Origin of the sequence: Halopseudomonas bauzanensis (genome assembly GCF_900114735.1) — a bacterium.
GTDB lineage: Bacteria > Pseudomonadota > Gammaproteobacteria > Pseudomonadales > Pseudomonadaceae > Halopseudomonas > Halopseudomonas bauzanensis.
The window spans coordinates 226,547-283,343 of sequence record NZ_FOUA01000002.1 but is presented as its reverse complement, the minus strand read 5'-3'; the positions used below and the strand labels follow the sequence as shown (position 1 = coordinate 283,343).

At 60.0% G+C, this 56,797-nt stretch carries 59 protein-coding genes (2 of these 59 cut by a window edge); 22 read left to right on the top strand and 37 right to left on the bottom strand.

Annotated elements, in window-relative coordinates; all coding sequences use genetic code 11:
• On the bottom strand, positions 1-602 hold the 5' portion of the coding sequence (locus tag BM267_RS07715) for a DUF808 domain-containing protein (RefSeq protein ID WP_177173389.1). The gene continues 325 nt to the left of window position 1, outside the view; only the first 602 of its 927 coding nucleotides appear in the window; the start codon lies at positions 600-602; the stop codon falls past the left edge of the window.
• A 188-nt stretch (positions 603-790) separates the two neighbouring features.
• On the opposite strand from BM267_RS07715, the gene paeA reads away from it, so the two are divergent.
• Positions 791-2,119, top strand: a complete 1,329-nt coding sequence (gene paeA / locus BM267_RS07710; protein WP_074778972.1) for a polyamine export protein PaeA — start codon at positions 791-793, stop codon at positions 2,117-2,119.
• Positions 2,120-2,170: 51 nt separating this feature from the next.
• Here the strand turns inward: paeA and BM267_RS07705 are convergent, their stop codons facing one another.
• From BM267_RS07705 to BM267_RS07695, 3 genes are all read right to left on the bottom strand, one after another.
• Positions 2,171-2,692: a cytochrome b gene (locus BM267_RS07705; RefSeq protein WP_074778974.1), complete on the bottom strand. Its 522-nt coding sequence runs from the start codon at positions 2,690-2,692 to the stop codon at positions 2,171-2,173.
• A gap of 152 nt (positions 2,693-2,844) precedes the next feature.
• A complete protein-coding gene (locus BM267_RS07700; protein WP_036991682.1) occupies positions 2,845-3,639 on the bottom strand; it encodes an SDR family NAD(P)-dependent oxidoreductase in 795 nt (264 codons plus the stop codon).
• Between the two features lie 31 nt (positions 3,640-3,670).
• Positions 3,671-4,486: a DODA-type extradiol aromatic ring-opening family dioxygenase gene (locus BM267_RS07695; protein ID WP_328586270.1), complete on the bottom strand. Its 816-nt coding sequence runs from the start codon at positions 4,484-4,486 to the stop codon at positions 3,671-3,673.
• A gap of 104 nt (positions 4,487-4,590) precedes the next feature.
• On the opposite strand from BM267_RS07695, the gene BM267_RS07690 reads away from it, so the two are divergent.
• Positions 4,591-5,490: a LysR family transcriptional regulator gene (locus tag BM267_RS07690; protein ID WP_036991679.1), complete on the top strand. Its 900-nt coding sequence runs from the start codon at positions 4,591-4,593 to the stop codon at positions 5,488-5,490.
• Positions 5,491-5,584: 94 nt separating this feature from the next.
• Here the strand turns inward: BM267_RS07690 and BM267_RS07685 are convergent, their stop codons facing one another.
• From BM267_RS07685 to ttdA, 6 genes are all read right to left on the bottom strand, one after another.
• Complete coding sequence (locus BM267_RS07685; RefSeq protein ID WP_036991677.1) at positions 5,585-6,013, bottom strand: type II toxin-antitoxin system death-on-curing family toxin; 429 nt, start codon at positions 6,011-6,013, stop codon at positions 5,585-5,587.
• A 10-nt stretch (positions 6,014-6,023) separates the two neighbouring features.
• On the bottom strand, positions 6,024-6,245 hold the full coding sequence (locus BM267_RS07680; RefSeq protein ID WP_036991675.1) for an AbrB/MazE/SpoVT family DNA-binding domain-containing protein: 222 nt from the start codon (positions 6,243-6,245) through the stop codon (positions 6,024-6,026).
• A 101-nt stretch (positions 6,246-6,346) separates the two neighbouring features.
• A complete protein-coding gene (locus BM267_RS07675; protein ID WP_036991674.1) occupies positions 6,347-7,615 on the bottom strand; it encodes an SLC13 family permease in 1,269 nt (422 codons plus the stop codon).
• Positions 7,616-7,930: 315 nt separating this feature from the next.
• Complete coding sequence (locus BM267_RS07670; RefSeq protein WP_036991673.1) at positions 7,931-8,797, bottom strand: isocitrate lyase/PEP mutase family protein; 867 nt, start codon at positions 8,795-8,797, stop codon at positions 7,931-7,933.
• Between the two features lie 157 nt (positions 8,798-8,954).
• A complete protein-coding gene (gene ttdB / locus BM267_RS07665; protein WP_036991672.1) occupies positions 8,955-9,563 on the bottom strand; it encodes a L(+)-tartrate dehydratase subunit beta in 609 nt (202 codons plus the stop codon).
• Complete coding sequence (ttdA, locus tag BM267_RS07660; RefSeq protein WP_074778976.1) at positions 9,560-10,459, bottom strand: L(+)-tartrate dehydratase subunit alpha; 900 nt, start codon at positions 10,457-10,459, stop codon at positions 9,560-9,562. Before ttdA ends, ttdB begins: the two co-directional genes overlap by 4 nt.
• Positions 10,460-10,603: 144 nt before the next feature.
• Between ttdA and BM267_RS07655 the strand changes: the two genes are divergently transcribed.
• Complete coding sequence (locus BM267_RS07655) at positions 10,604-11,530, top strand: LysR family transcriptional regulator (RefSeq protein WP_036991670.1); 927 nt, start codon at positions 10,604-10,606, stop codon at positions 11,528-11,530.
• Between the two features lie 114 nt (positions 11,531-11,644).
• Here BM267_RS07655 and mqo read toward each other — a convergent pair whose 3' ends face one another.
• Positions 11,645-13,324: a malate dehydrogenase (quinone) gene (gene mqo, locus BM267_RS07650; protein WP_074778978.1), complete on the bottom strand. Its 1,680-nt coding sequence runs from the start codon at positions 13,322-13,324 to the stop codon at positions 11,645-11,647.
• A gap of 226 nt (positions 13,325-13,550) precedes the next feature.
• Here mqo and BM267_RS07645 point away from each other — a divergent pair, with 226 nt between their 5' ends.
• Positions 13,551-15,140, top strand: a complete 1,590-nt coding sequence (locus tag BM267_RS07645; RefSeq protein ID WP_074778980.1) for an ABC-F family ATPase — start codon at positions 13,551-13,553, stop codon at positions 15,138-15,140.
• Positions 15,141-15,207: 67 nt separating this feature from the next.
• Here BM267_RS07645 and BM267_RS07640 read toward each other — a convergent pair whose 3' ends face one another.
• Positions 15,208-15,591, bottom strand: a complete 384-nt coding sequence (locus BM267_RS07640) for a DUF6746 family protein (protein WP_074778982.1) — start codon at positions 15,589-15,591, stop codon at positions 15,208-15,210.
• 245 nt (positions 15,592-15,836) lie between these two features.
• Between BM267_RS07640 and BM267_RS07635 the strand changes: the two genes are divergently transcribed.
• From BM267_RS07635 to BM267_RS07610, 6 genes are all read left to right on the top strand, one after another.
• Complete coding sequence (locus BM267_RS07635; protein ID WP_136868586.1) at positions 15,837-16,040, top strand: PA3496 family putative envelope integrity protein; 204 nt, start codon at positions 15,837-15,839, stop codon at positions 16,038-16,040.
• A gap of 108 nt (positions 16,041-16,148) precedes the next feature.
• Positions 16,149-17,972: a sensor histidine kinase gene (locus BM267_RS07630; protein ID WP_074778984.1), complete on the top strand. Its 1,824-nt coding sequence runs from the start codon at positions 16,149-16,151 to the stop codon at positions 17,970-17,972.
• 2 nt (positions 17,973-17,974) lie between these two features.
• Entirely contained in the window at positions 17,975-19,369 is a 1,395-nt protein-coding gene (locus BM267_RS07625) for a sigma-54-dependent transcriptional regulator (RefSeq protein WP_074778986.1), read from the top strand.
• A gap of 254 nt (positions 19,370-19,623) precedes the next feature.
• Positions 19,624-20,616, top strand: coding sequence for a C4-dicarboxylate TRAP substrate-binding protein DctP (dctP, locus tag BM267_RS07620; RefSeq protein ID WP_074778988.1), 993 nt, complete (start codon positions 19,624-19,626; stop codon positions 20,614-20,616).
• Positions 20,617-20,714: 98 nt separating this feature from the next.
• Positions 20,715-21,356: a TRAP transporter small permease gene (locus BM267_RS07615; RefSeq protein ID WP_074778990.1), complete on the top strand. Its 642-nt coding sequence runs from the start codon at positions 20,715-20,717 to the stop codon at positions 21,354-21,356.
• Positions 21,353-22,633: a TRAP transporter large permease gene (locus BM267_RS07610; protein WP_074778992.1), complete on the top strand. Its 1,281-nt coding sequence runs from the start codon at positions 21,353-21,355 to the stop codon at positions 22,631-22,633. Before BM267_RS07615 ends, BM267_RS07610 begins: the two co-directional genes overlap by 4 nt.
• Positions 22,634-22,668: 35 nt before the next feature.
• Here the strand turns inward: BM267_RS07610 and BM267_RS07605 are convergent, their stop codons facing one another.
• The 3 genes from BM267_RS07605 to BM267_RS07595 all read right to left on the bottom strand — a co-directional run bounded on the left by BM267_RS07605 (position 22,669) and on the right by BM267_RS07595 (position 26,273).
• A complete protein-coding gene (locus tag BM267_RS07605) occupies positions 22,669-23,814 on the bottom strand; it encodes a glycerate kinase (RefSeq protein ID WP_074778994.1) in 1,146 nt (381 codons plus the stop codon).
• Positions 23,814-25,172, bottom strand: a complete 1,359-nt coding sequence (locus BM267_RS07600; protein ID WP_036991653.1) for a GntP family permease — start codon at positions 25,170-25,172, stop codon at positions 23,814-23,816. The genes BM267_RS07605 and BM267_RS07600 overlap by 1 nt, the downstream gene beginning before the upstream one ends.
• A 168-nt stretch (positions 25,173-25,340) precedes the next feature.
• The gene (locus BM267_RS07595) at positions 25,341-26,273 is read right to left on the bottom strand and encodes a LysR family transcriptional regulator (RefSeq protein WP_074778996.1); all 933 of its coding nucleotides are present in this window, start codon (positions 26,271-26,273) and stop codon (positions 25,341-25,343) included.
• A 137-nt stretch (positions 26,274-26,410) separates the two neighbouring features.
• Here BM267_RS07595 and BM267_RS07590 point away from each other — a divergent pair, with 137 nt between their 5' ends.
• The 10 genes from BM267_RS07590 (at position 26,411) to BM267_RS07545 (ending at position 35,286) form a co-directional block, all read left to right on the top strand.
• A complete protein-coding gene (locus tag BM267_RS07590) occupies positions 26,411-27,826 on the top strand; it encodes an acetyl-CoA carboxylase biotin carboxylase subunit (RefSeq protein WP_074778998.1) in 1,416 nt (471 codons plus the stop codon).
• Between the two features lie 45 nt (positions 27,827-27,871).
• The gene (oadA, locus tag BM267_RS07585) at positions 27,872-29,683 is read left to right on the top strand and encodes a sodium-extruding oxaloacetate decarboxylase subunit alpha (protein ID WP_074779000.1); all 1,812 of its coding nucleotides are present in this window, start codon (positions 27,872-27,874) and stop codon (positions 29,681-29,683) included.
• Between the two features lie 121 nt (positions 29,684-29,804).
• On the top strand, positions 29,805-30,431 hold the full coding sequence (locus BM267_RS07580; RefSeq protein WP_407920272.1) for a carbonic anhydrase: 627 nt from the start codon (positions 29,805-29,807) through the stop codon (positions 30,429-30,431).
• A 122-nt stretch (positions 30,432-30,553) separates the two neighbouring features.
• Positions 30,554-31,045, top strand: a complete 492-nt coding sequence (gene purE, locus BM267_RS07575; protein WP_036991646.1) for a 5-(carboxyamino)imidazole ribonucleotide mutase — start codon at positions 30,554-30,556, stop codon at positions 31,043-31,045.
• A gap of 10 nt (positions 31,046-31,055) precedes the next feature.
• Positions 31,056-32,135, top strand: coding sequence for a 5-(carboxyamino)imidazole ribonucleotide synthase (locus tag BM267_RS07570; RefSeq protein ID WP_036991644.1), 1,080 nt, complete (start codon positions 31,056-31,058; stop codon positions 32,133-32,135).
• A gap of 26 nt (positions 32,136-32,161) precedes the next feature.
• Positions 32,162-32,689: a DUF3299 domain-containing protein gene (locus BM267_RS07565; RefSeq protein ID WP_074779002.1), complete on the top strand. Its 528-nt coding sequence runs from the start codon at positions 32,162-32,164 to the stop codon at positions 32,687-32,689.
• A gap of 95 nt (positions 32,690-32,784) precedes the next feature.
• Positions 32,785-33,717: an alpha/beta hydrolase gene (locus BM267_RS07560; RefSeq protein WP_074779003.1), complete on the top strand. Its 933-nt coding sequence runs from the start codon at positions 32,785-32,787 to the stop codon at positions 33,715-33,717.
• A 2-nt stretch (positions 33,718-33,719) separates the two neighbouring features.
• The gene (tsaA, locus tag BM267_RS07555; protein WP_036991637.1) at positions 33,720-34,415 is read left to right on the top strand and encodes a tRNA (N6-threonylcarbamoyladenosine(37)-N6)-methyltransferase TrmO; all 696 of its coding nucleotides are present in this window, start codon (positions 33,720-33,722) and stop codon (positions 34,413-34,415) included.
• A complete protein-coding gene (locus BM267_RS07550) occupies positions 34,412-34,786 on the top strand; it encodes a DUF3301 domain-containing protein (RefSeq protein WP_036991636.1) in 375 nt (124 codons plus the stop codon). Before tsaA ends, BM267_RS07550 begins: the two co-directional genes overlap by 4 nt.
• Positions 34,787-34,905: 119 nt before the next feature.
• Positions 34,906-35,286, top strand: coding sequence for a hypothetical protein (locus BM267_RS07545; protein WP_036991635.1), 381 nt, complete (start codon positions 34,906-34,908; stop codon positions 35,284-35,286).
• Here BM267_RS07545 and BM267_RS07540 read toward each other — a convergent pair.
• The 22 genes from BM267_RS07540 to rpmH all read right to left on the bottom strand — a co-directional run bounded on the left by BM267_RS07540 (position 35,280) and on the right by rpmH (position 54,882).
• Positions 35,280-35,738 carry a DUF192 domain-containing protein gene (locus BM267_RS07540; protein WP_083392442.1) on the bottom strand — a complete coding sequence of 153 codons (459 nt, stop codon included), beginning with the start codon at positions 35,736-35,738 and terminating at the stop codon, positions 35,280-35,282. The genes BM267_RS07545 and BM267_RS07540 overlap by 7 nt on opposite strands.
• Complete coding sequence (locus BM267_RS07535) at positions 35,738-35,983, bottom strand: hypothetical protein (RefSeq protein ID WP_074779005.1); 246 nt, start codon at positions 35,981-35,983, stop codon at positions 35,738-35,740. Before BM267_RS07535 ends, BM267_RS07540 begins: the two co-directional genes overlap by 1 nt.
• A gap of 86 nt (positions 35,984-36,069) precedes the next feature.
• The gene (cfaB, locus tag BM267_RS07530) at positions 36,070-37,254 is read right to left on the bottom strand and encodes a C17 cyclopropane fatty acid synthase CfaB (RefSeq protein ID WP_036991633.1); all 1,185 of its coding nucleotides are present in this window, start codon (positions 37,252-37,254) and stop codon (positions 36,070-36,072) included.
• A 63-nt stretch (positions 37,255-37,317) separates the two neighbouring features.
• Positions 37,318-38,682 carry a bifunctional UDP-N-acetylglucosamine diphosphorylase/glucosamine-1-phosphate N-acetyltransferase GlmU gene (glmU, locus tag BM267_RS07525; protein WP_074779007.1) on the bottom strand — a complete coding sequence of 455 codons (1,365 nt, stop codon included), beginning with the start codon at positions 38,680-38,682 and terminating at the stop codon, positions 37,318-37,320.
• A gap of 249 nt (positions 38,683-38,931) precedes the next feature.
• The gene (locus BM267_RS07520; protein WP_074779009.1) at positions 38,932-39,354 is read right to left on the bottom strand and encodes a F0F1 ATP synthase subunit epsilon; all 423 of its coding nucleotides are present in this window, start codon (positions 39,352-39,354) and stop codon (positions 38,932-38,934) included.
• 44 nt (positions 39,355-39,398) lie between these two features.
• Positions 39,399-40,775, bottom strand: a complete 1,377-nt coding sequence (gene atpD, locus BM267_RS07515; RefSeq protein ID WP_036991629.1) for a F0F1 ATP synthase subunit beta — start codon at positions 40,773-40,775, stop codon at positions 39,399-39,401.
• 48 nt (positions 40,776-40,823) lie between these two features.
• The gene (atpG, locus tag BM267_RS07510) at positions 40,824-41,684 is read right to left on the bottom strand and encodes a F0F1 ATP synthase subunit gamma (protein ID WP_036991628.1); all 861 of its coding nucleotides are present in this window, start codon (positions 41,682-41,684) and stop codon (positions 40,824-40,826) included.
• Positions 41,685-41,758: 74 nt separating this feature from the next.
• Entirely contained in the window at positions 41,759-43,303 is a 1,545-nt protein-coding gene (atpA, locus tag BM267_RS07505) for a F0F1 ATP synthase subunit alpha (RefSeq protein ID WP_074779011.1), read from the bottom strand.
• Positions 43,304-43,318: 15 nt separating this feature from the next.
• The gene (locus BM267_RS07500; protein WP_036991626.1) at positions 43,319-43,855 is read right to left on the bottom strand and encodes a F0F1 ATP synthase subunit delta; all 537 of its coding nucleotides are present in this window, start codon (positions 43,853-43,855) and stop codon (positions 43,319-43,321) included.
• Positions 43,856-43,866: 11 nt separating this feature from the next.
• Entirely contained in the window at positions 43,867-44,337 is a 471-nt protein-coding gene (locus BM267_RS07495; protein WP_036991624.1) for a F0F1 ATP synthase subunit B, read from the bottom strand.
• A gap of 89 nt (positions 44,338-44,426) precedes the next feature.
• A complete protein-coding gene (gene atpE / locus BM267_RS07490; RefSeq protein WP_036991621.1) occupies positions 44,427-44,666 on the bottom strand; it encodes a F0F1 ATP synthase subunit C in 240 nt (79 codons plus the stop codon).
• 64 nt (positions 44,667-44,730) lie between these two features.
• Positions 44,731-45,585 carry a F0F1 ATP synthase subunit A gene (gene atpB / locus BM267_RS07485; protein ID WP_036991618.1) on the bottom strand — a complete coding sequence of 285 codons (855 nt, stop codon included), beginning with the start codon at positions 45,583-45,585 and terminating at the stop codon, positions 44,731-44,733.
• A gap of 14 nt (positions 45,586-45,599) precedes the next feature.
• Entirely contained in the window at positions 45,600-46,004 is a 405-nt protein-coding gene (locus BM267_RS07480) for a F0F1 ATP synthase subunit I (RefSeq protein WP_036991615.1), read from the bottom strand.
• Positions 46,005-46,162: 158 nt separating this feature from the next.
• The gene (locus BM267_RS07475) at positions 46,163-47,023 is read right to left on the bottom strand and encodes a ParB/RepB/Spo0J family partition protein (RefSeq protein ID WP_036991613.1); all 861 of its coding nucleotides are present in this window, start codon (positions 47,021-47,023) and stop codon (positions 46,163-46,165) included.
• A 20-nt stretch (positions 47,024-47,043) separates the two neighbouring features.
• Positions 47,044-47,841, bottom strand: a complete 798-nt coding sequence (locus BM267_RS07470) for a ParA family protein (RefSeq protein WP_036991611.1) — start codon at positions 47,839-47,841, stop codon at positions 47,044-47,046.
• Positions 47,842-47,860: 19 nt separating this feature from the next.
• Entirely contained in the window at positions 47,861-48,505 is a 645-nt protein-coding gene (gene rsmG / locus BM267_RS07465) for a 16S rRNA (guanine(527)-N(7))-methyltransferase RsmG (protein ID WP_036991608.1), read from the bottom strand.
• On the bottom strand, positions 48,502-50,400 hold the full coding sequence (gene mnmG / locus BM267_RS07460; protein ID WP_036991605.1) for a tRNA uridine-5-carboxymethylaminomethyl(34) synthesis enzyme MnmG: 1,899 nt from the start codon (positions 50,398-50,400) through the stop codon (positions 48,502-48,504). The genes rsmG and mnmG overlap by 4 nt, the downstream gene beginning before the upstream one ends.
• A 554-nt stretch (positions 50,401-50,954) precedes the next feature.
• Positions 50,955-52,325 carry a tRNA uridine-5-carboxymethylaminomethyl(34) synthesis GTPase MnmE gene (mnmE, locus tag BM267_RS07455; RefSeq protein ID WP_074779013.1) on the bottom strand — a complete coding sequence of 457 codons (1,371 nt, stop codon included), beginning with the start codon at positions 52,323-52,325 and terminating at the stop codon, positions 50,955-50,957.
• Positions 52,326-52,410: 85 nt separating this feature from the next.
• Positions 52,411-54,096: a membrane protein insertase YidC gene (gene yidC / locus BM267_RS07450; RefSeq protein ID WP_074779015.1), complete on the bottom strand. Its 1,686-nt coding sequence runs from the start codon at positions 54,094-54,096 to the stop codon at positions 52,411-52,413.
• A 3-nt stretch (positions 54,097-54,099) separates the two neighbouring features.
• A complete protein-coding gene (yidD, locus tag BM267_RS07445; protein WP_074779017.1) occupies positions 54,100-54,342 on the bottom strand; it encodes a membrane protein insertion efficiency factor YidD in 243 nt (80 codons plus the stop codon).
• Positions 54,335-54,733 (bottom strand): ribonuclease P protein component, encoded by a 399-nt coding sequence (gene rnpA / locus BM267_RS07440; RefSeq protein ID WP_074779019.1) that lies wholly within the window; start codon positions 54,731-54,733, stop codon positions 54,335-54,337. Before rnpA ends, yidD begins: the two co-directional genes overlap by 8 nt.
• Positions 54,734-54,747: 14 nt before the next feature.
• Positions 54,748-54,882, bottom strand: coding sequence for a 50S ribosomal protein L34 (rpmH, locus tag BM267_RS07435; RefSeq protein ID WP_074779021.1), 135 nt, complete (start codon positions 54,880-54,882; stop codon positions 54,748-54,750).
• A 300-nt stretch (positions 54,883-55,182) separates the two neighbouring features.
• Between rpmH and BM267_RS07430 the strand changes: the two genes are divergently transcribed.
• On the top strand, positions 55,183-55,383 hold the full coding sequence (locus BM267_RS07430; protein WP_136868567.1) for a hypothetical protein: 201 nt from the start codon (positions 55,183-55,185) through the stop codon (positions 55,381-55,383).
• A gap of 112 nt (positions 55,384-55,495) precedes the next feature.
• On the top strand, positions 55,496-56,797 hold the 5' portion of the coding sequence (gene dnaA / locus BM267_RS07425; RefSeq protein WP_074779023.1) for a chromosomal replication initiator protein DnaA. It continues 192 nt past the right edge of the window; the window shows 1,302 of its 1,494 coding nt (coding positions 1-1,302); its start codon is at positions 55,496-55,498; its stop codon lies off the right edge, out of view.

Here is a 56,797-nt window from a genome sequence, read left to right as displayed (position 1 = left end):
AGCGCCAGCCCCACGTCATCCAGTTTGACGATGCCGGCCACCAGGCCGTAGACGCCCACGGTGACCGCCAGTGCAATGGTACTGAGTACCAGCACCTGGGTGAGGAACGTCGCTGTCGCGACCGTACCCAGGGTGATGGCGATGATCTCGGCGGAGAGGATGAAGTCGGTGCGCACGGCGCCCCTGATCTTGGTCTTCTCAAAGGCGACCATATCCCGGTTGGGGTCAGCCAATGCTTCGAGCTTCTGGGCGCGCCGTTCAGTGTCGTCATGGAAGAACCGGTGCGCCAGCTTCTCAAACCCCTCATAACAGAGGAAAGCACCGCCCAACATCAGCAAGGGCGTGATCAGCCAGGGAATGAAGGCGCTGATCAACAACGCACCCGGTACCAGGATGAATTTATTGCGAAAAGAGCCTCGCATCACCGCCCAGACCACCGGCAATTCCCGATCCGCCCTGACGCCGGTCACCTGCTGGGCATTGAGCGCCAGATCATCCCCCAGCACCCCTGCGGTTTTCCGTGCCGCCAGCTTGCTCATGACCGATACATCATCGAGCAGGGTGGCAATGTCATCAAACAATGCGAGCAGACTGGAAGCCAAGGGCAACATCCTCATCAGGATCGGCAGCGCCGCTGCCGAGGCGGGGTTTGGCTTGAGTATTGTTCCGAAACCGGCAATCAGCCACCCCCCAACGGTGACGGCCAGCCGGCCAATCCGCAGCAGCGCACAAGCCTGCCGCCCCGCAACATGCTACTCTGCCAGCGTTATCCCTATTGCCAGAATGTCCCATGAGCGTTAACCAAAGCCTGCTGTTACTCGCCCTGATCATCGTCGGCGGCGCCTTTCTCGCCATCGCCGAGATTTCTCTTGCCGCCGCGCGGCCACTCAAGCTGCGGCGAATGGCCGACAATGGCAATGCCGGGGCGCTGAAAGTCATCGCGGTACAGCAGAATCCGGGCAATTACCTGACGGTGGTCCAGATTTCCATCAATGCGCTGGCGATTCTCGGCGGTATCGTCGGTGAAGAGTTTCTGACGGCCGCCTTCACCCAGCTGTTGCTGCTGGTGCTGGAGCCACCGCTGGCAACGACGCTGGGGTTCGCTTTATCGTTCCTGGTACTGACCTCGCTGTTCATCGTCGTCACCGATCTGATCCCCAAACAAGTAGCCATGGCATTGCCGGAGCCCCTGGCCATATTTTCCATCGGTCCGATGCGCGCACTGAACACGCTATTGCGGCCCTTGGTATGGTTCTACTCGCGCCTGGTCAACGGCCTGATCAGACTGCTGCGCCTGCCTGCCCGCCGCGATGATGAGGTCACGCCCGAGGATATCCTCGCGCTGACCGAGGCCGGTGCGCGCTCGGGGTTACTGGCGCCCGGTGAACAACAGGCGATCGAGAACATCTTCGAGCTGGATACCCGCACCCTGCCCAGCGCCATGAGCAATCGTGACGAGATTGTCTACTTCCTGATCGATGATTCCGATGCCCTGATCCGCTCGCGGATCGCCGACACGCCCCATTCCTGCTATCCGGTCTGCGATGGCGATATCGATCACATCATCGGCTATGTGTCGATGAAGGATCTGTTCAAGCGCGTGCTGCACAACGAGCCTATCTCTCTGGCCGATCCGGCGCTGTTGCACAAACCGCTGGTGGTGCCGGACCGGTTGACTCTCGCCGAGCTGCTCAAGCAGTTTCGCCTGGTCGGCGAGGATTTTGCGCTGATCGTCAATGAGTACAGCCTGGTGGTCGGGCTGATCACGGTGAACGATGTGATGAGCATCGTGATGGGCGACCTGGTGCCGCCGTGGTATGAGGAACAGATCGTGCGCCGGGATGATAACTCCTGGCTGATCGATGGCGTGACGCCCATCCAGGACGTGCGCCGGGCGCTGGAAATCGAAGACATTCCCCAGGAAGAAGGCTACGAGACGCTGGCCGGCTTCATGATGACCATGCTACGTCGGGTGCCACGCCGCACCGACCGGGTAATCTGGGGCGACTATACGTTCGAGGTGGTGGATGTGGACAGTTATCGCATTGACCAGGTCCTGGCAACCCGCACCTCATCCAGTTCAAACGAAGCAGATAAAACCTCCGCAGGTCATCACTGAGAAGCTGCTTGGCGCCCGCTGAAGAGCGGACGCCAATAGCAGAGCGCTGGATCAGATCATACGCCGCAGCACGCCATCCTTCTTGACGAAATGGTGCAGCAGGGCGATGCCGATGTGACCGACGATCATGATCAGCAGCAGCCAGGCGATGGGCGAGTGCAGGCTGCCGATACTGGCCATCCACGGAATCTCATCACCCTTGGCGACCAGTTGGATGCCGAAAGGAGTCCAGCCATAACCGTTGCCGATCATGGTCATGATGCCGGTAACTGGCATCAGGACCATGCCCGCATACAGCAGGAAATGACCGATCTTGACCAGCAGTGCGGTGGCCGGATCCTGCACCGGACGATTGTTCTTCTGCTTGGCGGCCCAGATGATGCGCAGCACCACCAGTACCAACAGCAGGGAACCAATGGAAATGTGCCACGGCACCAGGGTCTGGCCGACCCAATGCTCACCATCATTGATACGGTCGAAGAATTTCAATATCTGCCAGATGATCAGTAGGCCCATCCCCCAGTGAAAAAACCGGGAAATGCTGCCATAGCGTTCTTGGGTATCACCTTTCATGTCCTGCTCCTATCTCACAATCCATCAGTTTCCATCACGGATATTGCTATTTGATTTATGCGCCAATGCTTGCACAAGCGGATCATCAAGCGTTTCGGCTTTTGTGTCTGAATGTGTGCAGTAGACAGCATCGTTGATCCTTTCAAGCGTGATCAGGCGATGCTCTCCACGATACCGCCTTCCACCCGCAATGCCGCGCCGGTGGTGGCGCTGGCCTGGGGCGAGGCGGCATAAACGCAGAGATTAGCCACTTCTTCCGGGCTGGCAAAGCGGTGCAGCAAGGTGGACGGCCGGTTTTCCTTGAGGAACAGACCTTCCATTTCCTCGGCGGTGACACCCCGCTCGGCCGCCAGGTCAGCCATCATCTGGACCGCCCCCTCGGTACGGGTTGGCCCCGGCAGAATGGTGTTGACCGTTACCCCGGTACCCGCCAGCACCTTGGCCAAGCCGCGGGACAACCCCTGCAGCGCACTCTTGCTGACGCCGTAGTGCACCATCTCGGTGGGAATGTTCAGTGCCGATTCGCTGGAAATGAACTGGATACGACCCCAGCCGCGCTCGCGCATGCCCTTGGCATAATGCCGGGACAGACGCACACCGCTCATGATGTTGACCTGGAAGAACTCTTCCCACAGCGCATCATCGATATCAAAGAATTCCCGCGCACCGTAGATGCCCAGGCCGTTGACCAGGATATCCGCCTGCGGTTGGGCCGCAATCAGGGCTGCGGTGCCCTCCAAAGTACCGGGATCACAGACCACGCCACGGGCAGCATCGCGGCCAACAGCGGCATTCACTTTCTCTACCGCGCTATTCACCCGGCCCTGATCACGGCCAACCACGGTCACCTGGGCACCGGCACTGGCCAGGCCAGTGGCGATCGCCAGGCCGATACCCCTGGTAGAACCGGTAACGATGGCGGTCTTGCCGGAAAGATCAATAATCATGGTGTAGCTCCTCTAATAAATGGCAGCGGTATCAACCAAAGCGAAATGCGGAAATGGTGGTCTGCATGACCCGTTCTGAATACACCTTCTGACCCGGTTCCTCGCCGCCAGCGCCAGCAGCGACCAGCAACGGCATCAGGTGTTCCTCGTCGCCCTGCGGATGGCACAGATGAGCATGGGGGGCCTTGGCCCAGTCTCGTAACAGCTGATCACGCTCTGCTGCCGGGCTCTGCACCGCCTGGGTCAACCAGCGATCGAATTCATCGGAAATAGCCGAGAAGCGGCTGTCGCCATAGGCACGCATGTTATGGAAACTCATGCCACTGCCGACAATCAGAATGTTGTCATCCCGCAGCGCGGCCAGCGCCCGACCGGCCTCCAGGTGCGCCTCAGGGTCCAGGTCGTGACGCAGGGACAGTTGAATCACCGGGATATCCGCTCCCGGAAACATCAGTTTCAGCGGAATGAACATGCCATGGTCAAACCCGCGCTCGGCATCCACCTGCGCCGGCATGCCTGCTCCATTGAGCAGTTGGGCTACCTGCTCGGCCAACTGCGGTTGACCTGGTGCCGGGTAGGTCAGCTCGTAGGTGTGCGCCGGAAAGCCGTAATAATCGTAGATCAGCTGCGGGCGGGCATGGCCGGTAACGCTGAACTGGTGCTCCCGCCAGTGTGCCGACACCATGACAATGGCCTTGGGGCGCTGGGGCAGCGTGCTGGCAACCTGCTTGAGAAAATTGCCCATTCCCACCCAGGTAGTCGCGGGATCCCAATCCATGAAGAAACAGGGTCCACCACCGTGGGGGATGAACAGCGCCGGCTGACGTGCAGAGTTGTCTTTGCTCACAGAAATACCCTCCAACTTTGTATGGCAACAGTATCGTTGCTGCCAATAAGTAAGAGAACCGGCTAACATTCACCAACACTTGTTACCAACAGTAGGAAGTGAGCATGGACCGTATTACCAGTATGCGAGTTTTCGTTCGGGCTGCCAGTGCCGGTAGCCTGTCCGCTGCTGCCCGTCACCTGAGCATGTCGCCCGCCATGGCAGCCAAACATGTGAATGCCCTGGAGGCGCGCTTGGGGGTGAAGCTGTTTCATCGCACCACACGACGCCTGAGCCTGACCGAGGCGGGCAGCAACTATCTGGAAGCCTGCCAACGCATCCTGCCGGAGATCGATGAAGCCGAAGCCGTTGCCGCCTCGCAGCGAGTCAAGGCCACCGGCCTGTTGCGCATGAATGTGCCGCTGTCCTTCGGTGAGCGTTTCGTCGCGCCGCTGATTCCGGCATTCAGTCATCGGCATCCCGAGGTCAAGGTCGAATTGGGGCTGAGCGATGCCCAGGTGGATCTGCTGGCCGGCAGCTGGGATCTGGCCATACGCATCGGCCGGCTGAGCGACAGCAACCTGCAGGCGCGCCGTCTGGGTGACAGCGCCATGCTGGTGTGCGCTGCACCCAGCTACCTGGATCAGCGCGGCGTGCCCCGCCGGGTGGCCGAGCTGGCCCAGCACAACTGCCTGAGCTATACCCTGTCACCCATGCAGGACGCTCGCACCTGGGCCTTCGGCCCTGACGGCGAGGTACGCGTTCCGATCAGTGGTGATCTGCTGGCCAACAACGGTAATGCCCTGCTGGCTGCCGCCGTCGGTGGCCAGGGCATCATCTATCAACCCCATTTCATCGTTGGCGAGGCGCTGGATGCCGGCCGACTGGTGGCGCTGGAACTGGACCAGCCGGTGATCGAACTGGGCGGCATCCACGTTCTCTATCCACCGGATCGCCGGCCGCCGGCCAAGGTGCGGGTGATGATCGATTATCTGGCGGAGGCGTTTGAACGCGCACCGCCTTGAGCGGTAACTCGAAGGCTCGCACGTTCCTGAACGCATCGAGCACCCGTTCGATGAGCGAAGTCAGCCGGCCCCGTTCAAGCGTAGCGCAGCTGCGCTACGCTCCATAACTCTCAGCGGGTTCCTGCACCCCGTCCGGTCGGTCAATCACAATGCGTTCGCGCAGCCAGCTGGCGAACTCGGCTTCGCTGATGGAGCCTTCGGCGAGGCCAATATATTGCGGATAGAGCTCGACATCGTCCGCCTCCAGATGCCCATCATTGAGTTCGATAAACACCTCGCACATGACCGCCGCGGCGCGCTTGTTGCCATCGACAAAGGGATGATCACTGGCCAGGCCATGGGCCAGGCTGGCAGCCAGATCAGCCAGATCCGGTGGCGGCTTGCCGTAGGCGAACAGCTGTTGCGGGCGGGCCAGCGCCGAGTCAAGCAGCCCCTCATCCCGCACCCCGTTACCGCCGCCATGCTCGGCCAACTGCCGGTCATGAATGGCCAGTGTCAGTTTACTGGTGATCCAGACAATCATGCGGGCGGCCTCACTGTGCCAGTTTGTGCAAGAGGTTGCGCCGCTTACGCATAACTTTATCAGCCACTTCCATTTGCTCAGCCAAGGTCGGATCAAAGGTAGTGAGCTTGATGCCGTCCGGCGTTTCCAATACATACAGCTCATCACCCTTTTCCAGGCGCAGGCGGGCGAGGATATCCTTGGGTAGGATGACCCCGGCGGAGTTGCCGATGCTGGTGATTTTGAGTTTCATGTACATCTCCTTGATCCGGTTATAACGAAAGGTATAACCGGATTGATCAAAGTACAAGCAGGCAACTGACCCTGAGCGTAAGCAGCTAAGGCGTTTAAAGCTCAAGCCGGAAAAAACGGGAAGAACAACAGCAACAGCGGGATGGCAATGGCGCCGGCGACGAAAATCAGCGGCAAACCACACCTCAGATAATCAGCAAATTTATAACCGCCAGCCGACAACACCATGAGATTCGCCGGCATGCCGATCGGTGTGGCATAGGCGCAGGAACCACCTATCACAATCGCCATCAGCACCGCCCGGGGATCGGCGCCCAGATTGGCCGCAATGGACATGCCAATGGGGACCAGCAGTGCAGTGGTCGCCGTGTTGGACATGAAATTGGTAAGCGCGCAGGAAATGAAGAAGATCACCATCAACAGAACGGCAGGGGACGGCTCTGTGCCGAGCAGGTCCATGATGAAGGTAGCGACCGTCGCCCCAGCTCCCGTCTGGTCAAGCGCGCTGGCCAAAGCCAGGGTGCCGCCGAAAATGAAGATGGTTTGGGTGTCGATGGAGTGATACGCCTGTTTCTCGGTCAAGACCCCGACCAGCACCAGAAATGCCGCGCCGATACAGGCGGTAATGTGCAGGGGAATGCCTATCGCCTTCTCGAAGACCATGCCAAGGATAGTGGCAACCATGACCACCAGCGACATGATCTGCTTCCACTTCGGCACAGCACTGAAATCATGCTCCTGATCGAACCCGCTGATCGCAGATGAATTACCTGCGGGCAGCAACCGATAGCCGAAGAAAGCGAAATAGATAATCCCGCCAACCAGCAATGGAAGTCCCACCTTGGCGTATTCGAAAAAGCTGAACTCAAGACCGGCATTCTGCAATGCGCTTTGGGCAATCAGGTTGCCTGGCGCACCGATCAGCGACAGATTGCCGCCCATTGCTGCGGCCAGTACCAGCGGCATCAACAACCGTGAGCGAGAGAAACCGGATTTAGCTGCGATGCCGATTACCACCGGAATCAGTATCGCAGCGGTGCCGGTATTGGACAGCAAACCGGACAACACCCCGACGATTACCATGATCGCCACGATCAGTTGCCGCTCGGTCTTGGCGAAGCGCGTCACCAGACCACCGATACGGTTTGCCATCCCCGTTTCGAACAGGGCGGCCCCCACCACGAACATACCCACGAACAGGATGACGTTGGTATTGATGAACCCATTGAATGCGGTTTTCGGGTCGAGGACACCGGTCACTACCAGCGTCAGGCAGACGATGATGGCAGTCAACGCGAGAGGAATTCGCTCCCAGACAAACATGACGGTTGCGAACAGCAGGAGCAGCAGGGTTATCTCGATGTGAGTCATTTATTTCCCTCCTCAATCAAGAGGAGACTCCATGTATTTTTGTTATGGGCGAGGCCGCAACAAGCTGCGACCGGCCGAGTATATACAGTGAAATAAACTGGATTGATCGCCTTGAAATCACATCTTTAGTGAATTTGAGTTAACAATATAATTACTCGGCGACACGCCACTAAGCCTTGGCTTTAACGAGCGAGGGGCTGGGAAATAACTTTAGGGATGCAGCAGGATTCCGGTGCCACAGGCTGACGAGGGCGCAGTCTGTGACATGGGAATTTAATGATGGGAAGAGAAAGCAGTGCAGGAGCTGCGGCCTGTTTACTCTTTTACGTTCATATATTGCTCTGCCCAGGCGAGGTATTCGTCGGGGCTGGTGTAGCGGGTCGCCAGTTCCGAGGCAGTGAGACCATTGCCGGGGGCGATACCACGTTGTTCGCGCAGGCTGTCGTAGGTTGCCTTGATTGCAGCGAAGTAGGCACCGTGTCCGTTTACCACAATGCGTACACCCAACGCGGCCAGGCGCTCGTCATCGCGTAGCTGCGGATTCCCGTAGGTCACCAGCATCAGCGGCACCCGCAACCCTTCGGCGATAGCTTCCAGGTGGGCGAAGTCCTCCACGCCGACCAGACAAATACCATCGGCGCCTGCTTCCTGATAGGCGCGGGTGCGGTGGATCACGTCGTTAAGCGACTGCACACCGGCGTGGGTACGCGCAATGATCGCCAGGGCGCTGTCATTGCGTGCTTCCCGAGCGGCCTGCAATTTGCCGACACCCTCCGCGACGCTGATAAGGTCGTACGACTTGCGCCCGAACTGCGCCGGCAGCAACGTATCCTCCAACGTCAGTGCGGCGACCCCGGCACGCTCCAGCTCGGTTACCGTGCGCATGGCATTGAGCGCATTACCGTAGCCGTGGTCAGCGTCGGCAATCACCGGCAGCCGAGCCACCCGACCGATACGGGTGGCCTGTTCCGCAAACTCGCTGAGCGTGATCAGGGCGATATCCGGTGCCGCCAACACTTGCAAGGAGGCGACCGAACCACCGAGGATACCGACCTCAAAACCGAGATCGGCAGCGATACGGGCCGACAGCGGGTCGAACACCGAGGCAGTTTGAAAACAGGCGGAGCGGGCAAGCAAAGCGCGGAAGGCGTTGCGCATCTCGTGATGGCAGACTTTCTGCATGGTCTTCATCTCTGTGATCTGTACCAAAGTGACAAAGCACTACATGCACCGTCACCAGAAGAGGGTCCGGTACGGTGCAGTTACTGCTAAGGATAGTGGAAAAGCTGACAACCATACCACGACGGACAAGCATGTGCCGCCGTGGCGGATGAAGGGATCACTTGATGAAACGCACCTGGCTGTTGATCTTCTCGATGATCGAGCCTTTGCGCTCATTGAAACGCGCCTTGTTCTGCTCGAACAGGTTATTGCCCTTGGTATCGATGGAGATGATAAGCGGGCCGAATTCGCGGACCCGATTCACCCACAGGGTTTCCGGCATGCCGAGATCCTGCCATTCGGCCCGCTCGATCTCTTCCACCTTGGTGGCAGCCAATACCGCGCAGCCGCCGGGGAAAACCGCATGCACCGCCTTGTTCTCCAGGCAGCCGGCGGTGGTTTCCGGACCCATACCGCCCTTGCCAATGATCAGCTTGACGCCGGTTTGCTCGATGAATTCCTTCTCGAACTTTTCCATGCGCATGCTGGTGGTTGGGCCAATGGAAACCATCTCGAAACTGCCGTCATCTTTCTTGCGGACGATTGGCCCAGCATGGAAGATCGCCCCACCTTGCAGGTCAACCGGCAACTGCTGCTTGAGTTCGATCAGGCGACGGTGGGCTACATCGCGACAGGTCACCAATTGTCCCGTCAGGTAAACGATGTCACCGACGTTCAGGCTCTCGAGGTCTTCATCCTTGATCGGAGTGGAAAGGGTCTTGATCACAGTACTACTCCTTCATGCGAGAGGATGTCATAGGACAGGTCGGCATTGATGCGGATCTTGCCGCGACGATGCGCCCAGCAGCCGGTTGAAACGGCTACGCCGATAGTCGACGGGTGCCGTGCGGAAGATTCGATATTCACCCCCATCACGCTGGTGTTACCCGTCAGGCCCTGCGGGCCGATACCAATCTCGTTCAGCCCTTCCTCGAGCAGCTTTTCCATCAGTGCCGCATTCGCGTTGGGATGTTCGGAGTCCACCGGACGCAGAATCGCCCGTTTGGACAACCGTGCGGCAGTCTCCACCGAGGTGGAAACACCCACCCCCACCAGCAGCGGCGGGCAGGCATTGACCCCCCGCGAGGTAATCACATCGAAGACGAACTCGGTCACCCCTTCATAGCCCTGTCCAGGCATCAGCACCTTGGCCGACCCCGGCAGAGTGCAACCGCCACCGGCCATGTAGACGTCGATCACGGCGTAATCGGCATCCGGGATGATTTCCCAATCCAGCCATGGAATCTTCGAGCCGGTATTGGTGCCCGTATTCTTCTCATCGAAGGTTTCCACAGCGTTGTGGCGCAACGGCCCCAGGCGGGTGGCATCCAGCGTGGCGTTCTCCAGAATACCTTCGAGTTCACCAAGCAGCGGAAACCGGGAGCCGGCCGAAATGAAGTACTGGATGACCCCGGTATCCTGACAGCTCGGGCGATCCAACCGGTCTGCGGCCTCCTGGTTCTCGGCCATCGAATCGAAGATTTCGATAGCCAGCGAGTTGGTTTCTGCAGCGCGCAACTTGGCGGTCTTTTCCTTGACGTCGGTTGGCAGCCTCTTACCGATATAGGCTGTGAACTTGCCTAAAACATCGGTAAGAGACTGGACAGCTACCTGGTTATCCATTGTCGTTCTCCTCACAAGGCGGGTTAGTCTGCGGCATACCGATGCCGCACATTGTTGTAGGAATGGGCGTGGGAGTACGGTAAGGTTTTCCAAGAAGGTTTGTAATACAATGAAAATCACTTCATTGTTTCCTGCAGGTTATCTATGAACCAGGTGTCGGAACTGGCGTTCTTCATCCAGCTGAATAAACTGGGCAGCCTTGCGGCTACTGCGCGCGAGCTCAACCTGACGCCACCGGCGGTGTCCAAACGACTGGCAAGGTTGGAGCAGCGGCTCGGCGTGCGCCTGCTCAATCGCACCACGCGCAGCATCAGTCTGACTGCCGAGGGCGAGCTCTATCTGACCAATGCCCAGCGCCTGTTGGGTGAAATCGAGGAAATGGAGCGCCAGGTATCCAGCAGCCGAGCGGAACCCAAGGGGCTATTGCGGGTAAATGCGCCGTTGGGTTTCGGGCGCACCCATATCAGTCCGGCGATCTCCTCGTTCGTGAAACGCTACCCCGAAGTCGAGGTGCAACTGCATCTGACCGACCGGCCGATCAACCTGCCGGATAACGCCATCGATGTGGCGGTCCGCTTCGGCGAGTTGCCGGATTCCCGATTGATTGCCCGCAAGATCGCAGTGAATCGCCGCCGTTTGTGCGCGGCGCCGGTTTACCTGGAAGCCTTTGGTCATCCCGACACGCCTGATGACCTGTCCCGGCACAATTGCATCGTGCTGCGCCAGAACGATTCGGCTTTCGGTATATGGCGGCTGAGCAAAGGCAAGCAGACCGAGTCGATAAAGGTGCACGGCAGTCTCAGCACCAATGACGGCGAAGTGGCCTTGAACTGGGCACTGGATGGCCACGGCATCCTCATGCGGGCTGAGTGGAATGTGGCCAGTTATCTGCGCACCGGGCAGTTGGTAGAGGTATTGGGGGATTACGAAACGCCACCGGCGGACATCTACGCCGTCTATCTGGAACGCCTCAACCTGTCGGCCAAGGTATCGTTCTTCATCCAGCATCTACGCGATTTCTTCCGCGACAATATCGACCGTCCGCATGACAGCCTGGCGGCGTGGCGGTAGTACCTTCTGTCAGAGCAGAAGAATTCCCAGCAGCTATTCCGAATGTCAGGCTCTCCGGAATCAGGTTACACCGATTGGTCCAACCTGATTCCGGAGACAGTCAATCTATTGATGTTACAGCGCCTGAAACTCTCTATTGTCGCCCTCTTCCGCCGCAGTGGTCTCCATCGGAGGGGCCTGGACGTTCCCAGATTGCTCTGGCACATCCACGTGAGGCAATTGCAGAGCCTGGCTGGTGTGACGGCGGATCTCATTGGTCAGCGCCGGGCTGTCGTTGAGAGTGCGCCCGTAGGAGGGAATGATGGCGTTCAGGCGGTCTTTCCAGCCAGCGGCCATCTGTTCCGGGAAGACCTTGGCCAGCACGTTCAGGATGATCGGCGGCGAGGTGGATGCGCCTGGCGAGGCGCCTAGCAGGGCGGCGATGGTGCCATCGGCGTCACTGACCACCTCGGTGCCGAACTGCAGGGTCGCGCCCTTCTGGGAGTCAAGCTTGATTATCTGCACACGCTGCCCGGCGGTAACCAGCTTCCAGTCCTCGGGGTTGGCCTCGGGGAAGTACTTGAGCAGTTCGGCATGACGATCTGCATCGCTCAGGCTGGCTTGCTGCACCAGGTATTTGACCAGATCCAGATTCTGCCTGCCGACACTCAGCATGCCAGCGAAGTTGTTGTGGTTGACCGAGGAGAACAGGTCAAACCAGGAGCCGTCCTTGAGAAACTTGGTGCTCTGCAGCGCGAATGGCCCGAACAGCATCACCGGCTTGCCATCCAGCTTGCGCGCGTCCAGGTGCGGTACTGACATCGGCGGCGAACCGGCTTCGGCCTTGCCGTAGGCTTTCACCTCATGACGAGCGGTGATTTCGGGTGATTCGAAGGCCAGGAACTGGCCACCCACCGGAAAACCTCCATAGTTGCGCGATTCGGGAATACCGGACAATTGCAACAGTTTCAATGCCGCTCCACCGGCACCGATGAAGACGAAGCGCGACTTGATGGTGCGCTCCGTGTCAGCCTTGAGATCATGGACGGTGACGTTCCAGGTCTTGTCATCATTCTGATCCAGACCACGCACTTCATGATTCAATTCCAGCTGGAAATTGGGGTTGCGCTGCAGCGACTCGGTCAGCTGGCTGGTGATCACCCCGAAATTGACGTCGGTACCCAACGGCATGTAGGTCGCTGCTACTTTCTGAGCAGGATCGCGACCTTCCATCACCAGCGGTGCCCATTGGCTGATCTGCTCGGGGTCTTCGGAATACTCCATGCCGTAGAACAACGGATTCTTGATCATCGCCGCATGGCGCTTGCGCAAGAACTCGATGTTGTCATCACCCCAGACGAAACTCATGTGCGGAGTCGGATTGATGAAGTCGGAAGGCGTGGACAGGCGTCCCTGCTCGACCTGGTGGGCCCAGAACTGGCGTGAGATTTCGAACTGCTCGGCTGTGTTAACCGCCCGGCTGGTTTCAATGCTGCCATCTTCCCGCTCGGGAGTGTAGTTCAGTTCGGCAAAACCAGCGTGACCGGTGCCGGCGTTGTTCCAGCCGTTGGAGCTTTCCAGCGCCACGGCGTCCATGCGTTCGAACAGGTGCACGTTCCAGTCCGGCGCCAATTCCTGCAGATAGGTCGCCAGAGTCACACTCATGATCCCACCACCGATCAGCACCACATCCACCGGCTCTTCGTTCTCCGCCGGGGGTGCAGCACGCTGGTACAGCGGCCAATAGAGAAAGAGGGCAAGTATCACGGCCAGTGACACACTGATAGCAAGCAAGGTTTTGATAAGTTTTTTCATGTTCTCCGGACGCTCTCTGTCGACCTGGTCATTTATGGGAAGATATTTCCGTTCATTATAGGCTTGCACAGAGGAGCCATGGTCACTTTCCAGTAGAGCCTGGTGCAGAATGACATCGCACCATCCATCCGTACCCCCCGCCCACCGCTGTTACTCACTCACCATAGCCAGTACAATGCGCCGCCGCTTTACCGCGACGCCCATTCTCTTTCTGCAGGACTGACCTTTGATCTCCACCGCCAACATCACCATGCAGTTCGGCGCCAAGCCGCTGTTCGAAAACGTTTCCGTCAAGTTCGGCAATGGCAACCGCTACGGCCTGATCGGCGCCAATGGCTGCGGCAAGTCGACCTTCATGAAGATCCTCGGCGGTGATCTGGAACCCTCCGGCGGTCAGGTGATGCTGGAGCAGAATGTGCGCCTGGGCAAGCTGCGTCAGGATCAGTTCGCCTATGAGAACGACAGCGTGATCGATACGGTGATCATGGGCCATGAGCAGCTGTGGAAAGTGAAGGCCGAGCGCGACCGTATCTATTCCCTGCCGGAAATGAGCGAGGCCGATGGCATGGCGGTGGCCGAGCTGGAGACCGAGTTCGCCGAGCTGGACGGTTATACCGCCGAGTCCCGCGCCGGTGAACTGTTGCTGGGTCTGGGCATTCCGCTGGAACAGCATTTCGGCCCGATGAGCGAAGTCGCCCCCGGCTGGAAGCTGCGCGTGCTGCTGGCCCAGGCGCTGTTTTCCGATCCCGATGTGCTGCTGCTGGACGAGCCGACCAACCATCTGGATATCAACACCATCCGCTGGCTGGAAGACATTCTCACGGCCCGCAGCAGCACCATGATCATCATTTCCCACGACCGCCACTTCCTCAACAGCGTGTGTACGCACATGGCGGATCTGGATTACGGCGAGCTGCGCCTGTTCCCCGGCAACTACGATGAGTACATGACCGCCGCCACCCAGGCGCGGGAACGCCTGCTGTCGGACAACGCCAAGAAGAAGGCGCAGATTGCCGAGCTGCAGACCTTCGTCAGCCGCTTCTCGGCCAACGCCTCCAAGGCCAAGCAGGCTACCAGCCGCGCCAAGCAGATCGACAAGATCCAGCTGGACGAGGTCAAGCCGTCGAGCCGGATCAGCCCGTTCATCCGCTTCGACCAGCACAAGAAACTGCACCGCCAGGCAGTGACTCTGGAACAGGTCAGCCAGGGTTTTGATGGCGAGGCATTGTTCAAGAACCTCAGCCTGCAGATCGAAGCCGGTGAGCGGGTCGCCATCATTGGTCCCAACGGGATCGGCAAGACCACGTTGCTGCGCACCCTGGTCGGTGAAATGGCGCCCCAGGCAGGGGCAGTGAAGTGGGCCGAGAGTGCCGATGTGGGCTATTTCGCCCAGGACCACATGGAAGACTTCCGCGACGATTACACCCTGTTCGACTGGATGGCCCAGTGGACCCAGGGCGGCGAACAGCTGGTGCGCGGCACGCTCGGGCGCATGCTGTTTTCCAATGACGACATCCTGAAATCGGTGAAGGTGATTTCCGGTGGTGAACAGGGCCGCATGCTGTTCGGCAAGCTGATCCTGCAGAAGGCCAACGTGATGATCATGGACGAGCCGACCAACCACCTGGACATGGAATCCATCGAGGCGCTGAACCTGGCGCTGGAAAACTTCCCCGGCACGCTGATCTTCGTCAGCCATGACCGCGAATTCGTCAGCTCGCTGGCCACCCGTATCATCGAGCTGTCGGAATCCGGCATCAAGGACTTCTCCGGCAGCTACGACGATTATCTGCGCAGCCAGGGCGTGCTGGTCTGAGCCAACAGCTCAGGCACCGCCCCTGACCGGCCGGGTCCATCCCGGCCAACGGGTTAAAAGGCTCTGCTTACGGTACCAGCGTACCGGTTGCCTGCAGATAAACCTGTCCCTTTTCCTTTACGACCTCGGGCTTGCCGGTTTCCGAGGCGATATGCACCTCTTCCAGCACCTCGGCGGTTTCCACCAGGTCCGCCTGGATTTTCTGCAGGGCATTTTCCAGGGTGTAGGTCAGCATGTGTACTTCATGCATCTCCATCGCTGTCAGCTCATCCTTCGCCAGCAAGGCTTCCAGTTTCGCGTTGTACTCGCGCATGTTGGTGACCGCCTGCTGCAGGGTTTCCGCGGGCTCACCCTTGGCATGGGCGGTACGCGTTGCCGAATCGCCGGCCCAGCCGGCCGCGCTCAGGCTGAGGGCGATGATCCCGGCGAATAGGCGAAATGAAGTCTGCATGATTGATCCTCCTGGAAAGGCCCGACATGGGCGGTTCAGCAGGACAGTACTATTGATGATAATCAGTCGCAATTGATAATTTATTCCATCACTGCGGCAGAGCGACGCAGCGCCGGGTCCTTCATGGGCTCGCTGCCGCCGGGCAGCTGTCCCGAAATTGCAGCGTAACCGTCATCAATCGGTCATCCCGAAGGTCGCAAGATGGGCTCGCCCATATCATGTTCAATGCTCCGGGAGGCGACAGCATGGCTTTCGTTCCAGACTTTGCAGGTGAATCCGTCAAGAGCGTGCGCAACGAGCGCCGACGGCAGGAAGACAAGCGGCGTATGGCCTATCGCCGGGCGATCGAGGATTATCGCGAAGCCCAGGCATTGAATGCCCAACTGCGCGACTTTCCGGAACTGATGAGCCATCATGACCACGGCGTGCTGCCCCGGCCCACGCTCTGATCCGGATACCGGACGCCTGCATCGGATGCTCGACGCCAGCGTCCAAACCGCAGACCTGACTTCAGGGCGGGGCTCTTTACCAGCGCTGCAAACGTGCATAATGCAGCGATGGACCAGACTTCGCATACCCCGGCAACCAGGACTCCGCATCGCCCGCGCTGGCGCAGCTTGGCGTTGCTGGCGCTGCTGCTGGTGCCGCTGTTATGGCCGGTGCAGCACCTGGCCGAGCGCTACTACCGCGGCGTACTGATCGAACAGAATCGCCAGACCCTCGATCTGTACATCGCCAACCTGCTCGGCACCCTGCGTCGCTTCGAGGTATTGCCGCAGATCCTCGGTGACCTGCCGGATCTGCGTAGCGCCATGCATGCCCCTACCGATAGCGCGATACTGCAGCAGGCCAACCAGTTGCTGGCGCAGATCCGCGAGCAGACCGGTGCCGATGTGATCTACCTGCTGAACCCCAAGGGCCATACCCTGGCTGCCTCCAACTGGGACCAGCCCGATAGCTTCGTCGGCGGCAACTTCGACTTCCGCCCGTACTTTCGCGAGGCTCTGTCCGGCCAGCTGGGACAGTTCTTCGGCCTCGGCACCACCTCCGGCAAGCGCGGCTACTACTTCGCCTATGCCATGCATGAACAGGAGCGCAAGATCGGTGTGCTGGTGGTCAAGGTCGATCTCGACCATACCGAAACCCTGTGGGGCAACACCCCCGAGCAATTGATGGTTACCGACAGCAATGGCGTGGTCATCCTCACCTCGCGCCCCGAGTGGAGATTCCATGCCACCCGCCCGTTGAGCGACGAGGAACGTGCCAATATTGCCGCCAACCAGCCCTATCCGACCCTGTCGCCACGACCATTGCCGTTCGATCCGGGTGCCTGGCTGGTGCAGAGCAGTCACCTGCCGGAAACCGAGTGGACGGTCAGTATCATGGCGCCTCGACTGCTGCTCGATCGCCCGGTGCGCACCGCCCTGGCGGTGGGCGGCGCCACCCTGCTGGTGTTGCTGCTGCTATTCAGCCTGTTGATACTGCGCCGCCGCCACTATCTCGAGCGCATCGCTCTGGACGCCCGCGCCCGCGCCGAACTGGAGCAGCGTGTGCTGGAACGCACCCTCGACCTGGAGCAACTCAACGACCGGCTCAAGCAGGAAGTGCTGGAACGCGAACAGGCCCAGCAGGGATTGGTGCGCGCCCAGGACGAGCTGGTGCAGGCCGGCAAGCTGTCGGCATTGGGAACCATGAGCGCCAGCATCAGCCACGAACTCAATCAGCCGCTGGCGGCGATCCGCAGCTATGCCGAGAACGCCGCCACCCTGCTCGACCATCAGCGCACCGATGATGCCCGTACCAACCTCGGCTTGATCAGCGAGCTGACCGGGCGCATGGCGTCGATCATCGCCCACCTGCGCGCCTTCGCCCGCCGTGATCGCCATGCCCCGGCACGGGTCGCCCTGCAACCGGCACTGGACGACACCATGGCGCTGCTGGCCAAACGCCGCCGGGAGCTGGATGTGGAGCTGAGCCGTGACCTGCCGGAGGCGACCATCTGGGTCCAGGCCGGCGAGACACGCCTGCGCCAGGTACTCGGCAACCTGCTCGCCAATGCCCTCGACGCCTTGAGCGAGAAAGCCCCGCCGCGGCGCATCTGGATCAGCACCGAGCAGCATGGTGAGTACATCCACCTGCTGCTGCGCGACAACGGCCCCGGTTTTTCCGATGATGCCCTGGAGCACGCCCGCGAGCCGTTCTTCACCACCAAGACCAGCGCCCAGGGCCTCGGCCTCGGCCTGTCCATCTGCGATACCCTGATGCGCGCCCTGGGCGGCGAACTGCTGCTGGCCAATCATCCGGACGGCGGCGCGCTGCTGACCCTGCGCCTGCGCCTGGCCAGCCCGGGCGTCAATCTCCAGCCCACCGAGGATTTCTGATCATGACCAGCGATAACAGTATCGGTAACCATATCCAGGTGGTGCTGATCGACGATGACGCCCATCTGCGCCAGGCGCTCAGCCAGACCCTCGACCTGGCCGGGCTCAAGGTCCTCAGCCTTGGCGACGCCAATGGCCTGGCTACGCGTATTCCGCATGACTGGCCGGGTGTGCTGGTCAGCGATATCCGCATGCCCGGCCTCGACGGCCTGCAATTGCTGCAACAGCTGCATGAGCAGGACGCCGAACTGCCAGTGCTGCTGATCACCGGCCACGGCGACGTCCCCCTGGCGGTCCAGGCCATGCGCGCCGGTGCCTACGACTTTCTGGAAAAGCCCTTCGCCAACGACACCCTGCTCGACAGCGTGCGCCGTGCCCTGGCTGTGCGCCAACTGGTGCTGGACAACCGCAGCCTGCGCCTGGCGCTGGCTGACCGCCAGGAACTGGCTGGCCGGCTGATCGGCCAGTCACCGGCCATGCGCCGCCTGCATGAACAGATAGGTGCCCTCGCCGGCATCAACAGCGATGTGCTGATCCTCGGCGAGACTGGCACCGGCAAGGAAGTGGTCGCCCGCGCCCTGCATGACCTGTCCAGCCGCCGTAACGGTCCCTTTGTCGCCATCAATGCCGGCGCCCTGGCCGAGTCGGTGGTGGAAAGCGAGCTGTTCGGTCACGAGCCGGGGGCTTTTACCGGCGCTTCGAGGCGCCGTATCGGCAAGTTCGAATTCGCCAACGGCGGCACCCTGTTTCTCGATGAGATCGAGAGCATGAGCCTGGAGGTGCAGGTCAAGCTGCTGCGCCTGTTGCAGGAACGGGTGGTCGAGCGCCTGGGCGGCAACCAGTCGATTGCGCTGGATATCCGCGTGATTGCCGCCACCAAGGAAGACTTGCGCCAGGCCGCCGACCAGGGCCGCTTCCGAGCCGACCTGTATTACCGGCTGAATGTCGCCCCCCTGCGTATTCCACCGCTGCGCGAGCGCGGCGAAGATCCGTTGCTGCTGTTCCAGCATTTCGCCATGGGCGCCAGCAGCCGCCATGGCCTGCCCACCCGCGAGTTACCGGCCGGCCAGCGCGCCATGCTGCTACGTCATGCCTGGCCGGGCAACGTGCGCGAGCTGCAGAACGCCGCTGAACGCTTCGCCCTGGGCCTGGACCTTGAACTGGAACCGGGTCAGGAGGGCCTGACCGACAGCGCCGCACTGAGTGGCAACCTGGGCGTCCAGGTCGAGGCCTTCGAGCGCGCCCTGATCGCCGCCGAACTGGATCATCCACACAATTCCCTGCGCAGCCTCGCCGAGGCCCTCGGCATCCCGCGCAAAACACTGCACGACAAACTGCGCAAGCACGGACTGAGCTTCACACCGGTTGGCGGAAGCTCGCCAGAAGACCTCGACTGACCGGCGGGTTTCCGCCAAACAGCTCGGGCTCCACAGCCTCCGGTACCGCCCCAAGCAACCTCCTCGCAACACGCCAGGCCTGATGCCATCTGGTCTGGCGGCCTTCTACCAAGCTTTCCCACACCACTGATAGCAGACTGGCATGGCCCTTGCTCTTAGCTTTGACAGGGCGCCTGAACCAACCTCGTTCGCCCTCAACGGTTCGGTGCTACGGCGCCTGACCAGTAAAACTAAAAACAAGAGGAAGCACTCACATGTTCAAACTGACTGCCAAGGCGCTGGCTTGCGCCCTGACGCTGAGTCTGGCTGGCCTGGTCCAGGCCGATCCGATCGCCATCAAGTTCTCCCACGTGGTTGCCGAGCACACCCCCAAAGGCCAAGGCGCACTGCTGTTCAAGAAGCTGGTCGAAGAGCGCCTGCCCGGTCAGGTGACCGTTCAGGTCTACCCGAACTCCTCGCTGTTCGGTGATGGCAAGGAAATGGAAGCGCTGCTGCTCGGCGACGTGCACATCATCGCCCCGTCGCTGGCCAAGTTCGAGCACTACACCAAGCAGATCCAGATCTTCGACCTGCCGTTCCTGTTCGATGACATCGAGGCCGTCGACCGCTTCCAGCAAAGCCCGGAAGGCCTGGCACTGCTGACCTCCATGGCGGACAAGGGCATTACCGGCCTCGGCTACTGGCACAACGGCATGAAGCAGCTGTCTGCCAACAAGGCGCTGCATGAGCCCAAGGATGCCCGTGGCCTGAAGTTCCGCGTGCAGGCTTCCGCCGTGCTCGACGAGCAGTTCAAGGCGTTGCGCGCCGCACCGCGCAAGATGAGCTTCGCCGAGGTCTACCAGGGCCTGCAGACCGGTGTGGTCAACGGTGCCGAGAACCCCTACTCGAACATCTACAGCCAGAAGATGCACGAAGTGCAGGAATACATCACCGAGTCCAACCACGGCGTGCTGGACTACATGGTGATTACCAACACCAAGTTCTGGGATGGTCTGCCTGAAGATATCCGCAATGAACTGACCGCGATCCTCGCCGAAGTCACAGTGGCGGTGAACAAACAGGCCGAGGAGCTGAACCAGCGTGACAAGCAGCGCATTCTCGATGCCGGCACCACCGAGATCATCAACCTGACCCCCGAGCAACGTGAACAATGGCGCGACGCCATGCGCCCGGTGTGGGAGAAGTTCGAAGACGAGATCGGCGCCGAGCTGATCCAGGCCGCTGGACGGTCCAACCAGGCCGACTGAAGCCGGTCGGGCGGCGCTGCGTCACTGCACGCAGCGCCGCAGCCCCACCCGGGGCTTACTCACTCTCCCATTGACCGTTCCCCTGACGGAGACCCTGCATGAACCCTGTCGCTCGTGCCTGGAACCATTTGGAGGAGGCCCTGGTGTTCATCCTGTTATCGGGAATGACGCTGGTCACCTTCCTCTACGTGGTACTCAACAACCTCTATTCGGTGTTCTATTCACTCGCCGATACGATTCCCCTTGCCGAGGATGCATTGTTCTCGATCGGCGATAGCATCCTCTTCCTGGCCCAGGAAATGACCTGGAGCATCGCCCTGTCCAAAGCCATGTTCGGCTGGCTGATCTTCGTCGGCCTGGCCTGGGGCGTGCGTATCGGCGCCCACATCGGTGTCGATCTGCTGGTACGCAATTTCAGCCTGCGGGCGCAGAAGGGCGTCGCCCTGCTTGCCGTCGGCATCTGTCTCGCCTATTGCGCGTTGATGGCCTACTCCAGTGAGGAATGGGTCGCCGCGCTGCTGCGCGCCGGCATCGGAGCCGAAGACCTCGATCGCTTCGGCATCATGCAGTGGCATATCGTGATGATCGTCCCCATCGGCTTCAGCCTCATGTTCCTGCGCTTCCTTCAGGTGTTCGTGCGCATCCTGCGCAACCAGCAATTGGGCCTGGGCGGCCACGGCGAAGCCGAGGATGCCCTGAAACTCGCCACAGCAAACACGGCCGAGGAGGCTAAACAATGACCATTGCCTTCCTGTTCCTTGCCCTGTTCGCGCTGATGTTCATCGGTATCCCGGTGGCGATCTCCCTCGGTCTGTCCGGGGCCATGACCATTCTGATGTTCAGCAACGACTCGGTGCGCTCGCTGGCCATCAAGCTGTTCGAAAGCAGCGAACACTACACCCTGATGGCGATTCCGTTCTTCCTCCTGGCGGGCGCCTTCATGACCACTGGCGGCGTGGCCCATCGCCTGATCGACTTTGCCAATGCCTGTGTCGGCCACATCAAGGGCGGCCTGGCCATTGCCGCGATTCTGGCGTGCATGTTGTTCGCCGCATTGAGTGGTTCCTCGCCGGCCACCGTGGCCGCCGTGGGCTCCATCGTCATCGCCGGTATGGTGCGCTCCGGCTACAAGCAGGACTTCGCCGCCGGTATCGTCTGTAACGCCGGTACCCTGGGCATCCTGATCCCGCCATCCATCGTCATGGTGGTGTATGCCACTGCTACCGAGACCTCGGTCGGCAAGTTGTTCATGGCCGGTGTGGTGCCAGGCCTGCTACTCGGCCTGTTCCTGATGGCAGCCATCTACATTCTTGCCCACATCAAGGACATGCCGGCGCTTCCGCGCGCCTCCTTCCAGGAAGTGCTGCGCACCGGCCGTCGCGCCATCTGGGGCCTGCTGTTGATCGTGATCATCCTCGGGGGCATCTACTCGGGCATGTTCACACCCACCGAGGCCGCCGCAGTCGCAGCGATCTATGCAGCCTTCGTGGCGATCTTTATCCATCGCGACATGACTTTCCGCCAGTGTCCCGGGACGGTGATCGAAGCCGCCAAGCTCAGTGTGGTGCTGATGTTCATCATCGCCAATGCCATGCTCTTCGCCCACGTACTGACCACCGAGCAGATCCCGCAGTCGATCACCGCGTGGGTGGTGGCACAGGGCTTCAGCCCCATCGAGTTCCTCATCGTGGTCAATATCGTACTGCTGGTCGCGGGGACCTTTATGGAACCGTCGGCGATCATCCTGATCCTGGCGCCGATCCTGTTCCCGATCGCCACACAGTTGGGCATCGACCCGATCCACCTAGGCATCATCATGGTGGTGAACATGGAGATCGGCCTGATCACGCCACCGACCGGGCTTAACCTGTTCGTCACCTCGGCGGTTACCGGCATGCCGCTGACCCGCACCATCAGGGCGGTGTCGCCGTGGCTGCTGATGATGCTGGTGTTCCTGATATTGGTTACCTACGTGCCATTCATATCCCTGGCACTGCCCGAATGGTTGGGCATGTAGGACAGGTACGCTCTGCGTCAAGCACTTGCCCGGCCTCAGCGCCGGGCTTTTTTATCTGCCAACTGCCAGAAGCGCGCCAGATCGGTCGCCCGTGCGGACAGTTCCGCCGCCGCATCGCGGCAGGCCTGCTCCAGGCTGATCGGACCCGGTGTGAGGCTGAAGGCGGCATCGATGCCCGCTTCGTACAGCCGCTGATAACCCTCACCAAGGCTACCGGCCAGCGCGATTACCGGTACCCCGGCGGCCTGGGCAACGCGCGCTACACCCACTGGGGTCTTGCCGTGCAGACTCTGGCCGTCCAGCCGACCTTCGCCGGTAATGGCCAGATCAGCACCCTGCATGGCCGCGGCCAGCCCCGACAATTCCGCCACCAGCTCAATGCCTGGCCGGAAGCCGGCACCCAGTACCGCACAGGCGGCAAAACCCAGACCGCCGGCCGCACCAACACCCGGCACGTTGCGCACATCCTCGCCCAGGGCAGCGGCCATGACATCGGCATAATGCTCCAGCGCCCGGTCCAGTTGCTCCACTTGCGCGGGATTGGCGCCCTTCTGCGGACCGAATACATGGGAAGCGCCGCGCGGGCCGCACAGCGGGTTATCCACATCCGCGGCCACCAGTACTTCGACAGCCGCCAGACGCGGATCCAGGCCATCCAGCTCGATGCGCTGCAGGTCGATCAGCGCCGCGCCGCCTGGTGCCAGTGGCTCGCCAGCGGCATCCAGCAACCGTACTCCCAACGCCTGCAGGACCCCGGCACCGCCGTCATTGGTGGCGCTGCCGCCGATACCCAGAATGATGCGCCGGGCACCGGCATCCAGCGCCGCCAATATCAATTCACCGGTGCCGTAGCTGGTGGTGATACGGGCATCACGCTGGGCCGGTTCGACCCAGTGCAGGCCACTGGCGGCCGCCATTTCGATCACCGCCTGACCATCTTCCAGCCAGCCCCAGTGGGCCTGCACCGGCTGGCCGAGCGGGCCGCGCACAGTCAGCTCGCGCCGCTCGCCCCCGCTGGCAGCCAATACCGCATCCACCGTGCCTTCGCCGCCATCGGCCATGGGACACAGGCGGATATCCGCGTCGGGGTAGACTGTCTGCCAGCCCCGGGCAATGGCGCTGGCCACATCCTCGGCGCTGAGGCTTTCCTTGAACGAGTCGGGAGCGATTACCAGCTTCATCACAGCAGCACCAGGCTGAACAGCCACACGGTAATGATGCCGACAATACCCTGGACCAGCGTGGCCATGGTTTGCGCCTGGTAAGCGGTCGCTACCTTCATGCGACTGAACTGAGTAACCACCCAGAAGAAGCTGTCATTGGCGTGGGAAACGGTCATCGCACCGGCACCGATCGCCATGACCGTCAGTACCCGACCCATCTCGCTGTCCAGCCCCAGCTGACCGAGCAGCGGCGCAACCAAGGCCGAGGTGGTGACCAGGGAAACGGTACTGGAACCCTGCGCGGTCTTGAGACCAGCGGCTACCAGGAACGGCATGAACAGGCCGATGCCCAAGGTCGACAGGGTCTGGCCCAGATAATCCCCCAGCGGCGTGGCGCTGAGCATGGTACCGAAGGCGCCACCGGCACCAGTGATCAGCAGGATCGGGGCCGCAGCCACCAACCCTTCGGTAACACGGTCATGCAGCTCCTGACGCTTGTTATCCGACTTGAGCAGGGTACAGGCCAACGCCAGGCCAATCGCCAGCGCGAAGATCGGCTGACCGAGGAAGGTACCCAGCGTATACAGTGCACCTTCGCCCACCGGGCGTGCCGGCAGATTGACCACCGTGCCCAGACAGATCAGGACAATCGGCACGAAGATGGGAGCAAAGGCCTTTACCGGGCTCGGCAGTTCACCGTAGCTGTCGCGCATCGCCTGGTAATCGTTGCTGTCCATGATCGGCGCGCCATCGTCTTCCAGTTCGATGTCCTTGCCGATAAAGCGATTGGCCCACAGCATACCGGCCATGGCAGTGATGAACGCCACCACCAGACCGACCAGGATCACCAGCCCGAGATTGGACTCCAGACCCAGGTTACCGGCTGCAGCAATCGGGCCGGGGGTGGGCGGTACGAAGGTATGGGTCGCGTACAGGCCGGTGGCCAGGGCCACACTCATCGCCACTACCGATACCTTCATCCGCGCGGCCAGGGCATTTTTCAACGAGTTGAGAATAACGTAGCCAGAGTCACAGAATACGGGAATCGATACCAGATAACCGATGATCGATACCGTTAGCGTCGGGAAACGCTCTCCAAGCAAGCGAATCACCGTTTCCGCCATGGTGATGGCGGCGCCGCTGCGCTCGAGGATCACCCCGATGATGGTGCCGAACACGATGACGATACCGATGTAACCGAGTATGCCGCCGAAGCCGCGGGTGATGTGCCCGGCGATCTCCAGGACCGGCAATTGGTAGGCGAAGCCGGCCAACAGCGCGGCTCCGAGCAGGGCCAGGAAGGGATGCAGTTTGAATCGCGTTGTCGCCAGGACGATAAAGACAATCAGTGCGATCAGAATCAGGACCAGACCCATTATCGTGTTTCCTATCTATGTGTTTGAAGTGGCAGTGCCTCGGCGGAATTAACAACTCCCCAGCCAAGGCGCGCCATTATTGGACATTTAGCCGCTACTGGACAGGCTTTGAATCATTCAAGCATGCCGCCTCGATACTGTCAGCCTTCGGCTTTCACCGCTGGTCGATCAGCTAAAGGGCTCCGCCAGCTGTTTGATCAAGGCCCGTTCCTCCCGCAAGAAGGCCAGGAAGGCTTCAGCCACCGGGCTCAGGCGCTTACCCCGGGCATGCACTGCACACCAGCTGCGAAACAGTGGCAGGTCGGTGAAATCCAGGCGCGCCAATTGGCCATTACGCAACCAGGGTGCGGCGCTATGCGCCGAGACCAAGCCGATACCCAGCCCGGCGATCGCCGATTGCACCACCGTTTCCCCCGAGCCCATCTGCATTACCCGCTGCAGATGCACCCGTTTCTGCTGGAAAAACTCGTCGCAGGCCTTGCGGACCCCCGAGCCGATTTCGCGCACCAGTACCATCTGCGACTCCAGCTCGGCCAGGCCAAGCTGCTGCCGCGCGGCCAGCGGATGATCCGGCGCCGCCACGGCGATCACCGGGTTGTTCAGGAACGGGAAGAAATCCAGCGCCCGATCCGCCGGTACCATCCCCACCAGCACCACATCATCGAGGTTGTCACGCAAACGGCGAATCACCTCCGCACGGGTGCTGACTTCCAGCCGGAAGCTCACCTCCGGGTGACGCTGGCGGAAGGCCGCCAGCAGGTGCGGGGTCAGATACTGGATGCTGCTCGCCACCGCCAGCCGCAACTCGCCATGCAGGGTGCCCTGCAGTGCGGACAGCTGCATGTCGAGGATTTCCAGCCGATTGAAGATATCGCCGCTGGCGGCCAGCAGGATGGTGGCGGCGTCGGTCAGATAGAGCTTGCGGCCCACGTATTCGAACAGCGGCTGCCCGACCAGCTCTTCCAGCTGGCGCATCTGCAGACTCACCGCCGGCTGGGTCAGCGCCATCTCCTCGGCCGTTCGGCTATAGGACAAGGTGGCACACAGACTGCGGAATACCTGGAGCTGGCGCAGTGTTATCCGGTGCAATTCTTTGCGCATCGAACCTCTCCGCTGATGTTGGATAGGCAATATATTAGTAATTACTTATAAGTAATCCAACAAATACTCATTTTTAATCATTCATGCTGCGGTTGTATGTTGAGTTCACCCCCGATCACCCAACAGAGGAAAGGGATGTGATCAAGAAAATCCTGATTGCCAACCGTGGCGAGATTGCTGTCCGCATCGTCCGCGCCTGCGCGGAAATGGGCATTCGCTCGGTGGCCATCCATTCGGATGCGGACCGCTATGCGCTGCATGTCAAACGCGCCGATGAGTCCTATAACGTCGGCAGCGACCCCCTGGCCGGCTACCTGAACGCCCGGCAACTGGTCAACCTGGCGGTCGAGACCGGCTGCGATGCACTGCACCCCGGCTACGGCTTCCTGTCGGAAAATGCCGAACTGGCGCGCATTTGCAGCGAACGGGGGATCAAATTTATCGGTCCCTCGGCCGAGGTGATCGCCCGCATGGGTGACAAGACCGAAGCGCGGCGCAGCATGATTGCCGCTGGAGTGCCGGTAACCCCGGGCACCGAGGGCAACCTGAAGGATTTGCAGGAAGCGCTGAGCGAGGCGGACCGGGTCGGCTATCCGGTGATGCTCAAGGCCACTTCGGGTGGCGGCGGGCGTGGCATCCGCCGTTGCAACAGCAAGGAAGAGCTGGAGCAGGCCTGGCCGCGGGTGATATCCGAAGCGACCAAGGCTTTCGGCAGCGCCGATGTGTTTCTGGAAAAATGCATCGTCAATCCCAAGCACATCGAAGCCCAGGTGCTGGCTGACAGCTTCGGCAACACCGTGCACTTGTACGAACGTGACTGCTCGATCCAGCGCCGCAACCAGAAGCTGATCGAGATCGCCCCCAGCCCGCAGCTGACGCCCGAGCAGCGCGCCTATATCGGTGACCTGGCAGTGCGTGCGGCCCAGGCAGTGGGTTACGAGAACGCCGGTACCGTGGAATTTCTGCTGGCGGACAATGAAGTCTATTTCATGGAGATGAACACTCGGGTGCAGGTGGAACACACCATCACCGAGCAGATCACCGGGATCGACATCGTCCGCGAGCAGATCCGCATCGCCTCCGGCCTGCCCCTGTCAGTCAAGCAGGAAGATATCGAGCACCGCGGCTACGCCATCCAGTTTCGTATCAACGCCGAGGACCCGAAGAACGACTTTCTTCCCTCCTTCGGCAAGATCACCCGCTATTACGCACCGGGTGGCCCGGGTGTACGGGTGGATACGGCGATCTACACCGGTTACACCATTCCGCCCTACTACGATTCGATGTGCCTGAAGCTGATCGTCTGGGCGAATAACTGGGAAGACGCCATGGATCGGGGTTACCGGGCACTGGATGACATGCACCTGCATGGGGTCAAGACCACCGAGCTGTATTATCAACAGATCCTCAAGAATCCGGATTTCCGCAGCGGCGTCTTCAATACCAGCTTTGTCGACACCCATCCGGAGCTGACCAACTACTCGACCAAGAACAAACCCGAAGCCCTGGCCCTGGCCATCGCCGGCGCCATCGCCGCTTACGCCGGACTTTGATTTTGTGCCGCAAGCCAGACGCTTGCCGCCGATGAGGAATGCACCATGAGCAAGAAACGCATCAACGTTACCGATACCATTCTGCGCGATGCCCACCAGTCGCTGCTGGCCACGCGCATGCGCACCGAAGATATGCTGCCGATCTGTCCGAAACTGGACCAGGTAGGCTACTGGTCGCTGGAAGTCTGGGGCGGCGCCACCTTCGACGCCTGTGTGCGCTTCCTCAAGGAAGACCCTTGGGAACGCCTGCGCCAGCTGCGCACCGCGCTGCCCAATACCCGTTTGCAGATGCTGCTGCGCGGTCAGAACCTGCTCGGCTACCGCCACTACAGCGATGACGTGGTCCGCGCCTTCGTCGCCAAGGCCGCGGTCAATGGCATCGATGTGTTCCGCATCTTCGATGCGATGAACGATGTGCGTAACCTGCGTACCGCCATCTCCGCCGTCAAGGCCGCGGGCAAGCATGCCCAGGGCACCATCTGCTATACCACCAGCCCGGTGCATACGGTTGAGCTGTTCGTCGAGCAGGCCAAGACCCTGGAAGCCATGGGTGTTGACTCCCTGGCGGTGAAAGACATGGCCGGTCTGCTGACCCCGTTCGCCACTGGCGAACTGGTCGAAGCGCTAAAAGCGGCTACCAGCCTGCCGGTGTTCATTCATTCCCATGACACCGCCGGCCTGGCTGCCATGTGTCAGCTCAAGGCCATCGAGTGCGGTGCGGACAATATCGATACCGCCATCGGCTCCATGGCCTGGGGTACCAGCCATCCAGGTACCGAATCCATGGTCGCGGCGCTCAAGGGCACACCCTATGACACCGGCCTGGATCTGGAGCTGATTCAGGAAATCAGCATGTACTTCATGGAAGTACGCAAGAAATACCACCAGTTCGAAAGCCCCTTCACCGGTGTGGATACCCGGGTGCAGATCAACCAGGTACCGGGCGGCATGATGTCCAACCTGGCCAACCAATTGAAGGAACAGGGCGCGCTGAATCGTATTCAGGACGTATTCGATGAAATCCCGCGGGTGCGCGCCGACCTCGGTTACCCACCACTGGTGACACCGACGTCGCAGATCGTGGGCACTCAGGCGGTATTCAACGTGCTGGCCGGCGAGCGCTACAAGACCATTACCAATGAGGTGAAACTGTACCTGCAGGGTCGCTACGGTCAGGCGCCCGGCACCATCAACCCGGATGTGCAGGTGCGAGCCATCGGTGACGAGAGCGTGATCGACGTGCGCCCGGCGGATCTGCTGAAGCCGGAAATGGATCGCCTGCGCAATGAAATCGGCAGCCTGGCGAAAAGCGAAGAAGACGTGCTGACCTTCGCCATGTTCCCCGATATTGGGCGCAAGTTCCTTGAAGAACGCGCCGCCGGCACCCTGGAACCGGAAGTGCTGCTGCCGATTCCGGATGGTGACAACAAACCGCTTGCCGCCGAAGGCGTGGCGACCGAGTTCATGATTGACGTGCACGGTGAAAGTTACCGTATCGATATCACCGGTGTGGGCGTCAAAGGGGACGGCACTCGCCATTTCTACCTGAGCGTGGATGGCATGCCTGAAGAAGTTGTCCTCGAAGAACTCAATCAATTCGTCGGCGGCGCTGGCGGCAAAGCCCGTCAACACGCCACCAAACCGGGCCATGTCACCACCAGCATGCCTGGCAATATCGTCGATGTGCTGGTGGCCGAAGGCGACAAGGTCAAGGCCGGCCAGGCGGTGCTGATCAGCGAAGCGATGAAGATGGAAAGCGAGATCCAGGCGGCAATCGACGGCACCGTCAAGGCCGTGCATGTAGCCAAGGGTGATCGCGTCAACCCAGGTGAGATATTGATCGAGATCGAGGCCTGAGCATAGCGGGGGGCCGGCAGGCTCCCCGCTCATACCGAACCAGCGAGCGTAAGCCATGCCCTACAAAAAACTGAAAAATGCTGATGATGACAATGCCCTGCAACAGATCATTGACGGCTACATGCACTTCCATGAAGAGGTGTACCCCCAGCAGGAAGAGCTGTTCAGAAAACTCGCTTTTGAGCAGACGCCCAAGGCGATGTTCATCACCTGCGCCGATTCGCGCGTGGTGCCCGAACTGATCACCCAGAGTTCGCCCGGTGATCTGTTCGTCACCCGTAACGTCGGCAACGTCGTCCCCCCCTACGGTCAGATGATGGGTGGCGTTTCCACCGCCATCGAATATGCCGTGGTCGCCCTCGGCGTCAAGCACATCATCATCTGCGGTCACTCCGATTGCGGTGCCATGAAAGCCGTGCTGGAGCCCTCCCAGCTGAAAGGCATGCCCACGGTAAAAGCCTGGCTGCAACATTCGGAAGTGGCCAAGATCGTGGTCCAGGAAAACTGTGGCTGCGCCGATCACACTACCCTCGGCATCCTCACCGAGGAAAACGTGGTTGCCCAACTCGGTCACCTGGCCACCCATCCTTCGGTCGCTTCACGCCTGGCCCGCGGCGATCTGTTCATCCACGGTTGGGTGTACGATATCGAAACCAGCCAGATCCGCGCCTACGATACCGAAAAAGGCGAGTTCCGCCGGATCGGTGATGGTCCGCTGCCGATGGCGACACCACGCCCGCGTTACTGACGAACGTCGGCTGGTCCGTCGCCCGCTTTGGGTTATAATCGCGGATCATGGCCACCTGGCCTGTATTCTTTTCGAGCCACGCCTATGCGTGGCTTTGTTTTTCGTCATCAAGAGGCACGACAATGACCGCACTGGTTGGCGTGATCATGGGCTCCAAGTCCGACTGGTCTACCATGAGCCACACGGCAGACATGCTGGAGCAGCTGGGTATCCCCTACGAAGTGAAGGTGGTATCTGCGCACCGCACCCCCGATCTGCTGTTCGACTATGCCGAACAGGCCGCCGGGCGCGGCATCGAGGTGATTATCGCTGGCGCGGGTGGCGCTGCGCACCTGCCTGGCATGTGTGCGGCCAAGACTCACCTGCCGGTACTCGGCGTGCCGGTGCAGTCGTCAATGCTATCGGGCGTCGACTCGCTGCTATCGATCGTGCAGATGCCAGCTGGCGTGCCCGTAGCTACTTTGGCCATCGGCAAGGCCGGGGCGGTCAACGCAGCGCTGCTGTCAGCAAGTATTCTGGGTGGCCGCCATCCGCAATATCATCAGGCCTTGCAGGATTTCCGTAGCCGGCAGACCGATACCGTGCTGGATAATCCGGACCCACGTCAGGTTTGAGGAAGCAATCATGAAAATCGGCATCATCGGTGGTGGTCAACTCGGACGCATGCTGGCTCTGGCGGGTACGCCACTGGGTCAGCAGTTCGCCTTTCTCGACCCGGCATCGGACGCCTGCGCCGCCGCCCTGGGCGAGCATCTCTGCGCAGCCTATGACGATCGCGAGCAACTGCGCCAGTTGGCCGAAGATGCCGACGTGGTGACCTTCGAATTCGAGAGCGTGCCGGCGGAAACCGTGGCCTTTCTCGAGCAACATGTGCCGGTATTCCCCAATGCAGAGTCGCTGCGCATCGCCCGCGATCGCTGGTTCGAGAAGTCCATGTTCCGGGAACTGGGCATCCCCACGCCCGAGTTTGCGGATATCCAGTGCCAGGCTGATCTGAATAATGCTGTGCAGAATATCGGCCTGCCCGCCGTGCTGAAGACCCGCACTCTGGGGTATGACGGCAAGGGTCAGAAACTGTTGCGCCAACCGGAAGATGTCATCGACGCCTTCGCCGAACTGGGCAGCGTGCCCTGCATTCTGGAAGGCTTCGTGCCTTTTACCGGTGAAGTCTCGCTGGTCGCCGTGCGCAGCCGCGATGGCGATACCCGCTGCTACCCGCTGGTGCACAACACCCACGAGCAAGGCATTCTGCGACTGTCGGTGGCCAGCACCGAGCACCCCTTGCAGGCCCAGGCGGAGAACTACGCCGGGCGCGTGCTGGACAAGCTGAATTACGTCGGCGTGCTGGCCTTCGAGTTCTTCGAGGTGGATGGTGGCCTGAAGGCCAACGAGATCGCCCCGCGGGTGCATAACTCCGGTCACTGGACTATCGAAGGGGCCGAATGTAGTCAGTTCGAGAACCATCTGCGGGCCATTGCCGGCCTGCCGTTGGGTTCCACCGCCAAGGTGGGTGAAAGCGCCATGCTCAACTTCATCGGCGAGGTACCGGCAGTGGCCAAGGTCACCGCCATTCCCGACTGCCACCTGCATCACTATGGCAAAGAGTTCAAGCCCGGACGCAAGGTCGGTCATGCCACCCTGCGCTGCACCGATGCTGCCGTGTTGCAGTCACGTATCGCCGAGGTCCAGGCCCTGATCGATTGATCCGGGCCTGTTATCGGGAGGTCCTCATGCGGCATCTGTTAATCACCTTGGCGTTGCTTTTCCCCATTCTGGCAATGGCTGCTCCACGCACCGTGGACTGGCTGGACCTGCTGCCCGAGGAAGATTATCAGGCCATGCTCGACATGCCCGAGATCAGCCATGATTGGGGCACCGAGGCTCCCGGCGATTTCTCCAACAGTCTGCGCTCATCCGATCGCAACCTGCCCGAAGTGATGTATTCCACCCGTGTAGTCGGGGAAATGGACGGTCAGCATATCGAGCTGGGCGGCTACCCGGTCCCGCTGGAAACCGATGAGCAGGGCCGCTACATCAGCTTCTTCCTGGTGCCCTATCCCGGCGCCTGCATTCACGTCCCGCCACCGCCGCCGAACCAGATCATCCTGGTCGAGTACCCAAGCGGTCTCGCCATCCAGGATATCTACCAGCCGCTGTTGCTCACCGGCACTCTGCAGGTAGCCCAGACCAGCAATGAATTAGCCGATGCCAGTTACCGGATGCGCGCCGACAAGGTAGTCAGTTACCCCGGCGGATAACCCTGGCTTTGCGCTATCGCCCACACGGGTGAGCGCTCTGGAACGGGCATTCCGTTAAGCTCACGGCCCTCAGCTAAGCATGCAACGGAGGCAGGATGGGGCTTTTCACAGGGGTGGTGATACTGGTATTGCTGGCAGGTTGGTTTACCCACAGCTGGTTGCTCGACCGGCCTGTCCCGCAACGGCAGGCAGTGCCCATGGAGGCAGATATCTATCGCGTCGGTGAGGCCTTCATTGCCCGCCGCCGTAGCCAGAACCCGGTATCTTCCGTGGTGGTCATGCATGGCTTTCTGGAAAACCCGTTGTACTTCACCCGTTATTACCAAGACCCCAGTATTGAGCTGATCATGCTCACCAGCGCGGGCTATCACCTGCCGTTGCAGACCCCGGTGTTCCAGCAACCCCCGTGGAAAGCCACTCCCGCACTGGCCACCGGCACCATTGTCGGTGATGCACAGGTGCTCAATCTGGCATTGGAGCATCTGGTCACCACGAACACTGTGCGCGTACACGGACATTCTCGCGGCGGCGCTGTGGTGCTGGAAGCCGCGCGTCAGCGGCCTGAGCTATTCGAACCGGTCGAGGTGATCCTGGAAGCGCCGGTCCTGCCTCAAGGGCAGCTCTACCAACCGACATCAAAAATAGTCCATTGGCTGATGCCGCTGGTTCATCTACTATGGCAACACAAGCCAGCCGGGATTCTGCGCAGCCCCATCTGGGGGCCGCTGGATGACAGCTTCAAGCGCGAGCTGATCCTGGCCATGCCGTTCAACCCACGGCGCAGCCGGGTGTTGATGACCAATACCAGGGATATCGCTGACTGGATGACCAATACCGGGCCGGATATCTATCGTCACGTCAGACGTGGCGCGGTGCTGGTACCGGGCCGGGATCGTGTCTTGCAGAGCGAGGCCATGCTGGACAGCGCCCGGCAGGCTGAAAACCTGCAGATCATCGAAGTGCCTGACGGCAGCCACTTCGTTTTGCTGGACAATCCTGAGGCAATACCGCCCTTGATCCGGAACTGACGATGTCCTATAGCTTCGAGCCGATTGGTGTTATGCACTCCTGTTTCGCCGAGAAGTTCGCCATTCCCCGCCAACCGCAGTTGGCCCCCGCCGCGCGGGGTATGCTCGAACTCTTCGCGCCCTATGACAAACCCGAAGCAGTAGCCGGACTGGAAGGTGTTAGCCACCTCTGGCTACTGTTCGTGTTCCATGCCGCCGCCTCGGGCGAACAGCATGTGCGGGTGCGGCCGCCCCGCTTGGGTGGCAACAAGCGCATCGGGGTATTTGCCAGCCGCTCCACCCATAGACCCAATCCCATCGGTCAATCCGTAGTCAGGCTGGAAGGCATCGAGCCGGGACGGCTGTTGGTGTCCGGCATCGATCTGCTGGATGGCACGCCGATCCTGGATATCAAACCCTATGTGCCCTATGCCGATGCCCTCGGTGACGCCCGCAATTCGCTGGCCGAATCCGCCCCGGCCCAGCTGCTGGTGGAGTGGTCCGCACCAGCCCTGCTGCAGGCCCGCGAGCAGGCGCAGCGGCTGCAGCAGCCGGTTCAGGAACTGATCGAACAATGCCTGGCACAGGACCCCAAGCCCGCCTATCAGCGGCCGGATGCGGACCGCGAGTATGGGGTACGCTTCTGGGATATCAATGTCCGCTGGCATTATCCACAGGCGGATCGCATTCGCGTACTGGCCGTGGAGCCCGTGGCATGATCGATCTCGGACATGTAGCACTGATGATGCTGGCTGCCGGCATCGGCGCCTGGATCTGGCGGGGCCTGGGATTGCGGGATCAGGCGCTACGCCTGGTACGTCAGCATTGCGTACGGACCAATGTGCAACTGCTGGACGAAAGCATTGCGCTCAATCGCCTGCGCCTTGGGCGTGGGCGTCATGGCCGGCCGGGACTGATTCGCCGGTACGGTTTCGAGTTCACCGTGACCGGCGAACGGCGCTATCCCGGCTTTATTGAAATGCATGGTGGGATGCTGCTGAAGATCGAACTGGCTCCGCATCCCTTTCCCGGCGAAGGACCTGGACCGGACGATCCGCCACGCCGAGACAACGTGCATTATTTACAGTAACGGTTATCAAAACCCGCTTCCCATATTCCTTTTAGTTCCACGTGGAACACCACTGTGCCCCCGCTTGCGGGCGATCGTGCGGAGGCATTAAGGTAGCCGTTTCATCCAGGACTGGCACCATGAACCGCTGTCTGCTTTTTCTCACGCTTCTGCTCATCACCACCGCAGCGCATTCCGCCGCCTGCCTGATCGAATCCAATGACGATCAGGTGCCGATCCGCCTGTGCCAACAAAACATCAATATCCCGCCGCAGCTGTTCCAGGACAGCTTCTGCCAGCCCCAGATCACCGAGCGCAGCTTCGATATCCAGTTTGTGGATGCCTGCCCCGAGGGCGCATATGGCATCTGTACCGGCGCACGAAGCGAGGGGGTGGCCTATCGGCAATCCATTCACTATTACAGCGAACCCGGTGATGCGCCGGTGTTGAAGGCGTACTGTGAGCAGTTCAGTGACGGGCAATGGCAGCTGCCCGAAATCCACTCAGATAAGGATCAATAGGGCGGGGGCGGTGATAGTTGGTGATCCGCCAGGTCCAGCCGGTCACCCACTTCCAGGCCCAGTTTCTCGGCCGTTCCGGGCGGCACCTCGATCACGAAACGCAGCGCCTGATCCGCCTGATAGAGCGCACAGGGCGGCGCAGCGCACGGCGGCACCTTGGCAAATATCTGTACCAGCCGGGCGTTCTCATCGACAAATAACAGGTCCAGCGATATCTGCATGTTGCGCATCCAGATCACCGGCCGGGTACCCTCGGGGAAATCAAACAGCATACCCTCGCCGGCAGCAAGATCGGTGCGCCCCATCAGACCCTGGCGGCGGCTATCCGGGTCGGCTACCAGCTCCAGCTGAAACGAATGGCCGCCCAGCATCGCCTGGATGGCCTGCGCCTGCAGCGGGGTTACCGCAAACAAAGCCAGCATCAGCAGCCAGCCGCGCCCCAGCCTGCCCATCAGGGATGCTCCTTGAGCATGTTCTGGTACACCATGTTGCTCAGGTACAGTCGGTCCGCCTCACCGAGCTGAGCGTATTCCACCCCGGCGGCGTTCAGGTAAACCTCGTCCCCATTATTCAACAGCGGGCCGCTATCGATACGCTGGGTCCGGCGAAACAGCACCTTGCCGTCGGCGTCCAGGAGATCCCATGGCAGCGGCTCGCCGATGACCACATCATCAGTATCCAGCAGTTTCAATAACACACCAATCTCCGTAGCGGTCCGGGATCATGCAATCTATCAGGCCGAGATAGCGTGATGCTATCGGAGAACCGGTTTCCGGTACATTTTCACCGATACAGGTCCTCACGGGTCCAGGGCACATGATGGGTGCCGTCCGCCAACGGCTTGACCGCCAGGATCTGGTGAATATTCATCCAGTTACGCTTGAAGCCATAGGCACAACCGGCCAGATAGATACGCCAGATACGCAGGGTCTTGTCTGATACCAGTTGGCCTGCCTGCTCCAGATGGTGTTCCAGGTTGCCGCTCCAGTGCTCAAGGGTGCGCGCATAGTGCAGACGCAGGCTTTCCACATCCAGCACCTCCAAGCCCTGCTCGCTCATACTGGCGATCGCCATCGACAGATGTGGCAGCTCGCCATGGGGAAAGACGTAGCGGCCGATGAACTTGCCTGCCCCGCGACCCACCTGACGGCCATCGATGTATTTGGCGGTGATCCCGTGGTTCATCACCAGTCCGCCGGGTTTGACCTGCTCGAACAGAATCTTGAAATAGGCGCCGAGGTTGGCATGGCCGACATGCTCGAACATGCCGACACTGACGATCTTGTCGTAATTCTCCCGACCGGCCAGGTCCCGGTAGTCGCGCAGCTCCAAGGTCACCCGATCCGTCAGTCCCGCCGCCTCGCTGCGCGCCTGCGCCAACGCCAGCTGGGCTTTGCTCAAGGTAATGCCGTGCACCTGGACATCATAATAACGCGCCGCATGGCGAGCCAGACCGCCCCAGCCGCAACCCACATCGAGCAAGTGTTCGCCGGGCTTGAGACGCAATTTGCGGCACAGGTGATCGAGCTTCTGGGTCTGGGCAGTGGCCAGGCTGTCTTCGGGATTACGAAAATAACCGCAGGAGTAGACCATCTGCGGATCCAGCCACAGGGCATAGAAGTCGTTGGACAGGTCATAGTGGTAGGAGATGGCTTCGGCATCCATCTGCTTGTCGTGTTCGGTGCGCTCCGGTGCCGGCTCGGTGTTGTCGCCCAGCAGCCCCTTGCTCAGCCGGTCCGCCACGGCGATGACATCCATGATGTTGCCCTGGATATCCAGCCGCTGGTCAATATAAGCCGCGCCCAGCTTGTCCAAGGTCGGATTCTGCATTTCCTGCAGCAATCCCAGATCATTGATCAACAACGTGACCCGGGGATCGGGACCGAGATCCAGTGTCGGCCCGCCCTTCACCACCACGCGCAGAGGCAGTTGCAATGCCCCCAAGGTTTCGGAAAATTGCGCAAACATCCGGTCATCTCCTGTGTCTATCGGCATTAAACCAATATAGGCCACAGGATCAGGGTTTGCCTGCTACTGGCCCTTGACCGGGCGCTTCCAGCCCGCCACATTGCGCTGACGGCCCCGCGCCACACCCAGCTGGGCATCAGGAATATCCTGAGTGATGGTCGAGCCCGCTGCGGTGGTTGCCTGGTTGCCCACCGTCACCGGCGCCACCAGCGCCGTATTGGAGCCAATGAAGGCGCCATCGCCAATACGCGTGACGGATTTGTTGGCCCCGTCGTAGTTGCAGGTAATGGTGCCGGCGCCGATATTCGCCCCCTTGCCCACCTCGGCATCACCGACGTAGGACAGGTGATTGATCTTCGAACCTTCACCCACCACGGCCTTCTTGGTCTCGACGAAGTTGCCGACCTTGGCACCGCGGTGCAGCAGGGTACCGGGACGCAGGCGAGCATAAGGCCCGACATCACAATCCTCGCCGACTTCGGCGCCTTCCAGATGACTGAAGGCCTTGATCACCGTGCCGCTCTTGATCACCGAATCGCGGATCACGCAGTGCGGCCCGATGATGACGTTATCTTCGATCACCACGCGACCTTCCAGCACCACGTTGACGTCGATGCTGATGTCACGACCGATGGTCACATCGCCGCGTACATCCAGCCGCGCCGGGTCCGCCAGTGAGGCGCCCTGGATCATCAGCCGCTCGGCCTCGCGCTGCTGCCAGCCACGCTCGAGTACCGACAACTGCAAACGGTTGTTGGCACCCATGACCTCCAGCTCATCCGCGGCCTGGGCCACTTCCACCGGAATCGAGCCCGCTACCGCCAGGGCCACTACATCGGTCAGGTAGTACTCGCCCTGGGCGTTGTTATTGGACAGGCTGGACAGCCAATCCGCGGCCTTGCTGCCCGGCAGGACCATGATGCCGGTGTTGCCTTCGTTGATCAGCAGTTGCTCAGCCGAGGCATCCTTCTGCTCGACGATGGCCTGTGCCTGGCCGTGCTCGTTGCGAATGATGCGGCCGTAGCCGGTCGGGTCCTGCATCAGCACGGTCAACAGCCCCAGGGCCTGGCTGCCGGCCTGATCGACCAGTGCGCGCAGGGTATCCACCCGGATAAGCGGAACGTCGCCATAGAGCACCAGCACCTGATCCGCGCCCTTGATGTGTGGCAGCGCCTGGGCCACGGCGTGGCCGGTGCCCAACTGTTCGGTCTGCAATACCCAATTGAGGTCCGCGCCGTCCAGCGTCTCACGTACCTGTTGGGCGCCATGACCGATGACCACATGGATGCCCTCCGGCAGTAGCGCACGGGCGCTATCGATTACATGCTCGAGCATCGGCTTGCCTGCCACCGGGTGCAACACCTTGGGGAGAGAAGAACGCATGCGGGTGCCCTGGCCGGCGGCAAGAATGACTACGTGCAGATTCATCGATCTGATCCTGGGTCGAGTTGAAGATGCTGGGATGATAGAAGCTGGCAGCAGAGTGCCGCAAGTCGATCAGTTACTCAGAAGCTCTGGTTCGCTGCTGCCATTCATCCGCGGTCAGCGTCATCTGACCGGTAAAAGCGGCTGCGGTTCAGTAGCCTGTAGGCACAGCGGCGCAAGCCTGCCGAGCGCCCAAAAAAAAGGCAGCCAAAGCTGCCTTTTTTGAAGCTGGACTCAGCGTTTGACCGCTGGTCAGCCGTACTTCTTGCGCAGTTCCTGCACGGTACGCAATTGGGCTGCGGCTTCGGCGAGACGGGCGGAGGCCGAACCGTAGTCGAACTCGGCGCCTTTCTCGTTGAGAGCCTTTTCTGCGGCCTTCTTCGCTTCCTCTGCAGCTGCTTCGTCAATGTCGCCGGCGCGGATGGCCGTATCGGCGAGCACCTTGACCATGCTCGGCTGAACTTCCAGGAAGCCACCGGAGATATAGAACACCTCTTCGGTCTTGTCCTGCTTGATCACCCGAACCGGGCCTGGCTTGAGGTCAGTCAGCAACGGTGTGTGACCCGGCAGAACGCCGACGTCACCCATGTTGCCGTGTGCCACGACCATCTCGACCAGGCCGGAAAACAGCTCTTCTTCCGCGCTTACGATATCGCAGTGCACTGTCATAGCCATTCAAGTTGCCTCGGTTCTGCGCCCGCCAGAGCGGGCGCGGCCCATTACATGTTCTTCGCTTTCTCTACCGCTTCGTCGATGGTGCCGACCATGTAGAAAGCCTGCTCCGGCAGGTGATCGTAGTCACCATTCAGAATGCCCTGGAAGCCACGGATGGTTTCTTTCAGGGAAACGTATTTGCCGGGCGCACCAGTGAACACTTCAGCTACGTGGAAGGGCTGCGACAGGAAGCGCTGGATCTTACGAGCGCGGGCTACCAGTTGCTTGTCTTCCTCGGACAACTCGTCCATACCCAGGATCGCGATGATGTCCTTCAGCTCCTTGTAGCGCTGCAGAACGTACTGAACGCCACGGGTAACTTCGTAGTGCTCCTGACCGATGACCAGCGGATCCAGCGAACGGCTGGTGGAGTCCAGCGGGTCAACCGCAGGGTAGATACCCAGGGAAGCGATGTCACGGCTCAGTACCACAGTCGCGTCAAGGTGAGCAAAGGTGGTGGCAGGCGACGGGTCGGTCAAGTCATCAGCAGGTACGTAAACGGCCTGGATGGAAGTGATGGAACCGGTCTTGGTGGAGGTGATGCGCTCCTGCAGAACACCCATCTCCTCAGCCAGCGTCGGCTGATAACCTACCGCGGACGGCATACGACCCAGCAGGGCGGATACTTCGGTACCGGCCAGGGTGTAACGGTAGATGTTGTCGATGAACAGCAGAACGTCCTTGCCTTCCTCACGGAATTTCTCGGCCATGGTCAGGCCGGTCAGGGCGACGCGCAGACGGTTACCCGGCGGCTCGTTCATCTGACCGTATACCATTGCCACCTTGTCCAGAACGTTGGAGTCCTTCATCTCGTGGTAGAAGTCGTTACCTTCACGAGTACGCTCACCAACACCAGCGAACACGGACAGACCGCTGTGCGCCTTGGCGATGTTGTTGATCAGCTCCATCATGTTCACGGTCTTGCCTACACCGGCGCCACCGAACAGGCCAACCTTGCCGCCTTTGGCGAAGGGGCAGACCAGGTCGATGACCTTGATGCCGGTTTCCAGCAGGTCGCTGCCGCCAGCCTGGTCGGCATAGCTCGGCGCGGCGCGGTGGATACCCCACTTCTCTTCATGCTCGACCGGGCCGGCTTCGTCAATCGGCTCGCCCAGTACGTTCATGATGCGGCCCAGCGTGCCGACACCAACCGGTACGGCAATCGCGCTGCCGGTGTTGTTCACATCCAGGCCACGCTTGAGGCCTTCGGTGCTACCCATGGCAATGGAACGGACGATGCCGTCACCCAGCTGCTGCTGGACTTCCAGGGTGGTTTCCGCGCCGATGACTTTCAGCGCGTCATATACGTTCGGTACCTGATCGCGCGGAAATTCCACGTCGATGACGGCACCGATGATTTGAACGATACGTCCGCTACTCATTGTAGGTTCCTCTAAGTGGTATGAAACCGTTTCGTCTCACCGGCCGCTTTATACCGCGGCGGCGCCGCCGACGATTTCCGAAATTTCCTGGGTGATCGCGGCCTGACGTGCCTTGTTGTAGATCAGCTGCAGGCTGTCGATGATATCGCCCGCATTGTCAGTCGCATTCTTCATCGCGATCATCCGTGCCGCCTGTTCGCTGGCACTGTTCTCGACGACAGCCTGATAGACCTGTGATTCGATGTACCGCTTCAACAGGCCATCCAGCAATCCCTGGGCGTCCGGCTCGTATACATAGTCCCAACGCTCCTGCAGCTCTTCGGTATCCGAAGCCACCAGAGGAATCATTTGCTCCACCTTGGGCTTCTGCACCATGGTGTTGACGAACTCGTTGGAGACCAGATACAGACGATCGATACGCCCTTCATGGTAGCCGTCAAGCATGACCTTGACGCTGCCGATGAGGTCGTTCAACGCCGGCTGTTCACCCAGGTTGCTGATTGCCGCGACAACGTTGCCACCGTAGCTGCGGAAAAACGCAGCACCCTTGCTGCCAATCACGCACAGCTCGGTTTCGACGTTACGGTCACGCCACTCTTTCATGTTTGTTACCAGTGCCTTGAACAGGTTGGTGTTCAAACCACCGCAAAGACCACGATCCGTGCTGACCACGATATAACCAACCCGTTTGACTTCACGCTCCTGCATGAAGGGGTGGCGATATTCGGGGTTGGCGTTGGCCAGATGGCCAATCACCTGACGAATCCGCTCAGCGTAGGGACGGCTGGTCGCCATGCGCTGCTGTGCCTTGCGCATTTTGCTGACCGCCACCTTTTCCATGGCGCTGGTGATCTTCTGAGTACTTTTGATACTCGAAATTTTACCGCGAATCTCTTTTGCGCCTGCCATGTCACACCTTTCAGGTTAGCCCGTGGCCGTATCGCACGAAGCGGGATACGGCATCGCCGTATCCCGCCCTCGGCTTACCAGCTTTGGGTCGCCTTGAAGTTCTCGATGCCAGACTTGATACCGGCTTCGATCTCGTCGTTGTAGTCGCCCTTCTCGTTGATCTTGGCGAGCAGGTCGGCCTTCTCACGCTTGAACCAGGCCAGCAGAGCCGTTTCGAACGCGCCGATCTTGGCGATTTCGACGTCGGTCAGGAAGCCCTTCTCGGCAGCGTACAGGCTGATCGCCATTTCGCCGACGGACATCGGAGCGTACTGCTTCTGCTTCATCAGCTCGGTAACGCGCTGACCATGCTCCAGCTGCTTGCGGGTCGCTTCATCCAGATCGGAAGCGAACTGGGCGAATGCTGCCAGTTCACGATACTGGGCCAGCGCGGTACGAATACCACCGGACAGCTTCTTGATGATCTTGGTCTGCGCCGAACCACCAACACGGGATACCGACACACCAGCGTTGACCGCCGGGCGGATACCGGAGTTGAACAGGTCCGATTCCAGGAAGATCTGACCGTCGGTGATGGAGATCACGTTAGTCGGAACGAAGGCGGATACGTCACCAGCCTGGGTTTCGATGATCGGCAGGGCAGTCAGGGAACCGGTCTTGCCTTTCACTTCACCGTTGGTGAACTTCTCGACATACTCTTCGGACACGCGGGATGCGCGCTCGAGCAGGCGGCTGTGCAGATAGAACACGTCACCGGGGTAGGCTTCACGGCCCGGCGGACGGCGCAGCAGCAGGGAGATCTGACGGTAGGCCACAGCCTGCTTGGACAGATCGTCGAATACGATCAGCGCATCTTCACCGCGGTCGCGGAAGAATTCGCCCATGGTGCAACCGGAATACGGTGCCAGGAATTGCAGGGCAGCGGATTCGGAAGCCGAGGCGGCAACGATGATGGTGTTGGACAGGGCGCCATGCTCTTCCAGCTTGCGCACCACGTTGGCGATGGTCGACTGCTTCTGACCAACCGCGACGTAGACGCACTTGATGCCGCTGTCTTTCTGGTTGATGATCGCGTCGATCGCCATGGCGGTCTTACCGATCTGGCGGTCACCGATGATCAGCTCACGCTGGCCACGGCCGATCGGGATCATTGCGTCAACCGATTTGTAGCCAGTCTGCACCGGCTGGTCTACCGACTTACGCCAGATAACGCCAGGCGCTACCTTTTCTACCGCGTCAGTCAGTTTGGCGTCGATCGGGCCTTTGCCATCGATCGGGTTGCCCAGTGCGTCAACCACGCGACCCAGCAGTTCCGGACCTACCGGGACTTCCAGGATGCGGCCGGTGCACTTGGCTTCCATACCTTCGGCCAGGGTCAGATAACCACCCAGGATAACGGCGCCGACGGAGTCCTGCTCCAGGTTCAGAGCCATACCGTAAACACCACCGGGGAATTCGATCATTTCCCCGTACATCACGTCTGCCAGACCGTGAATGCGAACGATACCGTCAGATACGCTGACGATAGTACCGACATTGCGAGCCTGTGAGTTCACATCGAGTTTCTCGATGCGCTGCTTGATAATTTCGCTAATTTCGGAAGGATTCAGTTGCTGCATGCCATGTCCCTCAAATCAGGATTTCAACGCCTCGGCCAGCTTTGCAAGCTTGCCGCGGACCGAACCGTCGATGACCAGGTCACCCGCACGAATCAACACACCGCCAATAAGGGACGGGTTGATGGTCACATGAGGAGTTACTGTGCGGTCTAACCGCTTGGTTAAAGCGGTTGCCAGCGTTTTCTGTTGATCGTCAGTCAGTTCGAAGGCGGATTCCACCTCGACTGTGATGCTGCGATCGTGTTCCGCCTTGTATTGCTCAAAAAGCTCGGCGATGTCCGGGATCAGGGGCAGACGGTCGTTCTCAGCCAGAGTACGGATAAAGTTACCGAACTCGGCAGTTACACGACCTTCGCACACCATGAGCAGATCATCGGCCTTGCGTTCCCGAGTCAGCCCCGGGTCGCGCATCCTCTCGACAAAAAGCGGATCGGCGGCTACGACGGCTGTCAGAGCCAGCATGCCTGACCAGGCATCCAGCGCAGCAGCAGAAGAAGCAAACTCGAAAGCCGCTTTTGCGTAAGGCCGAGCTAGCGTAGTGATTGTAGCCATGCTCGCCTCGCTTAGAGTTGTGAGGCCAGTTTGTTGACCAGCTCACTGTGGGCCGAAGCATCTACTTCGGATTCCAGAACCTGTTCGGCTCCCTTGATCGCCAGTGCGGCAACCTGGGCGCGGAGCTGGTCCTTGGCGCGGTTCATTTCCTGCTCGATTTCAGCCTTGGCAGCTGCAATCAGACGTTCACCTTCGGAACGTGCCTGCTCGCGGGCTTCCTCAACGATGAGGGTGGCACTCTTGTTCGCCTGCTCGATGATCTGGGCAGACTGTTCCTTGGTCTCACGCAGGGTCTGGGCGGCTTTTTCCTGGGCAAGACCCAGGTCGCGCTGGGCGCGGCCAGCCGCATCCAGGCCTTCGGCGATTTTTTTCTGGCGTTCCTGCATGGCGTGGGTAATCGGCGGCCATACGAACTTCATGGTAAACCAGACAAAAATAGCGAAGGCAATCGTTTGACCGAGCAGCGTCAGATTAATATTCACAGCGATTTACCTCGTGCTATTTCATTGAGTCCTGGGGATAACACTGATACGGCAGAACCTGCGTTCTGCCGTTCATCGTTACCAGTCGATTAACCGGCAACACCAGGTGCAACAACGAAGATCAGGTACATCGCGATACCAACACCGATCATCGGCACGGCGTCGAGCAGACCAGCCATCAGGAAGGTCTTGGTTTGCAGCTGCGGGCCCAGCTCAGGCTGACGCGCAGTGGATTCCAGCAGTTTGCCACCGAGGATGGCGAAACCGATACCGGTACCCAGGGCGCCCAGACCGATCATGATAGAGGCAGCGATGATGACGAGTTCCATAATTACTCCTAGAGATCAAAGTTTAAGTTCAAGTTTATCGTTGGTTGAACACGGGTCTGGCTGCTCAGTGATGGTCCTCATGGGCAGCACTCAAATACACCACAGTCAGCACCATGAAGATGAAGGCCTGCAGCGGAATAACCAGAATGTGGAAAATTGCCCACGGCACGTTCAGCGCCCATTGCACGTAGAAGGGCAGAAGTGCAATCAGGATGAACACTACTTCACCGGCATACATGTTGCCGAACAGACGCAGTGCCAGACTCAGGGGCTTGGTCAGCAGACCCAGCACCTCAAGGAACAGGTTGAAGGGAATCAGCGCCCAGTGATTGAACGGGGTCAGGGTCAATTCCTTGGTAAAACCACCCACACCCTTGATCTTGATGCTGTAGAAAATGATCAGCGCGAACACGGCGATGGAGATGCCGAAGGTGCCATTGGGATCAGTGGTCGGAACGATCTTGAAGTAATCCAGGCCCAGCGCCATGCCGATACCCGGGATGTAGTCCACGGGGATCCACTTCAGCGAGTTCATCAGGAATACCCAGACGAAAATGGTCAGGGCCAGCGGGGCGATCAGCGGATTACGGCCGTGGAAGGTGTCCTTGACGATACCCTGCACGAAGTCGACGATCATCTCGACAAAATTCTGCAAACCACCGGGGGTGTCGACGGTGGCGCGACGGGCAACAAACCGGAACAGGCCGATGAAGATCAGCCCCATGAAGATGGACCAGCCCAGGGTATCCAGGTGAAACGCCATGAATCCCATGTCGGCGGCTTCGGTGCCGGTCCTGGCCAGGGTCCAGGTGGTTGCTTCGACGATGCTGCCGTCAGCCCGCTCATAACCTGCCGGTAGCTTACCGAAGGTCAGGTTCTGCAAGTGGTGCTGAATGTATTCAGCTGATGTGGTTGCCATATTTGCCTCAGACACTAATGCTTTGGAAAGCCTTTGACGATGAGAAGTGCGCTGGCTCCTACCACCAGCACCGCCAGATAGCCGCCAAATACCGCTGCGACCTCCAGGGGCTTCACTCCAAGCCAGACTGCAATGAACAGTACGGCTGTCAGTATCAGTTTGCCTGCCTCGCCGGAGTAAAATTCTCCGACAATAGCACGGGCCGACCGGGCTCCGCTGTAGCGGTACACCCGAAAGGCGAAATAGCCGTTGGGAATCAATGCCACCAATCCCCCCAACAGACCGGAGTAGCCAGCTATCCAGCCCTGGAATCCCCACAGGACGAGCGCTACTGCCAAGGTCACAATCAATTGCAGCATCAGAACCGGGAAGGCGGGCGTTCGGTGAAAAGGGGACTTGTTGGGCGTTCTTGCGTCCATTCCGACCCTCTTGGTATTTCCGACGACGTCAACCGCTGTTGCTGCAATACACTGGTGCATTTTTGCCCAGCCAAAATAGCGCGAGGAGTATAGGTGGATTACGTAGTCGATTCAACTACAGCGGTTGATTTCCGTAGTGCGCTGCGATGTTGCAGTTGTTACTTAATGTGCATGAGTACGCCATCGAGTTCATCCAGCGAGTTATAACTGATAACCAGTCGGCCCTTGCCCTTGGCACCATGCTGGATCTTCACTTCGGCGCCGATTCGCTCCGCCAGATCCTGTTGCAGTCGATCGATGTCCGGATTGCTGCGGATGTCCTGGGCGTCCCGGCGTGGGTTCAGCCACTGGCGCACCAGCGCTTCGGTCTGGCGCACGGTCAGTCCCCGTGCCACTACCTGGCGGGCGGCCTCGGTCTGTTGCTCGGCCGGTAGACCGAGCAGCGCCCGGGCATGCCCCATTTCGATGTCGCCGCGCTCGAGCAGCAGTTTGACGTCATCGGGCAGTGACATCAGGCGCAACAGGTTGGTGATGGTGACCCGGGATTTACCCACCGCATCGGCCACCTGCTGCTGGGTCAGCTCGAATTCCTGCTGCAGACGCTGCAGGGCGATGGCTTCCTCGATGGGGTTGAGATCCTCGCGCTGGATGTTCTCGATCAGCGCCATGGCAATGGCCGCTTCATCGGGCACTTCACGGATTACCGCGGGGATGCTGTCCAGGCCAGCCTGCTGGGTGGCCCGCCAGCGCCGTTCACCGGCAATGATTTCATAGCGATCACCGGCAATGGGCCGCACCACGATCGGTTGCATCACGCCCTGGGCCTTGATCGACTGGGCCAGCTCTTCGAGCGCCTGGGGGTCCATGTCGCGGCGTGGCTGATATTTGCCGCGCTGAATCAGGTCGACCGGCAGATCGCGTAACAGCTGATCCTGACTGCCTTCGGTCTTCTCGTTGGGATTGGCCTGACCCAGCAGTGCATCCAGTCCCCGTCCCAAGCCGCGTTTCTTGACCGCCATGCCGTCCTGTCCTTTTTCGTTTAATCGTTTACCGGCGCAGCCTGTTTGGCCGCCTTGCGCGTACGCCTGACCAACTCACCGGCCAGGGCCAGGTAGGCCACGGCGCCGCGTGACTGCTTGTCATACATCAGCACCGGCATACCGTAACTCGGTGCTTCAGCCAGGCGCACGTTGCGCGGAATGACCGTCTGGTACAGACGTTCGCCGAAGTGGCTGCTCAACTGCTCTGACACCTCGCGGGTCAGGCTGTTGCGCGGATCATACATGGTGCGCAGCAGACCTTCGATCTGCAGCGCCGGATTGAGTACCGAGCTGATACGCTGGATGGTATTGACCAGCGCCGACAGGCCTTCCAGCGCATAGTACTCGCACTGCATGGGAATGATCACCCCATCGGCGGCTACCAGTGCGTTGATGGTCAGCATATTCAGCGACGGGGGGCAGTCGATGAGGATGAAATCGTACTTGTCGCGCACGTTGGCCAGCGCATAGCGCAGCCGACTTTCCTTCATCTTGAATTCCAGCAACTCGACTTCCGCGGCCGTCAGGTCACCATTGGCCGGCAGCAGGTCATAGCCGCCATGCTCGGACTGGCACAGCGCCTCTGCCAGCGTGCAACGGTCGGTCAGCAGCTCATAGACAGAGTTATCCAGTTGCGACTTGTCGATGCCACTGCCCATGGTCGCGTTGCCCTGGGGGTCGAGATCGATCAACAGCACCTTGCGCTTGGTCGCTGCCAGCGAGGCGGCCAGATTCACTGTGGTGGTCGTCTTGCCGACGCCGCCTTTCTGGTTGGCTATTGCCAGTACCTTGCCCACTGGGACCTCCTCTCGGGTTTTAACCTTGTGCCGTGCGTCGCAGTATCAGCAGATGCCGGCTGGCCTGGCAACCGGGTACCGCCAATTCTTCACTGTGGGTCACGGTGAAATCCGCATCCAGAGCCTGCAGTTCGGAGTCGGGATACAGGCCCTTCATGGCCAGCCACTGCGTCTCGGGACCACTCAGATGGCGGGTCAGGTTGGTGAAGTCGGCCAGCGAGCTGAATGCCCTGGACACTATACCGTCAAACAATTGATCCGGGGTAAAAGCCTCCACCCGGCTGTTGACCACCTGCATGTTGCCCAGCCCCAGCTCAAGCTGCACCTGGGTCAGAAAGCGGGTTTTCTTGCCGTTGCTGTCGAGCAGGGTAAATTCGCTGTCCGGCTGCATGATCGCCAGGATCACCCCCGGCATGCCGCCGCCACTGCCCACATCCAGCCAGCGTCCTGCGCTAACGAAGGGCAGCACACTCAGACTGTCGAGCAGATGGCGACTGACCATTTCATCGGGGTTGCGCACCGCGGTCAGGTTGTAGGCCTTGTTCCACTTGTTCAGTAACGTCAGGTAGCCGAGCAGTAACTCAACCTGCCGCTCGGTCAGCGACAGGCCCATCTGTTCAGCACCGCGAACCAGTTCCCTGGCGTGATCAACCATACCGCTCAAGCCTCCCGGGCCAATGTACCGTCGTTCAGCGCATTGCGCTTTTTCAGATGGATCAGCAACAGACTGACTGCCGCCGGAGTGACGCCGGGAATGCGCGATGCCTGGCCCAGGGTCTGCGGACGGATGCTCGCCAGCTTCTGGCTGATTTCCTTGGACAGGCCATTCAGGGTCGCGTAATCCAGATCGGCCGGCAGCAGGGTCTGTTCATGCTGCCGCAGCTTGTCGATCTCGTCCTGCTGCCGCTCGATGTAACCGGCGTACTTGGCATGGATTTCCACCTGCTCGGCGGCATCGGTGGGGATGTCCGTCGCACCGGTGATGCGGGTCAGGGTGGGATAATCCACTTCCGGCCGGCGCAGCAGATCCAACAGGTTGTATTCCCGGGTCAGCGGCGTATTGAAATGCGCGGCAAAGTCCTTGCCGACAGCGCTGGTCGGCTGCACCCAGGTGGAACTCAAGCGCTTCTGCTCCGCCTCGATCGCTTCGCGCTTGGCGCTGAAGGCCGCCCAACGGGCATCATCCACCAGCCCCAGTTCGCGCCCCTTTTCGGTCAGGCGCAGATCGGCATTGTCCTCGCGCAGCACCAGGCGGTACTCGGCGCGGGAAGTGAACATGCGGTAGGGCTCGCGGGTACCCATGGTGATCAGGTCATCCACCAGCACACCGATGTAGGCTTCATCCCGGCGCGGGCACCAGCTTTCCTGATCCTGGGCGCGGCGGGCCGCGTTCAATCCGGCCAACAGGCCCTGGGCCGCCGCTTCTTCGTAGCCGGTGGTGCCGTTGATCTGACCGGCAAAGAACAGACCGCCGATCACCTTGGTTTCCAGCGAGTATTTCAGATCCTGTGGATTGAAATAATCATATTCGATGGCGTAACCCGGACGCAGGATATGGGCATTTTCCATACCGCGGATCGAGCGCACCAACTGCAACTGCACATCGAAGGGCAGCGAGGTGGAAATGCCGTTGGGATACAGCTCATGGGTGGTCAGGCCTTCCGGCTCGATGAATACCTGATGCTGATCCTTGTCGGCAAAGCGATGGATCTTGTCCTCGATCGATGGGCAGTAACGCGGACCGACACCCTCGATCACCCCGGTGTACATGGGTGAACGGTCGAGATTGTTGCGGATGATCTCGTGGGTGCGTTCGTTGGTGTGGGTAATCCAGCAGTTGACCTGCTCGGGATGCTCGTCGGCGCTACCGGTAAACGACATCACCGGGATCGGTGTATCGCCCGGTTGTGCGGTCATCTTCGAGAAATCCACACTGCGTCCGTCGATCCGCGGCGGGGTGCCGGTCTTCAGACGATCGACCCGCAACGGCAATTCACGCAGCCGCCGGGCCAGCGCGATCGCCGGCGGATCACCAGCACGGCCGCCGGAATAATTATCCAGACCGATATGGATCTGCCCACCGAGAAAAGTCCCGGCGGTCAGCACCACGTTATCAGCGAGAAAACGCAGGCCCATCTGGGTCACCACACCGCGTACCTGGTCCTGTTCGACAATCAGGTCGTCACAGGCCTGCTGAAATATCCACAGGTTCGGCTGGTTTTCCAGGGCATGGCGCACTGCCGCCTTGTACAGCACCCGGTCAGCCTGCGCGCGGGTGGCACGCACAGCAGGACCCTTGCGGCTGTTGAGCACGCGGAACTGGATGCCCGCCCGGTCGGTGGCCTTGGCCATCACGCCACCGAGCGCATCGATTTCCTTGACCAGATGGCTCTTGCCGATACCGCCAATGGCCGGGTTGCAGCTCATTTGCCCCAGGGTCTCGACGTTATGACTGAGCAACAACGTCTTCACGCCCATGCGGGCAGCCGCCAACGCTGCCTCGGTACCGGCATGGCCGCCACCAATCACAATCACGTCAAAACGATCCGGAAAATCCACCGTGCACCTCGTTGTCCGGGCTGAGCCGGACGTCGGGAAAAGGGGCTGATTATAGGCGCAGAGGGAAAAAATTGCAGCAGCAGCTGAACATTTTTTGAACAGCCTGTCGGAGCCGCCTGGCAAGCAGGTCATTCATAGAATAAAGATAGAAAATATTTAAAAAGCTTTATGTTAATGCTGTATATGGTGTCGTGTTTATCTGTGGATATCTAATAAAACTCCTTATGAATCATGAAATTGGCAAAAGCATAACCCTGTGCTCCGGCTGGGCACAGCCCGTGACGGGATGGGGGTGGATCCTGTGCATAAGCCAGCCGGTTATCCACAGCCGGGTTTGACCCTGGTTTACGCACAGGGTTATGGGCAGGGCTGAGGGTGAGTTGTACACAGGGCTTATGCGAGCGAAAAGGGGCCGTCGCGGATAACAAGTGAGGGGGAATTTCACGGGGAGGGAAGAATTCGGCGCATGTCAGGAAGAGCACAAGCCCGATTCGCAGCTGAACGAAGAGAGGCCGACTGGTTGATTGCCCATCGACCCGCGTCCACCAGCCGAGTTATTTGCCGATACAGAAGCTGGAAAAGATCCTGCCCAACAGGTCATCCGCACTGAATTCGCCGGTAATGCTGCCCAGGGCCTGCTGCGCCATGCGCAGATCCTCGGCCAGCAGCTCCCCGGCGCCCATCAGGGTCAATTGCCGGTGGCCGTGGTCAAGGTAACTGGCAGCCTCTTCCAGCGCTTCCAGGTGGCGGCGGCGGGCGCTGAACAGGCTTTCCGCGGTCTGTTGATAACCCATGCAGGCTTTCAGGTGATCGCGCAGCAGATCAATGCCGGCGCCACTGCGGGCGCTGAGGTGCAGGCTGACGCTGCCGTCAGCGGCGGTCTGCTGACCAACCGCCGCGCCGATAAGGTCGATCTTGTTGTGGATGAGGGTGATCTTCGCCGGATCGGGCCGTTGATCGAGAAACTCGGGCCACAGCTGGTCCGGCTCGTTTGCCTCTGGCTGACTGGCATCCACCATCAGCAAGATGCGATCGGCATCGGCAATGGCAGCCATGGCGCGTTCGACGCCGATCTTCTCCACCACATCATCGGTATCGCGCAGACCGGCGGTGTCGATGATATGCAGCGGCATGCCATCGATGTGGATATGTTCGCGCAGGATATCCCGGGTGGTGCCGGCAATATCGGTGACGATGGCACTTTCGCGGCCGGCCAGGGCATTGAGCAGGCTGGACTTGCCGGCATTGGGCCGACCGGCGATAACCACCGTCATGCCGTCGCGCAGCAGCGCGCCTTGCCCGGCTTCCCGGTGTACCTGAGCCAACTGCGCCTGAACAGCCTGCAGCTGGCCGAGCACGTGGCCATCGGCAAGAAAGTCGATCTCCTCTTCCGGGAAATCAATCGCCGCTTCGACATAGATGCGCAGGCTGATCAGCGCTTCGGTCAATCCATGCACACGCTGGGAAAACGCACCCTGCAGTGACTGCACGGCATTGCGCGCCGCCTGTTCGGAGCTGGCTTCGATCAGATCGGCGATGGCTTCAGCCTGGGCCAGATCGAGCTTGTCGTTGAGAAAGGCCCGTTCGCTGAATTCACCGGGCCGGGCCAGGCGCGCGCCCAGTCGCAGGCAAGCCTTGAGCAGCATATCCATGACCACCGGACCGCCATGCCCATGCAGTTCCAGCACATCTTCACCGGTAAAGGAATGTGGGCCGGGAAAATACAGGGTAAGGCCATGATCCAGAGTAAGACCCTGGTCCTGGAACGGGCCGTAATGGGCGTGCCGCGGGGTGGGCGTCAGGCCGCCGAGCTGCCGAGCGATATCCAGCGCCGCCGCGCCGGACACCCGGACAATACCGACTCCGCCCTGGCCTGGCGGGGTGGCGATGGCAGCAATGGTGTCGGCGTGATAAGGGCGGCTCATGATGCGTTCCTGTCGATGGGTCAAAGAATAGATAGCAAAACGCCCCGAAATCGGGGCGTTTGCGAGGGTAGCCTGGCGGCGGAGATCAATCCTTCTCCGCGGCGCCTTCGATCTGCCGGGTAATGTACCACTGTTGCGCGATCGACAGGATGTTGTTGACCACCCAGTACAGCACCAGACCAGCCGGGAACCACAGGAAGAAGAAGGTGAAGATGATCGGCAGCATCTTCATTACCTTGGCCTGCATCGGGTCCGGCGGAGTCGGGTTGAGCTGCTGCTGGATGAACATGCTCACGCCCATCAGGATCGGCAGGATGAAGTAGGGATCCTTCAGCGACAGGTCGGTAATCCAGCCAATCCACGGGGCTTGGCGCATCTCGACGCTTTCCATCAGGGTCCAGTACAGGGCGATGAACACCGGCATCTGTACCAGGATCGGCAGGCAGCCACCCAGTGGATTGATCTTTTCCTTCTTGTACAGCTCCATCATGCCCTGGGACATCTTCTGGCGGTCGTCGCCAAACTGCTCGCGCAGCGCCTGCAGCTTGGGCGCAACCCGACGCATGTTGGCCATGGAGCGGTAGCTGGTGGCAGAAAGCGGGAAAAATACCAGCTTGATGAGGACGGTCAGCAGGATGATGCTCCAGCCCCAGTTGCCGACCATACTGTGAATCAGACTCAGTACCCAGAACAGCGGCTGGGCGATAAACCACAGGAAACCGTAGTCGACAGTCAGTTCCAGGCCAGGGGATATTTCCTTCAGGCGATCCTGATCCTTCGGACCGGCATAGAAATCGGCACTGATGGTGGCCTGCTCACCGGCAGACAGGTTCACCGCCGGGCTGACAAAACCGACGATGTAGTTGCCCTGGCTGTCCTTGCGGGTCTGATAGACATGCTGCTGTTCAGCATTCGGAATCCAGGCGCTGACAAAATAGTGCTGCAGCCAGGCGATCCAGCCACCTTCGATGGTTTCCTTCAGGCGGCTGTCATCCATCTTGCCGAGTTTGAGTTTCTCGTAGGAGTTCGACGAACTCCAGTAGGCGGCACCCAGGAAGGTGGCCATGCCAGTAGCGCTGGAACTGGATGGATCACCGCTGCTGTCACGCTTGATCTGGCCGAACAGGCTGCCGGTCCAGGTGCTGTCGCTCTGGTTGTCGATCAGGTAGTCGACGTCGATCAGGTAGTCACCCCGGTTGAAGGTGAACCGCTTGATGTAATTGACATCGTTCTCGCTGAAATGCAGATCAACGGTCAGGCTGTCGCTGCCCTCGGCCAGCTGGTAGCTGGTTTGTTCGACGCTGTACAACGGCCGACCATTGGCGCGGGCATCCGGACCGTTACGCCCGGCCAGTCCACTTTGCGCGACATAGGTACGGCTGTTGCTCTGCTCGAGCAGCTGGAACGGCAGATCGGGACGATCCTTGCGGGTCGGGTAGGCCGGCAACGACAGGGCGACGATATCGCCACCCAGCGGATTGATGCTGACGTTCAGGGTATCGGTCTGGACACTGATCAGGCCGGAAGGAGTAGTGGCAGTCTGTACCGGCGTGGTCGGCACGTCGCCGGTTACTGGCTCGACCGCCTGTGGAACATCACCATCAGCGCCTTCGCTAGCGGGCAGTGATGGCAAATCACCATTCGCCATGCTCATCTCGGTTTCGCTGGCCGGCAGCGGTTCACCCTGACCGTAATCATTGTTCCACTGCAGAACCATGAGGTAGGTGATCACGAGCAAGGCAGCTATGAGGATGTTTCGTTGCATGTTCATGGTTTATTTGGCCATCCGAGAAGAACGGTTGTTCTGTAGGGGTACAGGGTCATAGCCACCCGGGTTCCAGGGATGACAGCGGGACAAGCGTCGCGCACTGAGCAGGCTGCCCTTGAGAAAACCATGTTGTTCGATGGCTTCCTGGGCATAGCAGGAACAGGAGGGGTAGAAACGACAATGACTGGCCATCAGCGGGCTGATAGCGTAACGGTAAACCTTGATCAGTCCGAGCGCGATACTACGCATTGGATGATGGGGGTCCGGAATTGCGGGTGCGATTGTACTTGTCAGCGGCCTTGTTCAGCCGGCGCCACATGTCCTGGAACAGGACATGCAACGCGGCATTGTCAAGCTCGCCCAGACCCTTGCGGGCCAGGACGACGATATCCAGGTGATCCAACTCAGCACGATGGTGTCTGAAGGACTCACGAGCAATACGCTTGACCTTGTTACGGTCAACCGCATGGCGGACATTCTTCTTGGCAATGACCAGCCCCAATCGTGCCTGTGCCTGGCTGTTATGCCGGGCCAATAACAACAGATTGGGGCCAGAGGCCTTACAGGTGGCTCCATCGAATACGTTCTTGAACTGAGCAGGCGTCAATAGCCGGTGTTCAGGACCGAATCCGAGATCCACCTGTAGTTCCGGTCTTAAGCTGACAGCTTGTGACGGCCTTTGGCACGACGACGAGCCAGAACGGCACGGCCGTTCTTGGTAGCCATACGAGCACGGAAACCGTGGTTGCGCTTGCGCTTCAAAACGCTGGGTTGAAATGTTCTTTTCATCTTCAGATACCTGAGTAATTCACGACAGAGCCGCTAAGCCCTTTCAAGGGATCGGAGATTCTAGAGAAGAAGGACCGCGAGGTCAATTTGAATTCTGTCCCCCAGCAGATAAATCACGATACAAGACAATACAAAGAGAAAGAATTTTAAAAGATAGTTTATGTAGATCTTAATAGGTAGCGGGTTTTCTGTGGATAACCGACGCCAGGCCTGAGCCAGCCAGTGTTCTGGCGATCGAAAACCCGGTGGGCAAATTGTGAGCGGAGCCCCTGCGAGCTTGTGCTCCTCCTGTGGATAAGCATGATGGATATCCACAGCCCGATTTATCCCCGCCGTTCGGATGGTCTTGCCAACAGGCTGGTACAGCAATTGTCCACAAGGCTTACGCGGCGCGAATGGCGGCGTTTTATCACAGGGCAGAAGGATCCTGAGGGCATTCTGGAAGCCTTTATGCTTGAGAATGGACACGCCTGGTTACCCAGCATGTGTGTGGATAACTGAGGGGGGACAGGCTAGAATACAGGCTGTTTTCGTCGGCTCACCGGACCGGTGTTCCACGGACCATTTTCAACAAGCAACTCGAGCCACGCAGGCTTGAAGTCGGGGGAATTTAGTGTCTGTTGTACTCTGGCAGCAATGCATTGATTTTTTGCGTGATGAGCTTCCATCCCAGCAGTTCAACACCTGGATTCGTCCCCTTCAGGTAGAAGGGGATCATGGAGAGTTGCGCCTGTATGCGCCCAATCGCTTTGTACTGGATTGGGTCAATGACAAGTATCTGAATCGCATCCAGGAACTGCTGGATGATTTGTCCCAGGGGCAGGCGCCGCTGGTTTCGCTGTTGATCGGCAGCCGCCGTAGTAGCGCGGCGAGTGCGGCGGCGCCCCAGGCACCCGTTGCCCCGGCGGCTATCACGGCAACGCCCGTCGCCGAACCGCCACCGCCGCCAGCGACGCCAGCGACGCCCCGGGCGCAAGCGACTACCCAGGGCTTTCAACCCGAGCCTGGCCCCTATGACAAGCGCAGCGAAGAAGACCCGCGGCCGCCGCAACGGGCCGACCAGCCGAATAATGCGGTGGTCAAGCACACCAGCTATCTGAACCGCAGTTTCACCTTCGAGAACTTCGTCGAAGGTAAATCCAACCAACTGGCCCGGGCGGCTGCCTGGCAGGTGGCGGACAACCCGCGCCATGGTTACAACCCGCTGTTCCTTTATGGTGGTGTGGGTCTGGGCAAGACGCATCTGATGCATGCCGTTGGCAATCATCTGTTGAAAAAGAATCCTGCGGCGAAGATTGTCTACCTGCATTCCGAGCGTTTTGTCGCCGACATGGTCAAGGCGCTGCAGATGAACGCGATCAATGACTTCAAGCGGTATTACCGTTCGGTCGATGCGCTATTGATTGACGATATTCAGTTCTTCGCCAAGAAGGAGCGCTCCCAGGAAGAATTCTTCCATACTTTCAATGCCTTACTTGAGGGTAACCAGCAAGTTATCCTGACCAGTGATCGCTATCCGAAAGAAATCGATGGTCTGGAAGAGCGCTTGAAATCCCGCTTTGGCTGGGGCCTGACCGTGGCCGTGGAGCCGCCGGAACTGGAAACACGGGTGGCCATTCTGATGAAGAAGGCCGAGCAGTCGCGTATTGACCTGCCCCATGATGCCGCGTTCTTCATTGCCCAGCGCATTCGCTCCAACGTTCGCGAGCTGGAAGGCGCCCTCAAGCGAGTGATCGCCAGCGCGCATTTCATGGGTCGGGATATCACCATCGAGCTGATCCGCGAATCGCTCAAGGACTTGCTCGCGCTGCAGGACAAGCTGGTCAGTATCGATAATATCCAGCGTACCGTCGCTGAGTACTACAAGATCAAGGTGGCAGACATCCTGTCCAAGCGCCGCTCGCGCTCGGTCGCC

Excerpts from the sequence above, each read along its gene's own strand:
- BM267_RS07600 (WP_036991653.1), bottom strand. The coding sequence starts at position 25,172 with ATGGGTCTGGTCCTGATTCTGATCGCACTGATTGTCTTTATCGTCCTG.
- tsaA (WP_036991637.1), top strand. The coding sequence starts at position 33,720 with ATGTCCTATAGCTTCGAGCCGATTGGTGTTATGCACTCCTGTTTCGCC.
- BM267_RS07605 (WP_074778994.1), bottom strand. The coding sequence starts at position 23,814 with ATGAAGCTGGTAATCGCTCCCGACTCGTTCAAGGAAAGCCTCAGCGCC.
- dctP (WP_074778988.1), top strand. The coding sequence starts at position 19,624 with ATGTTCAAACTGACTGCCAAGGCGCTGGCTTGCGCCCTGACGCTGAGT.
- BM267_RS07570 (WP_036991644.1), top strand. The coding sequence starts at position 31,056 with ATGAAAATCGGCATCATCGGTGGTGGTCAACTCGGACGCATGCTGGCT.
- BM267_RS07675 (WP_036991674.1), bottom strand. The coding sequence starts at position 7,615 with ATGACTCACATCGAGATAACCCTGCTGCTCCTGCTGTTCGCAACCGTC.
- mnmE (WP_074779013.1), bottom strand. The coding sequence starts at position 52,325 with ATGAGCCGCCCTTATCACGCCGACACCATTGCTGCCATCGCCACCCCG.
- BM267_RS07630 (WP_074778984.1), top strand. The coding sequence starts at position 16,149 with ATGGACCAGACTTCGCATACCCCGGCAACCAGGACTCCGCATCGCCCG.
- rpmH (WP_074779021.1), bottom strand. The coding sequence starts at position 54,882 with ATGAAAAGAACATTTCAACCCAGCGTTTTGAAGCGCAAGCGCAACCAC.
- BM267_RS07640 (WP_074778982.1), bottom strand. The coding sequence starts at position 15,591 with ATGCAGACTTCATTTCGCCTATTCGCCGGGATCATCGCCCTCAGCCTG.
- BM267_RS07475 (WP_036991613.1), bottom strand. The coding sequence starts at position 47,023 with ATGGCGGTCAAGAAACGCGGCTTGGGACGGGGACTGGATGCACTGCTG.
- oadA (WP_074779000.1), top strand. The coding sequence starts at position 27,872 with ATGAGCAAGAAACGCATCAACGTTACCGATACCATTCTGCGCGATGCC.
- BM267_RS07685 (WP_036991677.1), bottom strand. The coding sequence starts at position 6,013 with ATGATTGTCTGGATCACCAGTAAACTGACACTGGCCATTCATGACCGG.
- cfaB (WP_036991633.1), bottom strand. The coding sequence starts at position 37,254 with ATGTTTGCGCAATTTTCCGAAACCTTGGGGGCATTGCAACTGCCTCTG.
- paeA (WP_074778972.1), top strand. The coding sequence starts at position 791 with ATGAGCGTTAACCAAAGCCTGCTGTTACTCGCCCTGATCATCGTCGGC.
- BM267_RS07545 (WP_036991635.1), top strand. The coding sequence starts at position 34,906 with ATGAACCGCTGTCTGCTTTTTCTCACGCTTCTGCTCATCACCACCGCA.
- BM267_RS07430 (WP_136868567.1), top strand. The coding sequence starts at position 55,183 with ATGATGGATATCCACAGCCCGATTTATCCCCGCCGTTCGGATGGTCTT.
- mqo (WP_074778978.1), bottom strand. The coding sequence starts at position 13,324 with ATGAAAAAACTTATCAAAACCTTGCTTGCTATCAGTGTGTCACTGGCC.
- BM267_RS07520 (WP_074779009.1), bottom strand. The coding sequence starts at position 39,354 with ATGGCTATGACAGTGCACTGCGATATCGTAAGCGCGGAAGAAGAGCTG.
- yidC (WP_074779015.1), bottom strand. The coding sequence starts at position 54,096 with ATGAACATGCAACGAAACATCCTCATAGCTGCCTTGCTCGTGATCACC.
- BM267_RS07610 (WP_074778992.1), top strand. The coding sequence starts at position 21,353 with ATGACCATTGCCTTCCTGTTCCTTGCCCTGTTCGCGCTGATGTTCATC.
- atpA (WP_074779011.1), bottom strand. The coding sequence starts at position 43,303 with ATGCAGCAACTGAATCCTTCCGAAATTAGCGAAATTATCAAGCAGCGC.
- BM267_RS07550 (WP_036991636.1), top strand. The coding sequence starts at position 34,412 with ATGATCGATCTCGGACATGTAGCACTGATGATGCTGGCTGCCGGCATC.
- glmU (WP_074779007.1), bottom strand. The coding sequence starts at position 38,682 with ATGAATCTGCACGTAGTCATTCTTGCCGCCGGCCAGGGCACCCGCATG.
- BM267_RS07705 (WP_074778974.1), bottom strand. The coding sequence starts at position 2,692 with ATGAAAGGTGATACCCAAGAACGCTATGGCAGCATTTCCCGGTTTTTT.
- atpD (WP_036991629.1), bottom strand. The coding sequence starts at position 40,775 with ATGAGTAGCGGACGTATCGTTCAAATCATCGGTGCCGTCATCGACGTG.
- BM267_RS07700 (WP_036991682.1), bottom strand. The coding sequence starts at position 3,639 with ATGATTATTGATCTTTCCGGCAAGACCGCCATCGTTACCGGTTCTACC.
- BM267_RS07635 (WP_136868586.1), top strand. The coding sequence starts at position 15,837 with ATGGCTTTCGTTCCAGACTTTGCAGGTGAATCCGTCAAGAGCGTGCGC.
- BM267_RS07540 (WP_083392442.1), bottom strand. The coding sequence starts at position 35,738 with ATGGGCAGGCTGGGGCGCGGCTGGCTGCTGATGCTGGCTTTGTTTGCG.
- BM267_RS07615 (WP_074778990.1), top strand. The coding sequence starts at position 20,715 with ATGAACCCTGTCGCTCGTGCCTGGAACCATTTGGAGGAGGCCCTGGTG.
- BM267_RS07655 (WP_036991670.1), top strand. The coding sequence starts at position 10,604 with ATGAACCAGGTGTCGGAACTGGCGTTCTTCATCCAGCTGAATAAACTG.
- BM267_RS07560 (WP_074779003.1), top strand. The coding sequence starts at position 32,785 with ATGGGGCTTTTCACAGGGGTGGTGATACTGGTATTGCTGGCAGGTTGG.
- atpG (WP_036991628.1), bottom strand. The coding sequence starts at position 41,684 with ATGGCAGGCGCAAAAGAGATTCGCGGTAAAATTTCGAGTATCAAAAGT.
- atpB (WP_036991618.1), bottom strand. The coding sequence starts at position 45,585 with ATGGCAACCACATCAGCTGAATACATTCAGCACCACTTGCAGAACCTG.
- BM267_RS07480 (WP_036991615.1), bottom strand. The coding sequence starts at position 46,004 with ATGGACGCAAGAACGCCCAACAAGTCCCCTTTTCACCGAACGCCCGCC.
- BM267_RS07595 (WP_074778996.1), bottom strand. The coding sequence starts at position 26,273 with ATGCGCAAAGAATTGCACCGGATAACACTGCGCCAGCTCCAGGTATTC.
- ttdA (WP_074778976.1), bottom strand. The coding sequence starts at position 10,459 with ATGGATAACCAGGTAGCTGTCCAGTCTCTTACCGATGTTTTAGGCAAG.
- BM267_RS07670 (WP_036991673.1), bottom strand. The coding sequence starts at position 8,797 with ATGCAGAAAGTCTGCCATCACGAGATGCGCAACGCCTTCCGCGCTTTG.
- BM267_RS07690 (WP_036991679.1), top strand. The coding sequence starts at position 4,591 with ATGGACCGTATTACCAGTATGCGAGTTTTCGTTCGGGCTGCCAGTGCC.
- BM267_RS07580 (WP_407920272.1), top strand. The coding sequence starts at position 29,805 with ATGCACTTCCATGAAGAGGTGTACCCCCAGCAGGAAGAGCTGTTCAGA.
- BM267_RS07625 (WP_074778986.1), top strand. The coding sequence starts at position 17,975 with ATGACCAGCGATAACAGTATCGGTAACCATATCCAGGTGGTGCTGATC.
- BM267_RS07680 (WP_036991675.1), bottom strand. The coding sequence starts at position 6,245 with ATGAAACTCAAAATCACCAGCATCGGCAACTCCGCCGGGGTCATCCTA.
- BM267_RS07500 (WP_036991626.1), bottom strand. The coding sequence starts at position 43,855 with ATGGCTACAATCACTACGCTAGCTCGGCCTTACGCAAAAGCGGCTTTC.
- yidD (WP_074779017.1), bottom strand. The coding sequence starts at position 54,342 with ATGCGTAGTATCGCGCTCGGACTGATCAAGGTTTACCGTTACGCTATC.
- atpE (WP_036991621.1), bottom strand. The coding sequence starts at position 44,666 with ATGGAACTCGTCATCATCGCTGCCTCTATCATGATCGGTCTGGGCGCC.
- purE (WP_036991646.1), top strand. The coding sequence starts at position 30,554 with ATGACCGCACTGGTTGGCGTGATCATGGGCTCCAAGTCCGACTGGTCT.
- BM267_RS07565 (WP_074779002.1), top strand. The coding sequence starts at position 32,162 with ATGCGGCATCTGTTAATCACCTTGGCGTTGCTTTTCCCCATTCTGGCA.